Genomic DNA, 52,861 nt, shown 5'->3' on the forward strand with positions numbered 1-52,861 from the left:
TGTTCGGATATTGCAATAAAACACCGAAGACATCGCTGCCCACCGTAATGTCGGCGGTACAGCCGACTGCGACCTTCAGCCCCAGCGCGTGGGCGCGGGTTTTCAGCACGGCAAGGGTTTGAGGATGGCAACCCAGCGAGGCGAAAAAAGTGCCGCGTCCCTCCGCCTTGCCTTTGATCGCGTAGGCCATGGTCATGGCTTCGGCTGCTGCTGTCGCTTCGTCCAGCAATGAAGCATTGGCGATATCCAGGCCCGTTAACTCGCAGATCAACGTCTGAAAATTCAGGAGCGCTTCAAGGCGGCCCTGTGAAATTTCGGGTTGATACGGGGTATAGGCGGTGTACCAGCCGGGATTTTCGAGTATGTTACGCTGGATGACCGGCGGCACAAGGGCGGCTTGGTAACCCTGGCCGATCAGGGAACGGAATACCTTGTTTTTGCCCGCCAAACTTTTCAGGCGCGCGAGCACCCGGGCCTCCGATTGTCCGGTCATTTCGGCGAGAGGGGGGGCAATGCGGATGCTTTTCGGAACAACCTTTGAGATGAAGGATTCCAGGTCCGGCTCGCCGATCTCGGTGAGCATCTCCCCTATTTCCCCGGGATTGGGGCCTATGTGGCGGGAATGAAATTCGTCGGGATGGTTCAGAGCCGTTTTCAATGGAGTGTGGGTGGTATGCATGTGGAAATAAATTCAGACATAACGGCATAGACCCCCGCAGGAAGAAATTCAAAGAAAATTGTTTTAACCGCGCTGCGAGGATTTAACGCAAAACGCCAATATCAGGGCTGCGTCATGGGATTTTATTTGCGTTTGAGGCCGTTTTGTAGATCGTCTAAAATTCGTTTAGATGCGCATCCTGTTCACAAACATTTCCTTTGGCGTCAGATCGGGCACCGAGCTGTTTATTGCGGATCTTGCCCGGCAACTGGCTTCACGGGGCCATACTTGCGCACTTTACAGCACACTCTTCGGACCGGCTATCAAAGGCTCCCTTCATGGCATCCTGCCCCTGTTCGATGATCTCCGCAAATTACCCTGGCAGCCTGACATCATCCACGGGCAACATAGCCTCGAAACACTCGCTGCAATCGGGTTCTTTCCGGGTGTCCCCGCAATTTACGTCTGTCATGACTCCACAATATGGTTCGACTCACCGCCTCCACCTCCGCTTGTCCAGGCCCATGTCACAGTGGACTGGCACACTCGCAAACGGGTGATGAGGGAAACAGACCTGGCTGAAAAGGACATTGCGATCATCAACAACACAGTCGACACCTCCGTCTTCATTCCCCCATCCGCCCCTCGGCCGGAGCGTCCCGCACGCGCACTCGTGTTCCACAGCCATTCACCTGATGGTTGGAACTATATTGAAATCATTCGGGAGGTGTGCAATCGGCTCGGAATCCCGCTCGATGTGGTAGGGCACCAATCGGGACAATCCTCCGAAACTCCTCAGGATCTTTTGCCTCGCTATGATCTCGTGTTTGCCAAAGCACGCTGCGCCATCGAGGCCATGGCCTGCGGCTGTGGTGTGATTCTTGCCGGAGCGGAAGGCTTCGGCCCCCTGGTGACTTCCACGTTGTTCGATGAACTGCGTAAATACAATTTCGGCCACAGCCTGCTCCAACACCGTACGGGATGGTTGGAGGAACAGATTGCGCGCTTTGATGCCGGCGAGGTTGCAACCGTTTGCCAGATAACCCGCGAGCGCTGCAATACCACTGTCGCCGCGGAACAATTTGAGCGCCTTTACAGCTCCCTGATTGGCCGACCCTTTTCCAGGGAAATTTCCAGCCAGGCTTTTCTTTCCTATGCCAACGGCCTGTTCCTTCACCTCAAGAAACCCAACCTCTACCAACACAGCGGTTTTGGGTTGAACGATCACTTGAAGGAATCCCCCGGAACCCCTCCGGAAGAACCTGTCAAGGCCGCCTCCGGTGGAGGACGGCTCGCCAAGGGCCTGGCGGATTTTTCTGCGCGCGTCCACATCAGCGCCATGAGAAGATCGATTTATCCCGCGCCCCTTCCCGTCATCGGCGGGGTGCCCCGCTCGGGAACCACCCTGCTGCGCCTCATGCTGGATGCGCATCCGGATCTTGCCATTCCGCCAGAAACCAACTGGCTGGTCCACTTTTCCCAGGATACGGAGAATCGCCAGTGTGATGCCAGACAGTTTGTTCATTTGCTAAAGAACCATCCCGCCATCCGCTCGAATTGGCCGGATCTGCATTTTGAGGAAAATGATCTTCTGGACTTTCTGCCCCGGCGCGGCTCCTTTTCCATTGCCGACGGGATTCGCCTGGCCCTCCTTGCCTATGCCCGGCGGCATGGCAAAAAGATCTTTGGGGAAAAATCACCCAGCAACACCTATTGTTTTTCCGCCATCCAATCCCTGCTGCCTGAAGCTCGCTTCATACACATCGTCCGCGATGGCCGCGCAGTATGTGCTTCATGGAGACACACATGGTTTGCTCCACCGGGCGGCCTGATCGGCTGCATGATGGCCTGGCAAAACTGGGTGATTCGCGGCAGGGAGGAAGGCAAAAAGTGCCGGCACTACCTTGAAATTCGTTTTGAGGATCTTGTCACGGATCCGGAGGGAACGCTGAAAACGGTTTGCGCGTTTCTCGATCTGGCATGGGACGCCCGCATGCTGGAATATCATGTGTCGGCCGCCCAGCGTTTGACGGAACACGAAGCGCATTATGACAGTGAAGGCCGCATCCTGGCCACCCGAAATCAGCGGTTTGCAAACCACAGTTCCGCCATTCGCCCTCCGGAACCTGAAAAACTCGACGAATGGAAAACCTTGCTGTCAGAAGACGAACAAAAGATTGTGAATGAACTGATGGGTGCCATGCCCGGGTGATGTCCCAGGCTTTTTATCCTGTAAATCCTGTCAAAAAAACTTGCCTTTTCTGCTCTCCGAATCCCCATGCCCCCAATCCCAAAGGGATTGTGATCTTTCAGCCCAGGGTTGGCCGCCTTTGGCGGACTACCCTGGGAAGGTTCACGAATCTCTATCAACTCTGAAAGAGTTGAATCGAATCCAAAAATCATCCATTCTCAAGCCATGCCACAATCTCTCGCCAAAATCTTGGTTCATGCTGTATTTTCCACAAAAAACCGTCTTCCCCTTCTGCACGACCGTGCCTTGCGCGAGGAATTGCATCGTTACCTCGGCGGCATTCTGAGCAACCTGGATTGCCAGCCCATCATCGCGGGCGGCACGGAAGACCATGTTCATTTTCTGTGCGCACTGTCAAGAACCTGCGAGGCGGCAACGATGATCAAGGAAACAAAACGCGGCTCAACCCTGTGGCTGAATGCTTTCAATCCCTTCGGGATTGAGTTGTGTTAAACATCAAAAACAACCATGTAGAATGGCAAGCATCCAATCCCGGTCCGGAACATCACTTGTGCAAGAGCCTCTCGACATGGAGTATTCACATTAATAATAACAAATTATTTATGAACCTACAGCTTCTCGTACACACCCTTGTCGCGCTTTTGATAGACTTTAAAGCCGGCCTTTTTCGCATCCGAGACGGAGAGCGGCTTGGTGAGTTTGGGCGTATGAACAGCCCCGATCAATTTCCGGACCGGCTTGCGGCAAAGGGGGCATTCCTTGAGCTCGGGCCGGGTCAGCGGACGGCGCAAATCGAAGCAACCGCCGCACACCTTGCACTCGCCGGAAACCAGTTCATAGGTGTAAATCGGCATGCCGGTTTCAACCCTCCCGCTCGATCTCCTTGAGCTGGTCGCGAAGCACGGCCGCTTCCTCAAAACGTTCCGAGGAAACGGCGGTGTCCAGCATTTGCTCCAACTGCTTTTTGCGCAGGCCCTTCATGGAAGCGGGGATCTTCCCCAGATGCTGGACGCCTTTCTGGCAGTCGTTCAGCACTTCAGTAAGCATTTCCATGAAAACCGGATAACATTCCGGACAACCCAGCCGCCCGGTTTTGCGCAGGTCTTCGCTGGTGAAACCGCAGGCAGCGCAACGCAGGCTGGGTTCAACTCCACCCTGCGGAGACATCATCAGGGATTTGGCGGAAATTTCCGGCTGTTCCGGCGGCTCAATGCTTTGCGCGGGATCGGGCATGCCCTTGGCTTTCGCCAGTTTCGATACGGCATCCCAAATGTCAAAATCGATGAGGTTCTGGTCCTTGATCTGCGGAATGCACTTTTCGCAAACATGAACCTCGATCACCTTGCCATTGACGATTTTTGTCAAATGACAGGTGGCCTCGCTTCCAGGGCAAAAGGAACATTCCATGCCTCATTCTTAACATCCCCGCCCGGAAAATGCAAACGAGGATAGCCTTGTGCGTTCGCAATTCAGGCTTTCCACCAATCGGGCTGCGGAGGCCGGCCCTCATCCACCTCGATAAAATCAAAGAAGGTCAGGATTTCACCCTTGCGCTTCGACAATCCGGCCTCGTTGAGGCGAAATTCCAGCCGCTCGGACGCTTCGTCCCTGCACCCTCTCTTGGCCATGAAATGATTCCAAATTTCAATTTCCTCGGCGCCTGGGTGCCGTCCCCTGGAAAAACACCACTGAAGAATCTCGTCGTCACTTCCCCCCTGGAGTACCCTCTTTTTCAAATCTTCATACGATATCTTCAAAAATGATAGGCAGCGCCCGTCGAAGCCGATGCCCAGATTTTCAATAAAGTCCTGGCCGAGCTTGCCATTGGCATGAAGGCGGATTTTGTCCAGCATTCGGGCAAAATAAACAATGCCTTTGGTTTTGACATAAGGGCTGACGGGATAGGGAGTCTGGGTCATGCGTTAGAACTTGGCTTAAAACTGCCGCCGGGCAACACGATTTTTTACAGGAAGGACGCAAAGCATGCTTAAAACTAAAAGCTTGAACAGGTTTAGCCGTGAAAAAGCGTCCGGCAAAGAGGGACCCGTCCGGCGTGCGAACAAGATACGCAAAAATTGATATGCAGGAACTTATAGAAGTAACACATTGACATGAAATAAGTCAGAAGTTTGGAAATTGTGTTTTAAAAGCTGCGCCTGACGCACTTGGGCTCTTGGCATGTCGCTTTGCGTTAAAATGTGCCCCTGAGGGTGTCTAAAACCCCTCTTGACTTGAGCGGAGGATATCCGCATTTTATCACCCCTTATGAGAGACAAGATTACCTTGGAATGTACGGAAGCCAAAGCCGAAGGCAAACCGGTTTCGCGCTATATTACCACCCGCAACAAAAAGCTGCAGACCGAGCGCCTGGAAGTGAAGAAATACAATCCCAACCTTCGCCGCCATACCCTGCACAAAGAGATCAAGTAAGGGGTTCGGGTTATTTCTTCTTCGCGGCTGGGGTTTTCTCATCGCCCGGGTAGGACTTGGTGCTGGGCCAGATAAGCCGCCACGGTTCCCTCTTGAGAGTATCGGTCAATTGCTCGCTATTGCTGATCACCTGTGGAATCTTGGAATTATTCAGCGTCTCCAAAAACATTTTCGCATTTTTGAGGGCTATGGCCAGATCGGACTCCGGCCCGGTAAGACGTTTCATATTATTGGCCACGGCTTCAGACAGATCCGGTACGCGTTCCCCGACAAACTCAGCGTGGTTCTCCGCCAAACCGGTGCTTGCATCTCCGTGAATAAAGTCGATCACCTCCTGTCCCATGAGGCCCTGCTGGGTTAAATGCACCGTCACATTGTGATAAATCTGTGCTTTCCTTTCCACCTGCACGTCAATGGAAACTTCGTAATCGGCATGTCCGTCAGGCCGCTTTTCCAGCGGCACTGGCGAGGTAAGGAGCGTGACTTTGCCGATCTCCCGCCCCGCCAGAAGCACGGGCGCGCCGGGACGGATGCCGTTGGCGTTGTCATAATAAATCCGATAGGTATTGAGCGGCGTGATGACGCCGGGCATTCCAATTACGACCAGAATGGTGATCAAAATGCCGAAAGTCACCAACACCAGGATGCCCGTGCTGATTTCATTTTTGTGAATTTGCATAAGTTATTCCCCGGTTTTTTCGTGGTTTGAATAGGACGAAAGAAATTTGCTGACGATGGGATTGTCCGAATGCCGGAACTCATCCGGCGCCCCTTCCAGAATTATTTTTCCCTCATGCAGGAATGCCATCCGCGTGGCCACGGCAAATGCGCTGTCCATTTCGTGGGTCACGACAATGGCCGTGGCTTTCTGCTTGTCGCGCAACTGGATGATAAGATCATTGATCAGCTTGCTGTTGATCGGATCAAGGCCCGCCGAGGGCTCGTCGAAAAGAATCAACTCGGGCTCCAGAGCCAGCGCGCGCGCCAGGCCCACCCGTTTCTCCATGCCGCCGCTGAGCTCGGAGGGAAGCTTGTCAACGGCGTCCTTAAGCCCCACCAGTTCCAGCTTCTGATTGACGATGGAATCAATCTCTTTTTCGTTTTTGTCCGAAAGTTCCTGCAGTGGCAGGGCAATATTTTCGCGCACATTCATCGAGCTGATCAAAGCCGCATTTTGATAGACCATGCCGATATGCGTCCGGGCCTCGTTCAATTTCGGGCGCGAAAGTTTTGTCAGATCCTCTTCCTTGAAAAAGATTTCCCCTGCATCCGGTTTAAGCAGGCCCATCAAGAGGCTGAGCAATGTGCTTTTGCCGCCGCCGCTGAGGCCCATGATGACCAGGACTTCCTGCGGTTGCATTGAGAAATCGACACAGTCCAGAATCATCTTATCCGCGAATTTTAATTTCACGCCGCGCATCTCGACCAATTTTTTAAGTTCCGCGCTCATGGGAAAAAGGTGACGATGAAAATGTTGCAAAACGAATCGCAGGCAATCACGGCGCTGATTGCGATGACCACACTGGAAGTCGTTGCGATGCCCACCCCGACCGCGCCGCCACGGACCGACAGGCCCTTGTAACAGGCGACCAGTCCAATGATGGCGCCAAAGAGAAAACTTTTCACGATTCCGGCCATCACGTCTTTCACCAGCAGGTTTGTCATCACCTGATCGTAAAAATAACCATAGCTGATTTGCAGCGTGAGGCTCGAAATGAATGCCGCGCCGAGAATGCCGGAAACGATGGAAATAACAGTCAGGCAGGGTGTCAGGAGAAAGATCGAGAGGATCCTCGGCGTGATCAGATAACGAAGCGCGCCTATGCCCATGCCTTCTATGGCATCCACCTCACCTCCCGCAGTCATGGCTCCCAGCTCGGCGGTGTATGCGGCGCCGATTCTCGAGGAAAGCACAATGCCCGTGAAAAGCGGGCCCATCTCGCGCGTAAAGGAAACAGAGACCACAGCCGGAACCAGAGTGACGATGCCGAAAATCCGGAGCTGATAGCCTGTCAACAAGGCCATGGTGAGGCCGACAAACAATGAAAGAAGAACAACCATCGGGACCGACCCCACGCCCACGCGGTTGCATTGGTAGAAAAAATGCTCCAGGCGAAAAGGCGTCCGGCGCGCGGCGACACGTTCCATGATTTCAGAAACGGTTTCCCTTCCCATCCACACCAAGCTGCCAAGCTCCTGCAGCAGGGAAATGGCGAATGCGCCCAGTCTTGAAATCAAATGTCCTATTCCTCGCCCATGGCGCCGGACACAAGGGTCTATTTCCTCATGCCGGCACATGAACGATCTATTTAATCAATGTTGATCCAGAAGCGAAAGCCGTTGTTGTTATGGTTCCAATATCCGCGATGGTGGTTGCGATATTCGTAACGATGATAATTGCCGTACCAGTCACGGTATCCGTCCCGATCGTAATGTTTGCTCCTGGCCTGATAGGTTCTATAACCATTATAGCCATCACGATCATAATCACGCGCCGATGCCTGACTGGTTCCTCCGAATATAAAAACCGAAAGAAGGACAGTTACCGCCAACCACATCCCGGAGTGCTTCCGGGAAATTAGACTCATTATATTTTTCATAGTTTTGAAGGTAGTGGATTTCATGAAACATTGTAATGGGGTATTCACCCCAGTTCGTCTGACAAGATGCTGGAAATTGTTTGGACTGCGGCGGCACGACGACGCTTTTTTATTACGGGCGACATGCCGCCCGTTTCCAAAGCTCAGACATGTCTGCGCATCCCAAAATCTCACGCGCGCCCCTCACCGATAAAGGGGCCCGACACCGCTTACGCGGTACGCTTCGGATTCACGAGCAGCAGGATGACCCCGCCGATGAGCGCGAACGCTCCGACAGCCGGCGGGATAAAGTGGCTCTCTGTTGTTTCAACGTGGATTCCGATGAAGTCAACAGGCTTTCCAGGGGTGGTATAGCTGATGCCCGAGTAAGCGAGGACCACGCAGCCCGCAGCGATCAGAATAACTGCAACAATGGTTTTTGTGTTCATATTTAATTTTCCGGTTTGATTTTTCAGTTAACGGCTTCCTAAACCGATCTGCGGCCCGAGATCAGGTTGACCAATATCATGATGACGGCAATCACCAGCAGGACATGAATGAACGAACCGATTGTGTAGCCGCTGATCATGCCAAGGAGCCATAAAACGATTAATATTACTGCAATGGTATAAAGCATAAATTTTCTCCTTCAGTTTGTTTTCGATTCTTGCGTTATGAATTCTTGATACGAGTACAGAGTATGCCGTACTCCGGCCTCCCGCTATGGGGTGTAACCCTACCGGGTATTTGAGAGTTGCTGGTTTCATGTTTTATATTTCATATGCGGGTTTGGATTCTGGGTTTATGAACTCGAAGCATTAAGATGAGCCATGTGCCAGCCTTTTACTATAAGGTGTTCACCCCATAGTAAAATAAGGAGAATTACCCGATCTTTGCATTGGGTTGGCGGCTCGCCATTAAGGGATTAAACCATGACGGCAGCCAACTGAAGCGTGTTACATAACATGAAACAAAAACCAATGGGATCGTCGCCGCGATATGTCACAGCTTTGCAAAAACACGTGAAGCAAGGCAAAATCGATTTCGACCGGTTGAACGCAACGCTGAGCCGGCGCACGCATGAGCTGGCCACCGCCAATACCCAATTGCAGCGCTCAATCACCCGGTGCAAGAAGGTGGAAGCCACCCTCAAGAATAGCGAGGAACACTATATCAGGCTGTTGAAGGATTCCCTGCATCTGCAGGAAGGTTTCCGCCAGCTCACTCGCCGGGTGCTGGCTGCACAGGAGGGTGAACGCCATAAGGTCGGCAGCGAACTTCAGGATGAGATCGTCCAGACTTTGCTGGGCATCAATGTCCGGCTGCTTGGATTGAAACGCGAGTCAAGGCTCAACACCAGGGATCTCAAGAATGAAATCGCCTGTACGCAGCGGCTTGTGGTAAAATCAACCAAGTCCGTACGGTGTGCCGCCCGTAAATTCAGCAACTCATGAAACAAAAAATTTCAAGACGTTACCAATGGGCATTGCTGGCCTATCTCAAACAATGCACCCGTGCGCGCCTGCTCTTGGCGCGCGGCATGGGCCGGCAGGCGTTGAAGGCGGGCATGCAGACGTTGGACCTCGCCAAGCTCCATGAACACATTTTACTGACCCGGGTGTTGCCGGATCGTCCGGCCGCCAAACGCGCCGCGCTCATCAAGCTTGCGGGCACTTTCTTTACCGAGGCGATCACCCCGATCGAGAAAATCAATCGCGATACGCATGCGGCTGCCGTACATCTGAATCAAATCGTTGAGATACTGAGCCAGCGCACCGTCGAGCTGGCCGCCTCGAACCTGGAATTGAAACAGGAGATCGCCCACCGCAAAACAGCGGAGAAGGCTCTCAAAAAGAGCGAGCGGCATTACTCGGAATTGCTGGAACACTCGGATCGCTTGCAGCAACAGTTGCGCGGATTGTCCCGCCAGATACTGGCGGCGCAGGAAGAGGAACGGAAACGGATCAGCCGGGAATTGCATGATGTCATCGCCCAGACCCTGACAGGAATCAACGTCCGGCTCTCGGCGCTAAAAAAGGAAGCCTCGCTCAACACCAAGGGCCTCGACCGCAACATCGCCCACACGCAACGTCTGGTGGAAAAATCGGTGGATATCGTACATCGCTTTGCCCGCGAATTGCGCCCGGCTGTGCTGGACGACCTGGGGCTGATTCCCGCCCTGCACTCGTTTGTAAAAATATTTTCCGAGCGGACACACCTCCGCGTTCATTTGAAGATCTTTGCAGGAATTGAACAATTGGACATCAACAAGCGAACGATGCTTTATCGAGTCGCCCTCGAGTCGCTTAACAACGTCTCCCGCCACGCAAAAGCCGGCCATGTGGAGGTGAATATTCAAAAACTTCGAGGCATCGCCCGCATGGAAATCAAGGATGATGGCAGATCCTTCCATGTGGAACGCGTCATGCGATCCAGGGGAAACAAGCGATTGGGCCTGCTCGGCATGCGCGAGAGGGTCGAAATGTTTGGCGGCACTTTTTGTGTTGAATCCGCATCCGGCCAGGGCACCACCATCCGGGTGGAAATTCCATTTGCGCACGTCAGGAGAAACAAGTTGAAAAAATCCGGCAACATCACACTCAAATGTCCATGAAAAAACACCCCCCCAACATTCTTCCAATGAAAAATAACGGCCACAACACCATCGTTACCGGAACTCCTTTGCCCAAATGCCTCACCGGCATTCAAGGCCTTGACGAAATTACAGGCGGCGGATTGCCACGCGGGCGGCCCTCACTGGTCTGCGGCGGCGCAGGCTGCGGCAAAACACTGTTGTCCGCGGAATTCCTCGTGCGTGGCGCGGTCCAATTCAAGGAACCGGGAGTGTTCATGGCCTTTGAAGAGACAGAAGAGGAATTGACGGCCAATGTTGCCTCGCTCGGATTTGATCTGCCGGGCTTGGTGCGGCGCAAAAAAATTGTAATTGATTACGTCCATGTCGAGCGCAGTGAAATCCATGAGAGTGGCGAATACGACCTGGAAGGATTGTTCCTCCGGCTCGGACACGCGATTGATTCCATCGGCGCGAAGCGCGTGGTGCTGGACACGCTGGAAGTCCTGTTTGCCAGCCTGCCCAATGAAGCCATTCTGCGCTCAGAATTGCGCCGCCTTTTCCGCTGGCTCAAGGACAAGGGTGTGACCGCAGTCATCACGGCCGAACGCGGACGCGAGCAATTGACGCGCCACGGATTGGAAGAATATGTGTCCGACTGCGTCATCCTGCTCGACCATCGGGTCTATGACCAGATTGCCACCCGCCATCTGCGCGTGGTGAAATATCGCGGCGCACTGCACGGCACCAATGAATTTCCATTTCTCATTGGCGACACGGGCATCAGCGTGCTTCCCATCACGTCATTGGGGCTGAATCACAAGATATCAAGCGAGCGGATTGCCACCGGCATCCCCCGGCTCGATGCGATGCTGGGCGGACGGGGATTTTTTCGCGGCAGCAGCATTCTGCTCACGGGCACGCCAGGCACGGGCAAGACCATCGTTGCCGCCAACTTTGCCCAGGCCGCCTGCCGGCGCGGGGAGCGTGTGCTCTTCTTTTCGTTCGAGGAATCACCCAACCAGATCATCCGCAACATGCACTCCATCGGGTTGCGTCTGGATCCGCTGGTCAAGCGCGATCTGCTGCGCTTTCACTCGGCGCGGCCCTCGCTCTACGGCCTGGAAATGCACCTGGCCACGATGTTCAAGGAGATCGCCTCATTTCAGCCCCACGTCGTCATCGTGGATCCCATTACAAGCCTGATGGACGCGGGCACCGACTCCGAAAGCAAGGGAATGGTGACCCGGCTGATTGATTATTTGAAGGCCGGACAGGTCACCTCGCTCTTCACCAGTCTGACCCAGGGCGGCCACGCGCTGCAGCAAAGTGAAATGGCCATGTCCTCGCTCATGGACTCCTGGCTGTTGTTGCAGGACTTTGAGGGCAATGGCGAGCGCAATCGCGTTCTTTACGTGCTCAAGGCGCGCGGCATGGCGCATTCAAACCAAATCCGCGAGTTCCTGATTTCGGACCGGGGCATTGACGTCGTGGACGCGTATATTGGCGCCAGCGGTGTCTTGACCGGCTCGGCGCGCGCGGCGCAAAATTCGCTCGAAAAGGCCGCCGTATTGGCCGGCCAGCAGGAAGCCGCCCGCCGCAAACGCGAGTTGGAACGCAAACGCGAGGCAATTGAACGGCAAATCAGCGGGTTGCGCTCCGATTACGAAAGCGAAACCATGGAACTGCGGCGCATTGACGAACAGGTCGGAACCAGCACGCTCATGTTAACCACTGAGCGGGCAGCCTCAGGCATCTTGCGCCAGGCGGATATCAAGGTGGCGGCCAACACGCGCGGCAAACACAGGCCGGGGAAAATCAATTGATGAAACCAAACAAAAACAGCTCCAGCCGCCTGCCCTCCATAATAACACGGCGGAAGCTGAATGCGGCCAAGGCTTCATCAAAATTTACATCCAAGCGGCTCAGGAACAATTTCGTCCTTCTCCTGTTCGTGGCGGGAGCCACGGATCGCTCGCATAAAGCTGTACTGCGCGTCCTTGAGTTGTGCGACACGACCCTGAAAGGATGCGCGAAACTGGAAGTCATAGACATCTTTCAGCAGCCCGATCTGGCGCGCGAGTACCAGATCATCGCAACTCCGACGCTCATCATCCAGTTACCCCTGCCGGTGCGCCGGTTTATTGGCAACCTGACGAATATCACCAATCTGGTCAGCCAATTGGATTTGGGAGAAAAAGGTAGAATCAGCGCATGAAAACAAGACGAGGCCAGTCCGACTCCCGCCTCGAGCCCTCAAGCGAGCTCGTGCAACTCCGCGCCCGCATGGTCGAAGCCGAGGAAACCATCCGCGCCATCCGCAGCGGCGAAGTGGATGTCGTGGTGGTCACTCGCAAGCAGGGTTTGCAAATGTTCACGTTGGAAGGCGCCGAGCACACCTACCGCGTACTCATCGAATCCATGAACGAGGGCGCACTGACACTGACGGCTGACAAGACGATTCTCTATGCCAACCGGTGCTTTGCCCGAATGGTCAAATGCCCGTTGGAGCAGGTAACAGGCGGTTCCTTTCGCCGTTTTCTCTCCGTCGAAGACCGGACAAGGCTCCGGGCGCTCATGAAAAGGGGCGATAAATCCGACGCTAAAATCCAGGTGCTGCTGATTGCCGGTGATGGTTCGCAAATACCGGTGCAAATCTCAATACGTCCGCAGGCAAAGCAGGGTGTCAATCGCGCATGCATCGGCATGGTGGTGACGGACATGACTGAGGCCCGGCGTACGGAGGAACTGTTGCGGGCTTTGACGCATCGTGTGGTGCAAGCCCAGGAAGCCGAGCGCGGGGGCCTGGCCGTTGAATTGCACGACAACATCACCCAGCTTCTCTGTGCCATACTTTTTCGCAGCCAGGCGCTGGCAAACAACCTTTCCATGGTTAAGGGACCATCCAGAAATGAGGCGATAAAGCTCCGCAAGATGCTCGGTCAGGCGGCCGAGGAAGTCGAGCGCATCTCGCGCAATCTGCGGCCCGGTGTATTGGAAGAACTGGGCCTGGTCCCCGTCCTGCAAGCAACCAGCGCCGAGTTTGAGGATCGGACGGGCATCCCAGTCAAGCTGGCCTGCATCGGGTTGGCTGCGCGTCTGCCTGCCGGCACCGAGTTGGCGCTCTACCGCATTTTCCAGGAAGCCTTGAAAAATGTGGAGCAGCATGCCCATGCCCGTCATATAGCTGTAAACCTTAAACAGCAAGGTGCTATGATTGAGTTGTCAATTCATGATGACGGAATCGGCTTTAACACGGAGGATCACAGCGCCAGAAGAAAAGCAAAAGGCGGCCTTGGGCTGCTCGGCATGCGCGAGCGTGCCGCCTATGTGGGTGGCACCTTGAGCATCAAATCCATTCCCCGCTCGGGAACAAAAATCGAGGCGCTCATACCATTGCCACCCAAATCAACGGCGGCCAAACGAAAACAAAAATGAAAAAAATTACCATTCTGCTGGCGGAAGACCACATGATCGTCCGCGAAGGATTTCGAAAGATGCTTGAGCTGGAGGCCGATATTGAAGTGGTCGGAGAAGCACAAGACGGGCGTCAGGCGATCACGCTGGCAAAAAAACTTTCTCCCGATGTGGTTTTGATGGACATTGCGATGCCTCAACTCAACGGCCTGGAAGCCACCCGGCAGGTCCTCAAAGCCGTTCCCGCCACCAAGGTGATCATTCTCTCCGCGCACAGCGATGACGCGTATGTCATAAACGCAACCGAGTCCGGCGCCGTTGGATTTCTGCTGAAACAAACCTCCGCTCATGATGTGTGCCGGGCGATCCGGGAAGTTAAAAAGGGGAAAACATTTTTCAGCGCATCGGTTTCCAAGCGTCTGGATCGGTTGAAGGCGCAATCCCTGAGCCACACGGGGACACCCAACAAGAAAATTGCCCAGTTGACTTCGCGCGAGCTGGAAGTGCTGCAATTGATTGCCGAAGGCAAGGCCAACAAGCAAACCGCCTCTGAGCTGGGCATCGGCATCAAAACCGTCGAAAAGCACCGTGAACATCTCATGGAAAAACTCGACATTCATGACACCGCCGGACTCACCCGTTACGCCATCAGCGCGGGCATCATCGAAAACAGCGTCCAATTGACCATCGTTTAGAGCGCTTTCATTTAGATGTGGCATCGGACTTTTCAGAGATGCGACTCTTTCGTAGCTTGCGCGTCACGCGTGAGGTCGCGTTCCATTATTCTCTGACTGGATTGCCGCGTCGCCCGGCTTCGCCGTTCTTCTCGCAATGACGCTGTCGCGCGGATTCGTCATCGCGAGAATCCAAACCTTTTAAACAGGTGTTTTGAGCGGGAATGAACGTGGGTTCGTGAGAGAAGCACCAAAGGTGCGGCCCATACCAGCCTGGGGCAACGCCCCAGGAATACGAATAGTATAAAATCTCAAGCACTGAAGGTGCGCTCTAACGTATGTCGAGCTCTGGATCGCTCCTTCAGAGCTCGATACATTTTTATACGTCCACACCTGGGGCTTCGCCCCAGGCTGGTATAGGGCGGACCTTTGGCCCTTATGAAAAGCTACGAAACCTCCAACATTCTATCTTTCAACATCTTGTCACATCTGTTCATTAGGAGGCCCATCTGGAACACTCGCGACGCATGTCGGAGTTGGGCCGTGGCGATCCAGCATTTTGATTCCGGATTTCCTCCGCGCTCACCGCTTCTGCGGAGGAGCGGGTTTTTCAATATTTTCCTTCACGGCGGCCACCATCGCATCCATTCCGTCCTTGATCTCGCCGACCTGCGGATGCACTTCCTTGATGAGGTCGTGTTCGATCTTGGACAACTTTTCGATGCGTTTGCCCTGGGCGCGAAGCTGGTCCAACAAGGCATTCTGTTTTGTGGATATCAAATGCATCCACCAAAAACAAACAACCCAGCAAAGGGTCCCGATCAAAGTGAGCAGGAAAGCAAGGTCGATTTTAACCATCATTCATCAATCCTTTCCCTCATTGCAGCAGAGTAAAACATAAGGCTGGATGCGCTTCAACGCATCCAGCCTGTTCGTTATGGTTTTATTCCAACTGCAGGGATTCAAGCAACGGATCGTTGATGCGTCCGGTGATTCTCAAATCGTGATCGTTCTGATAATCCGCAATCGCGTTGCGGGTGCCCGGGCCGATATCTCCGTCGATGGGGCCATGATAATATCCCAGATCGGACAGACTCAGCTGAACATTACCCACGGTCGAATCTCCGACTCCAAAGTAAGGCGAGAAACCGCCGTCGATAATCAACCAGCCGCCTTGATACCAACGATAGTCATGATTGTTCCAACGATGCTCTCCACTCCTGCTCCAATCGGAATGCGTATTTGCGGAAAACCAGAGGCCTCCGAAATTATTGCTCCTATTGAAGGTACGCTGGTTGTGGGAGGCTTGAACCTGATTCTGGCTCCTGCTGCTTTCGTGACGGGTGCTCGCAACCTGGGTTTGATCGAAGTTCTTGTTGCTAGTCTGTCGGCTGGCCACAACCTGGGCTTGATCCTGGCGCCTGGTGTTTGCCTGTTGGCTGCTCGAAGCCTGGGTTTGATTTGCCTGGCTGCGTTCGCGGCGTTTGCCTTGCTGCGTGTCCTGGGACGCTACAGGCAGGGCATTGGATTTCTGCACCTGTGCGGTTTCACGGTTGGCATGATTCCGCCCGCCGCCGGCATTATTCGCTTTGGCTTGATTGTGAGTGTTTGTTACTCGGGACGGAGCTGCGGCCTGTTTTTGATTTTGTGGCTGCGCTGCCTTTTCTTCGTGCTTCTGGCCTCCGCCTCCGTTTTTGCCCTGGTTATTATCCTGTTGATTGTCATCGGACTTGTTGTCCTTGGCCAATGCCGACAGCGGCAGAAGGATCGCAAGACCAGCAATCAGGGTAAGACATGATTTATAATTTGATTTCATATTTGTTAAACTTTCTATGGGTTATTGATGTCAAGGTAGGCTGGAACGCGTGTGGATGAAATGGGGTCTAACCCGCTGGGGAGAACACCCCATAGGCGTTCCAGGCCCGGCGTCTTATCCTGGGTTCCGAGGAAAGCTTGTCTGCCGTTGAAAGCGGAAGGGTTTCTTTCCATTTTTCACTCCCTCATTGCAAATAAAATTTAGATATGAAAATCCGGGCATTTGTAAAACACGCTCTTGGGGGGATCATTCTCATTCCCCTGGCCTGTTTTTGGATGACGCCTTGTTGGGGAGAAACGCTTCCTGTTCTGGCCAAATCGTTCCGATCCACCGATCAAAAAATCCCGTTGATCCTCTATCAATCCGCAAACGGAAAGATGGCGCTCGAATGGGTCAAGCTCAGGTGGGAGAACCTGGCGGATTCGGCCAACGGCAACAGCGCCCTTCAATTCCAGTTTGATCTCCAGGGCGAGAACGCCTCATTTGATTCATTTCGCTCGCAATTATGGGTCTCCGCACTCGCGAGCGCGATTGCCTGGCAGCAGCCCTGGCTTGGAGCGAAGTGGACGGTGACTGAAGTTCCCCAGGGCGAAGTTTCCGGGAATGGAGCGGCGCTGGGAATTGCGCTGATGGCAACCGCATCCGACAGTGTGTATCCGCAAAATACAGTGGTTCTGGGCAGGCTAAATCCGGATGGTTCCTTTGGATCGGTCCGCCATCTGGCCTCCCGGGTGGAAGCGGCCGCAGCGGCAGGAATAAAACGGGTTGTCATTCCCAACCTGCAGCGTTTTGAAACCACAGAACAGGGGGAAGCCGTCAATATCCCCGCTTTGGCTGAAAAATTGGGGCTGGAATGCGTTTTGGTCGATGATTTGAACGAAGCGACGGAAGTTCTTCTGCATAAAAAATTACCGGTGGCATCCTCCCTGCAATACTCACCGCGCTATCCAGAGAAGCTTTTTGGAATGCTTGACGCCAAAGTACGCATTGAATTGGATCAATTGAATGGCCAGAGCAAGACATGGCCACGCTCCAACTCGCAACTCAGCGCGCTTCCGCTCCCCGAACAAATTTTATGGAGCAAGGTTTTTCAGAACTACGACATGGGAATCGATGCTTATCATGCGGGACAACTCTATGCGGCCCGAGATCTGATGAGGCAGGCGCATGCTTATACGAGGGCCGTATCTGAAATAAAAGGCGGCGGAAATAAATTTGACTATGCCACGTTTGACCTCAGGGCAAATGCGGTCCGGGAAAAAATGGTGGACCGACTTAGCAAACCTTTAATCGACAAGAATGAGCTTCAAAGCGCCCTTGTGCTTGCGGAGGAAAATGATTGGATTTACAGGTTAAATGCCAGTGTCCAGGGCGCCCAGATCATTGCCCGGCAGGCTTTTGCCTCCCGTTCCGATGCAACTCCGCGGCAGCAAGCGCTCGCCCAAACCCTCCTGGTCTGCGCGGTTAAAGTCGGCGAGTACCAAATGGAGGACAAAAGCTTTTATTCCGAATGTTACCAATTGATCGCGGCCAAAGGGGAGGTTCCCGTTTACAATCGCGCATCGATTTTACTGCCCCAGCTCCTGCCCGCCAAGCTGGGAACAGCCGAACTTTTCATCCTGGGATTGGAATCTCACGCCACTCAGCTCGGCGAAAGCCTGCTGTTTGACGCCCGACTTTCCAGTTTTGTCCGTGTATTAAAGGATTCCAAAACAACGTGGGAACAGCAACAGCAGGCCGCCGCACACCAGAAAAGAAAGGATCAACCCTCGCTTGTCAAAGTGGGATTCACCCCGGGGGACGGGTATGACACACCAAAGGCCCCGGTGCCGCCCCTGCCGGTTAGCAGCCTGAGTGATGCAGCGCGCTGCCTGAGCTGGGTCAATGAATATTGTGAGATTGCCATGCTGGATCAAAAATATCTGCATCTGGGCGGTTCCTTTGATGCAAATACCTTCGAATGGAAGGTGGCAGACCGGGTCGCGCTTGAAAACATGCTTCAATTTGCCGATCTGGGAGCGAGGCGTGGAATTAGTTTTGCGGAAAGCGCGGGACTCGACACTTCCATCCTGGTTTTGATTTATGAGGCGGGTTCCAATCTCCGCGCATCCGAGGATAACAACCTCCGCCTGGAAGGGCTGCGGCAATATTGGCGCTGCGCCCTGCTGGGAAGCATGTGCGGGCAGCTCAGCTTTGCTTCCCGCGCAACCGTGTTCGCCCCTGATCCGGCGCCAATTCTTGTATCGTCCCCTCTCCCGGTTGCAGTCACGGCCAGCATCTCCGCGGCGGCGGCCTCTATCCCGCCCGCATTGATCAAGCCCGCCCCCCCTAACCCACCCACACCGGCACAACAATGAATGCTTTTTGGCGCCAGCACAAATTTTGGTATTATACGGGTGCCCTATTTATTTTAGGGACTGTCCTGCTTGCAGTGGGTTCCTACTTTTTTATAAAACCCTATTTTTTGCGGGCAAAAGCATACGATCTGAAGCATCTCGACGACTTCAATGTAACGAGTGTTTTTTACGATCGGTCGGGAGAGGAAATCGGGCGTCTGTTTGTGGAAGACAGGACTTTATTAAAACACGACGATATCCCCGATCGGATGCGCCAGGCAACACTGGCTGTGGAAGATAAACGTTTTTATTCCCACAAGGGAATAGACCGCAGGGGCATCTTTCGCGCGCTTTGCGTCGATCTAAAAACGGGAAAGCAAACGGAGGGGGCGAGCACAATCACCCAGCAACTTGCCAAACACCTGATCGGCAATTTTGAAAAAACAATGGATCGCAAGCTGGTCGAGGCATTTCTCGCCGCTCGCATCGAGCATCATTTTACAAAGGCTGAAATTTTAGACCACTATTTGAACCGGATTTATTTTGGAAAAGGCGATTTTGGCCTGGCTGCCGCCGCTCAGGGCTATTTCGGCAAGAAGGCAAAGGATTTGACCGTATCTGAATGCGCCTTGCTGGCGGGCATTATCAAAGCGCCCAATTCGTCTTCCCCGAGAAACAATGCCGAAGCGGCGCTCAAACGGCGCGATCATGTGATAGCACTCATGGCAGCGCAAAAGATGCTCAGCAGCGAGGAAGCCACGGCGGCCTTGCAGGAACCTTTGAAACTTATTCCGGAGCAGCCCTTGCGAGTGCAGAGCTATTTCATGGCCCTGGCCATCAGGGAACTTCGTGAAGTATTGAAACTGGAGGAGGGTGAGGAAATTCCCCAGGGACTCTCGGTGCAAACCACCCTGGATGCCCGCATGCAGCGCGCCTCCGAATTGCAGACGGCCGCCAAACTCAAGGATTTTACCCAAAAAGCCGCACCCCTGAAACTGGAGGACAATGCCGAGCCAAGTGAACTGCAGGCCGCGGCCCTGGTACTTGATCTTAACAGCGGTGCGGTGCGGGTTTTGATTGGAGGACGCGACTACGAGAAAAGTCCGTTTGACCGGGCCCGCATGGCGCGGCGTGAAAATGGGGCGCTGCTTCAACCCTTTCTCTATTCCCTGGCATTCGAGCGGTTGAATCTGCACCCGGCTTCCATGATCAACGCTTCATTTCTGGATGATGCCGGAAAACTGGAGGAAGTCGGGCTTGGAGATCCAAAGCGGGATTTGGGCAGGCGGTTCCTAATGATTCAGGATGCTCTTGCGCTGTCAAACAAGGCCTGTGCAACACGGGTGGGTCTGCAGTTGGGGACTAGTGTATTGGCAGATTGGCTCGCTTCCGCAGAGGTGGCAAAGCCCGGCCAAAACGAAATGAAAACGTCCCCGGATTTCGAGCCGTTGACCCTCTATGAAATAACCTCCCTTTATCAAATGCTTGGAAACGGCGGACTGCTGGTGGCGCCTTATTCCATTGAAAGCGTAAGCAACGATCGCGGTGAAATTCTTTATCATGCCGGGAAGAATCCTGGCAAACCGCTTTTAGAGCCGCTGGTGGCGCGCCAAATGACACTCTGTTTGCAATCCGTCACAAGGGATGGAACAGCAAGCATGCTGAGTCAGGACTACAGCCTGCCCTCTCCCGTTGTGGGCATGACGGGCTACTCGGAAGGTTACAGGGATGCGTGGTTTGTCGGGTACACGCCCAGTTTGGTTGGCGGAGTTTGGGTCGGCTTTGACAAATCCATTCCGATCGGATCCAAGTCCCTGGCAAGCAAAACCGCATTGCCCATTTGGGGGAACATGATGCAGAAAATTTTGGGAAATGACCCGCAAGGCGTTTCATTTCCCGTCCCGGAAAGCCTGAGCAAAGTCGAGGTGGATCGGCGCAGCGGAGTCATCAAGGGGTTGGGTTTTTTAACAGTGGGATCCGGAAATCTTTTTGTTTACCTGCGCCAGGACCAGTTAAACCAGGCCAAAATCAGCAATGCTGCAACACAAGTAGAACAGCCGAAGGATTGGTCGGATTGGCTCAGCACCATGTTCGCCAATCCCACTGGAGAAACTCCATCTACGGTGCCCCTCGAAGAAACATCAGACGGGTTGGCGCCTGAAATCCCCCTGGTTGCCGAATACCGGATGCCGGCATTGCGAGGGGATATTCTTACGGCTGACGGGGAAGTCCTGGCCACGATGACCCAATCGCAAAATCTGGTGCTGGGCTGGCCTGCGCTTGAAGTTGCAAATGGCGAGGATGAGGCGGTTGCCTGGATTGGGAAACGGTTGATCCTGGCTCACGATTGGTTGAAAGAGGACTTCGATATCACGGATGCGGATTTACACTCCCTCCATCGATTCCGGAGATTCCATCCCATTCTCGTGGCGGAAAATCTGAGCCCGGCTCAAATCGACGCATTCCCGATGACATCCCTGCAAAGCGAAGGATTTTCCCTGCAGGGCGTACCGCGACGGATTTATCCACACGGCAATTCCCTGGCCCACAGTCTGGGCTATTTGCAGAGAAAGCAGGGAATTAATCGAAAACACTATCAAGCCGGAGAAGTTATTTACGACGATTACCTGGGAGCCGCCGGATTGGAAGAGCGCTTTGACAAGGAACTGCGCGGGCAGGAAGGACACCTGACAATTGCCACAACACCGGAAGGATTTGCCAGGGCTGCGGTTGTCGATTCCGGGGCGACCGCCGGAGCGCAACTTCGCACCACGATAGATTCCCAAATTCAACATGCGGCCGAACGGGCTTTTGAGGGCACGCGGACGGGCGCGGCAGTCGTCATGAATATTCAGAACGGCGACATTCTCGGGATGGTTTCGAACCCCACGTTTGACCCCAACAGTTTTATTCCAAAACTTTCCACGGACAAATGGCAGGCCATGATCCAGGCCGCAAAAAATCCCTTGTTAGACCGGGTTTATCGGGAGCAGAACCCGCCCGGATCCAGTTTCAAGGTGGCCACCACTTTGGCCGCCATCCGGGCGGGTGTTTTTGATCCCAATCGCCTGATCCAGTGTCCGGGCTATTTCGATGTCGGCGGCATGCGCTACGAATTGCCTCATGAAAAGGGAGCCCCCATAACCTTCCGCGCCGGGATAGCCCACTCCTATAACACCTATTTCTTTGATTTGGGTGAGCGCACGGGACGCGATCCGCTCATCGCCATGGCCCAGGAATTGGGGTTTGGCCAATCGACCGGATTCATCCTGCCCGGAGAGCTGCCCGGGCTGATACCCACTCCCGAGTTCGTGCGTGTCACTCATAAACGCACCATGGGTGGCGGAGATGTCGCAAACATGTCGATCGGACAGGGCGATGTTCTGGTGACACCCCTGCAGATGGCCAATTTGATGTGTGTCGTGGCGAATGGAGGTACGCTGTACCGGCCACGCCTGGTGAAACAACTCGAGGATTCCTCAGGAAAGACAACCCAATCCTTCCCGAATGAAATCATCCGTAAAATCCCCTTCTCGTCCACGGAAAACAAAATCCTGATAGATGGATTGGTGGCCGTGACGGAAGAAGGAACCGGCGGGCCCTCAAAAGTGCCCGGGATCAAGGTCGCCGCCAAAACGGGCACCGCCCAGGTGGGATCAAAAACACAACCGCGGCAGATCGCCTGGATGATTGGCTTCCTGCCTGCGGGCGAACCCAGGTATGCCTTTGCGGTAATGATTGAGGGGGATTTGGATCAAGACCTGCATGGAGGCGCGGACGCCGGACTTATCGCAGGAAAATTATTTACAGAGATTTTTGCCAAACCCTCGTCGCCTTCAGCCTTAACAACACAGGAATAAAAACTATGAAAATCTACAATCGGGTCGCTTTATATACGGGGCTGCTTGTCGCAATAATGAGCGCATGCGTGATCGCAGCGGCTTACCACGAAATCTCGCGTACATTTTATGATCATATCCAGCAGCAACAGGAAATCAGCATGCGGGTGGCGCAGGAACAATTGGAGCGTCTGGGAAAACCTCTTCACATTGCGGACGGGAAACTCATGGCGGGAAACAGGGTCTTGAACGGAGATCAAGTTGTTGTGGATCGCGTCACTTCCCTGGTGGGAGGCATCGCGACCATCTTTCAAGGTGACACGCGCATTGCCACCAACATCCGACTGCCGGACGGTTCGCGTGCAGTTGGCACAAAACTGACGGGCCCGGCCCGGGAAGCCATATTTGACAGGGGCGAAAATTTTCGCGGTGAGGCGAATACCCTGGGGGAACCCTATTTGACCAACTATACCCTGCTTCGGGATGAACAGGGAACACTGGTCGGCATGCTTCAGGTAGGCGTGCTCAAAAAGGCGTACTCCGGCGCGCTAAATACAATTTTAGTCCGCAGCTTTATCATCGCGTTCATAGGGATGCTTCTAATTGGATTTTTAGTCCACGAAGCGCTGAGCAAACTGGTTCGCGAGTTGCAGACGGTGGCAGAGGGCAGAAAGGTTCTCTTGCGGTCAACTTTTAGCGGTGTATTTGGCGTCGATGTGGCCGGACGATGCTCCTTTATTAATCATGTAGGAGCCAAATTTCTGGGAGGCGCGCAGGAAGATTTCATCGGCAAGGAAATCCACTCGCTCATCCACCATAATGCATGGGACGGATTGCAAATTGATGCTTCCCATTGCCCGCTTTGCCAGGTGTTTCAGTCCGGGAACACCTATCACAACGAGGATGACGTCCTGTGGAGATTGGATAAAACCTCATTTTCGGCCGAAATACAGTCGTTTCCCTTGATAAAGGAAAATAAAATTTCAGGGGCGATTGTCGCCTTCAGCGATATTACAGATCGCAAGCAGATTGCCAGGGATATCGAGGCGAAAAACGAGGAACAAAGAGCCCGGAAACTAAGGTTAAGGTTGCAACCGTTTCGGGCAGTTGCGGCAACGGCGCTCCGCCGGGTGATTCCATCCGCCTGAAGGGTTGCGCCTCCGCGTCTTTCATCCCAACCCAGGATCAAATAGAAAAATATGAAAAGATTGTTATTCCATGCTGTAATCCTGCCGACGCTGATACTATCCACAGGACTTGCCGCCAACGCCCCCCACAGGCTGATCCTCGAACACGCCAAATATGACACATCGCATTCCGATAATCACACACCCAAAAAGCTGATTAAAGAGGCGCAATCTGACGAATATCACACAATCACCATGCGGGTGCGAATCACCGTCTATTGGTCCGTGGGGTCCGGGAGCGACCACTGGTCCCGGATGAAAATGAGTTCACTCTGTATTCCATTGGTGGAAGGATTACATTGTGCCGTCGATCCGGACATCATTCCGTATGGATCCCAGGTCTCCTTTCCTGAAATTTCAGAGATTCGAACGCTGTCCGCCGTGGACACCGGAGGGGGCGTAGTGTCAAAAACAGCTTCAAACGGCAAAGTTCCCGTTATTGACATTTACTTCGTGAAAAAATCCGACGCCCTGGAATTTTCAGAAAAACATGCCGCCTATACCAGCGCCACTATTCGAATCCCGCGCAAACCAAAAACCATCGCCCAACTCAGGCAATTCTATGCCGCCGATTGAATGTTATAAGAAAATCATTTTGCGCCTGGGGCGATATGGAGCGCGGTGGCAACCACCTTCGCCAAGGCTTCGGCGGTCATGAGCCGGAGGCGTCCGGCAGTTGCCGGACTTTGAATTTTTAGCCAAATACAACTCCTGTTAATTCTCGCTCTCCCCTTCATTCCATAATCCCTGCGCACGCCGCGGGTGGGGAGAACACCCCATAGCAACGAAACGGTTCCCGGCGTATTTTAACGCATATGAAAAAACTATTACTCTACGGTCTGTTGGCTTCCTTCCTCGGCGCGCTCTACGGTTGCGCGTCCGATAAACCCCAGACGACAACTTCGACCACTTCGACGACGACGGAGCAGACCACGGTACGCCCCGCGAGCCAGTAAATCCGAACCGGGATCCCTTTTATTTTAAAGTCAATATTTGGATCGATTCTGGTCCTGGCCTTGGTTTCGTGCGCTTCAGTAAGCGTTCGAGATGGTTCTGAGCGCAGCACACAGAAGATGCCGCAAAAAATTTATGTGGCGGTCTTCGACACAGGGCGGGGTGAATTTAATGTCGATCGTAAGGGGACGGAGCTGGTTGAGTTCAAGCGGAACCTTCAGACCATGATGCAGGTGGCCTTGGTCACGGACTTGTCGCATCGCCTCATTCTCGCTTCACCCACGAGCAAGGTTCGGGGATTTATACCTGAAAACGCATGGCTGATACGGGGCGAATTCACAAAGGTCAACCAAGGCAGCCGCCTTCTACGCTCAGCCATAGGTTTTGGCGCCGGCGGAACCAAGATGGAAACCAATGTCTATGTGTATAACCTGGAACAGAACTCGAAAACCCCGTTTCTAACCTTCTCGACAACGGGGGGCAGCGGCGCGGAACCCGGGGCCATTACAGCCGTCGCAACGGATCCTGTGGAAATAGCCGTTCAAATAGCCATTGGCGGATTCGGCGGCCTGGCCCACGGTCTTACGGAGGACACCAAACGCACCGACCGGGAAATAACCGCAAAATTTTCAGATTACATGTATCGGAGCGGATGGATTGCCGAGGACAAGTGGATCAAACCTAAAAATATAAATTAGCGGCAGAATCGAGGACCTATATTTCTGCTTGTTTATTAGAACCACGCTAGTGGTCTGTTTTGCACGCAACCAACCCATCATTTCACGGAAAACAGACCACTAGTTGAACAGGCATCTGATTTTCGGCATGGGGCATTCACCCCATAGGCATTCGAGCTGGATGGATATATTTTAAACTTCAACTCATAAAAGGAATCAAATGAAACTATATACATGTTTGGCTTTATCATTATTGGTTGCCGGCTGTGGATTCGTCACCTCGATGTCCCTTACGCAGGCAAATCTCGACAAAATTCATGACAACATGTCTCCGAAGGAAGTGATATCCATTCTGGGGCAGCCTACGGATTCAAAAACCGAGCCCATCCCGATTGTCGGAGGCACACAGACTATTTACACCTATCACACCAACTCTTCCGATGTAACGATCGTCTTTAAGAATGATCTCATGAAGGAAAAGCGCGGAACATTCGATCGGTAGGCTCGAATCAAAAGCAATAGTGCCTTGCGTTCATGCAGGTGGATTCCATCAAATCAGCAGTTCAAACCTGGGAACAGGTGCCGCGTTACCGCGAGATTTTCAGCATTCTGTACAAATACGGATTTGCCGATTTTTTGCAATTGGTGCGCCTGCGGGCGCTTTCGGACTTGAGGGACCGGCACATCAGCAAGGAATATCTGGCCCTGCAGAACAAGCCCCCCGCTGTACGACTGCGCCTGGCCCTGGAGGAATTGGGGCCCACCTTTGTCAAACTGGGACAGATCCTCAGCTCACGGCGCGACATCATTGACGAAAAATTCCATAATGAACTCTGCAAACTCCAGGACCGCGTCCCTCCTTTCCCCGGAGAAGAAGCCAAAGCCATCCTGAAGAAAGAATTGAAGAAATCGCCGGAGGCGCTTTTCAAAAAATTCCATGTCCGCCCGCTTGCTTCCGCCTCCATCGCCCAGGTCCACCTGGCGGTGCTGCATACCGGCGAACAAGTGGTGGTCAAAATCCAGCGGCCTGACATCCTGGAAACCATTGAAATGGATCTGGCCATTCTAGGCGAGATCGCGCGCTTTTTGGACAAACATGTACCTGCAATCGCAGCGCTCAATCCAACGGGAATTGTGCGCGACTTCAGCAAAACCCTGCTGCGCGAATTGGATTTTTGCAATGAAGCCGCCAACATGCGTCGATTTCAAATGGAATTTGAGAAAGAAGAGTCCCTCAAGGTACCCGTCGTCTATGGGGAATTATCCACCCCCCGCGTATTGACCATGGAATATTTGAAAGGGCTTTCTGTTAACGATCCTCAGGCTTTGAAAGACGCCGGCATCGATCCGGCCACGCTTTCGGAAACGATTTCAGCATTGATATTCGACCAAGTGCTGCGCGCGGGCTTTTTTCACGCGGATCCGCATCCCGGCAACCTGGCTATCATGCCCGACGGAGTGGTGGCACTGTACGACTATGGAATCATAGGCCAGCTTACGCCGGCATTTCAGGAGGATATTGCCGATCTTTTAATGGGTCTGATGGACCGGGATGCCCGCACCATCATGTACGCAATCATCGGCATGTCGGAAGGAAGCTTTGTGGAAGACCCTGCAGGGATGGAAGCGGATATCGAAGCTTTCAACGAAGACCATCTGAACAAACCTTTGAAGGAAATCCAGATAGGGTTCGTTTTAAACCGTCTTCTGGATTTGTTGATGACGCACAAACTGCGGATGAAAGCCGCATTTTATCTGGGGGTGAAGGCACTGTCGCAGGTCGAAGCCATTGGGCTGACTTTAAACCCTGACCTGAATTTCATCGAGCTGGGCAGGCCGTACGCGGAAGCGCTTTTCCTGAAAAAGCTGAGTTTGCCGCGCTTGCGGAAAGGTGTCGAAAAAGTTCTCATAGAAACACTGCGCCTGGTTGAGCAACTGCCGGGCGATTTAAAGGAAGTCTATTTCCGCCTGCGCAGTGGCCGCCTGAGCCTGCCGCTGGACCACAAAATCAATCCCGAGGGGTTTGAGCCCCTACGCAAAACACTCGATCAGATCGCCAACCGACTGGCGGATGCCGTGCTGACGGCCGCGGTTCTGATTTGTTCCGGACTGCTGGTCTTGTCAAAAGTACCGCCGCTGATTCACGGCACTCCCCTGTTCGGCATCCTAGGTCTGATGCTGGGAGCATTCATGACCATCCGCCTCATCGTCGCCATGTGGCACCGCGACGGATTTTAGAGGGGTCTAGGATTATTTGCCGCAAGAGAACGCATAGAACACACAGAATGGAAAATTATTTTTACCATGAGGATAGTGGAGATTTTTGCTCTTCGCGTTCTTCATGGTTAAGAGTGGTTTTTTGTGAACTTTGTGTTCTCCCACTCGCGACGCATGTCGGAGTTTGCGGCCAACCCTCATAAAGTCATTTCTCATCCATCTGCGCAAATTAATTTAATCTGCGGATAAACCTGTATTTTGGTTTTACTTCGTGTTCTTCGTGGCTTTGTGTGAGGCTCTTGGCGTCTTTATCCGCGCGCCAGGCTCTTTACCCCAGTTCGGAGCGTCCCTGCTCCTTGATGAACGGCGGATGTCAAACGTTCGCTGGCGAGGTCCACAAACGAGAGGGCTTTCTTTTTCAGCATTTTACGCTCGGGTTCTGTCAGCTTTTCGCTTTTGCAAATGGCCATCTTCAGGAAAGCCGCAGCTTCGTCGATCAGCTTCAACGCAGGCTTGGAGATCGGATCTTCATGGGATACGCGGACTTTGGTTTTGGATTTTTTCTGATGGGATGTTTTTGTTTTTTTCATAATGAATTCCTTATGGATGGTTTTTGTTATCTTCTGCTCAGACCGCCTGTAAAAAAGAGGACCAGACTGACAAGCAAAATAAAACCAAATCCACCGACGCCCATCATGGGGCCGCTCAGGTAGAAACCGCTGGTTGCGAACAGGAACATCAACAGGATTAAAGCAAGGATTAGATTCATAAGAGTCAGTGTAATCCCGGCGGATTTTCCCGCCAGGGGGTATTCACCCCATATTCGAGTTTTAAGTTGTAAGTTTTAAGTTTAAAGCGGTTCCTGCGCTTCATGGGGTGAAGACCCCCTGGCGGCAATATCTGCGAGTGCTACTGTTAGCGTTATTAACACCCAACCAACCAACAAAATTATGAAAACAATTATTAAAAAATACTCGTCCACTCCCGCTCTTCTACTGGCATTCGGTTTCGTCCTACTCCTGGTAGGAGGACTGACTTTTGCATATATGAACAACTCCTCAGGTGGCAATGAACCGCTCCCGACCCATGCTGCGGTCACAATGAACGCATAAATCTCCAGGATTAATTTCCGCTGATCGTAATGGAGGCCCGCTTGCCCGCTGTCATCCAACCGATAACATGATGAATCGTCTTGCGCGGCCTCCGTGAGGGCTGATAGGAATATGAACAAGTAGAAACAATCAACCCTTATGGCGGATACCAACGACAGACAACACCGCGCAATCCTTCAAAGAATTGCCCGTCGGGTGATGCTTGAAAGAGGGCTTGCCCCGGATTTTTCGCCCCAGGCGCTTGCCGAACTCGGAGGAATCCACAGGCCGGCGACGCAAGCTGAAGGATCAACACGTGATCTGCGAAGCCTTCTCTGGTGCTCCATCGATAATGATGATTCGCGCGATCTGGATCAACTGACCGTTGCCGAAGCCATGCACGAAGGGACCGTCAAGGTCCTGATCGCCATTGCCGACGTGGATGCGATCGTCAAAAAGCGCTCCGCCATTGACGATCATGCGCGGCAAAATACAACCTCGATCTACACGGCTGCCATGACATTTCCGATGTTGCCCGAAAAACTCTCCACGGATCTTACCTCCCTCAACTTTGAATCCGAGCGCCAGTCCATTGTCATTGAAATGCTTCTCGCTACGAACGGATCGCTTCTGAGTTCGGACATTTATCGGGCTACTGTCCGCAACCGGGCCAAGCTTGCCTACAACAGCGTCGCCGAATGGCTGGAGGGCCATGGCCCGATGCCGCAAGAGATCGCCTCAGTCAGCGGTCTGGACGAGAACATTCGACTGCAGGATTGCGTGGCCCGGAAACTGAAGTCACTGCGTCGTCTGAACGGGGCGCTTGATCTCGAAACCATCAAGGCCCGTCCTGTCTTTGATGGAGATGAGCTAACGGACTTGGAGGCCGACAACAGGAATCGGGCCAAGGATATTATTGAGGACTTCATGATCGCCGCCAACGGTGTCACCGCACGTTACCTCGCGTCCAAAAAGCTTCCCTCACTGCGGCGCGTGGTTCGCATACCCAAACACTGGGACCGGATTGTCGAGCTTGCAGCAGAACAGGGATCAAAGCTGCCCAGGGAACCCGACGCAAAGGCCTTGGAGCAATTCCTTGTATCGGCGAAAACTGCGGATCCTCTTCGCTTTCCCGATCTCTCACTCAGCATTATCAAGCTCCTGGGTTCGGGTGAATACGTTGTCCAACTTTCAGGAAACAATGTTGCCGGCCACTTCGATCTTGCCGTCAGGGATTATGCCCACTCCACAGCGCCAAACCGCCGATTCCCGGACCTGATTACCCAACGGTTGCTAAAAGCGGCAATGTCAGGTTCCGCCCTGCCCTACGAAAATGACGAATTGGAAAAGCTCGCCAGCCACTGCACCGAAGCGGAGGACGCGGCAAAAAAAGTGGAACGGCAAGTCACAAAATCCGCTGCCGCCCTGTTGCTGGAGTCAAGGATTGGAGAGCAGTTTGATTCCCTTGTCACCGGCGCATCGGATAAAGGCACATGGGTCCGCCTTCTGCATCCGCCCATTGAAGGAAGACTGGAGAATGGCAATAAGGATCTGAAGGTCGGCCACCAGCTCCGTGTACAACTGGTCCGAACGGATATCGAGCGCGGACATATCGACTTTAAGAGAGTGGGGTAAAACCCTGCCATGGAATCCGGGAGGTTCAGGCGTTCTCGAACCGCGTCCAGGGTTAAACACCCCATTGTGAGGTTCTCATTGCGCCTTACCACTGCAACTCCCCCGGCCGAATATTCACTGTTATCCCGCGCCCCTTCGTAGAAGTCTGTGCGGATATTCTTTAAGTTCTCTCCTGGGGTACTCACCCCATAGGCACGAATAGTGTACCGCGTATTCTCACATTAATAAATATGAAAAAAATAATTACAGCACCCCTGGTTTTGGCTGCCACAGCCGTCTTATTCGGACTGGCCTGCAGCAGCCGAGTCTCGGCTGATCCTTCCCTCACCATCCGCATCGGGCCGCAAGGCCCGCCTCCATCCCATGAGGACCACCGCTGGGAAAGCCCGCATCATACCGCTGTCTGGATACCCGGACACAACGAATGGAGTGACGGACGTTATGTCTGGGTGGGCGGTTATTACACCTATCCTCCTCGCGAAAACACTCATTGGATTTCACCGGTCTATTCACACCAGCAGGACGGGTATTATTACCGCCCGGGTTACTGGTCAAACTAACTGAAAACCCAACCAAGAAGCTAATAAATCTATGACAACTATTATTGAAAAAGATTCATCCACTTCCGCCATTTTACTGGTATTCGCCGTCCTGCTGCTTGTGGCAGGAGGGCTGTTCTTTGCCTACATGAACGGCGCATTTGGCGCGAGGACCACAGTCATCGAAAACCACAAAACGATCGAAAATAAAACCTTCGTAATGCCAGAGCAACCGCCCTCCCACGCCGAATCCTCGGAAAAGAAACCCTAAACCCAATCAATGTCCCACAACCGCCATCTGATGATGGCACAATAAGAAAATATAAAAAATGAAAAATAAAATCAGTCATCTCGGCAGCCTCACCTTTTTGGGTGTACTGCTGCTCGCCGCCAATGTAACCCTCGCGCAAACTCCCGCGCCTACAACCACCACGACAACCACAACGAGCTCCGGCACCATCAGCCAGTTCAGTCCCGACACCATCATTGTTAAAACAACGACATCAACCGATCCGGTCAGTTACTCTTACACCAAGACCACGACCTATGTTGACGAAAACGGCAATCCCGTTTCGGTCGAAACCGTAAAGTCAGGCCTTCCCGTAACTGTCTATTACGACAGGGACGGAAACAAAATGGTGGCCACAAAAGTCATTGTGAGAAAGACAACGAGCACAACGACGACCCCCTAAACTGCGCGATTTGCAAGTATAACAAAACCGTGGATGGGAGTTCTCCCATTCACGGTTTGTGCTTTTCTCAACCCTTTCGTGTTGGGCACGGTCATTGATTCAGGTATTAGGCAAACACCCCATAGAATAGGCGGAGTCATTCGGCCTATTCTATGATACGTGAATTCCAATCATTCCTTAATAACAGATCATTCGACACGAATTGCAACCCGCATCAAGGTCGGAATCCCAAAGAAGAATCACTACATCTCCGCCGCCAGCCGCAACAAGCGGGCCGAGCAGGCGCTCCGCACGTCTGAACTTAGCTATCGCCGGCTGTTCGAAGCGGCGAGGGACGGCATTCTCATTCTGGACTTTGGCACAGGGCGCATCAACAATGTGAATCCCTTTCTTTTTAAACTCCTGGGTTTCACCCGGAGTGAAATGGTCGGCAAAACCGTCGGGGAACTCAGCCCCTTCAAGGACATTGAATCCAACCAAGCCATGTTGGAACGATTGCAACAGGACGGATATGTCCGCTATGAAGACCTGCCTCTCGAAACCAGGGACGGCCGCAAGATTGCCGTCGAGTTTGTCAGCAATGTATATCATACCGGTGGCAAAAAAGTGATTCAATGCAACATCCGCGACATCACCTGGCGAAAACATGCGGAACATGAAATACAGCGCCTGAATGAAACACTCGAACAGCGTATAGTCGAACGCACGGCACAATTGCAGGCAGTCAACGAGGAACTGGAAACGTTCAGTTATTCCGTTTCGCACGATTTGCGCGCGCCACTGCGCCATATCGCGGGCTTTGTAAAACTGCTGCAACAAGATGCCGGGCCGTCACTTTCGGAAAAAAGTTCCATGCACCTGACGACCATTTCCCAATCGGCAAACAGGATGGGAAATTTGATTGATGACTTGTTGTCATTCTCGCGCGCCGGCCGTGCGGAATTGCAAATGACAGACGTCAATCTTGGCGAATTGGTCCGGGAGATCCTGAATGATTTTCAGGCGGAATCAAATGAGCGGAATATTGTGTGGAAAATTGATCTGCTGCCACGCGTGCGGGCTGACCGCGCCATGATGCGCATGGCGCTGGTCAATCTTATTTCCAATGCAGTAAAGTTCACCGGGGCCCGCATCGAACCCAAAATCGAAATCGGCTCACGCAATGAAAGTGGCGAAACGGTAATCTACATCCGTGATAATGGCGCCGGCTTTGATCCGAAATATACGGGGAAGCTTTTCGGAGTTTTTCAACGCCTGCACAACCAGAGCGAGTTCGAGGGTACGGGCATCGGTCTGGCAAACGTCCAGCGCATCATTCATCGTCATGGCGGCAGGGCATGGGCGGAAGGCGCGCTGGAAAGTGGTGCGACATTCTACTTTTCCATCCCGAAACAGGAATTACGGCATAAATGAATTTCCCGCCGCATATCCCGCACTTGGAGGATGATCCGAGGCCGGACGCTTAAAATGGCCCAGCTACGTCACAAGAAACGATCCTTTTTATTTGGCGTTGATTCATACTGAGAAAGCTGGGAAAGATTGAATCCGGACGTGAGGACGTTGTCCTTGAAATTAAAAACCCTGATCGAGGCCTGTTTGGGCTCGGATCAGAAAACCAACCCATGTCGGAGCAGATTCGATGACAGGCTTTCGATTAAAGCGTTTGGGGCAGATAATGGAACCAGAGCCAGGCAATCCCCTGGAGGTTGAGGGTGTCCTGAATCCTGCAGCTGTTCGCGGCCCTGACGGGCATCTTTATCTGTTTCCACGGCTGGTCGCAAAGGGCAATTATTCCCGCATCGGCATTGCGCGGGTCCGGTTTAACGAGGCAGGAAACCCGTCTGGTGTCGAGCGGCTCGGCATTGCGCTCGAGCCCGAAACAGACTACGAGCGGCGCTCCGAAAGCTGCGGCGGTTGTGAAGATCCGCGGATCACTTTTGTTGAACCGCTTGGACATTATGTCATGACGTACACCGCGCTTTCGCCCAAAGGCCCACGGATTGCGCTGGCCGTATCCGAGAATTTGTTTCATTGGAAGCGCTTGGGACTGGCCACCTTCCTGCCGTACGAGGGCATTGAGTTCGACGGAGTGGACAACAAGGATGCCAGCGTCTTTCCGGTCGCCATTCCTGATCCATCCGGACATCCAGCGCTGGCGCTTCTGCACCGGCCGCTTTTCCCCGGCACCCGTCCGGAGGAAAAGGCATGCAACGCGACATCGTGCACACTGGATATCCACCGGGAAAGCATTTGGATTTCCTATCGTGACATGGCCATCGATGGCCGTGAGCCCCATCACCTGTGCCACTTCACCTCCCATCACCGCCTGGCAACTCCTGTCTCGCCATGGGAACAGCTTAAAATTGGCGGCGGCACCCCTCCCATCCTGACACGGCACGGATGGCTGATCCTCTACCACGGCGTGAGTGAAGTGGAAAAGTTGGCTAACAACGAACATCAGTTGTGTTATTCAGCGGGACTGATGGTACTCTCGAAGGAGCATCCGCGTTTGATCCTGTATCGTTCGCCTGAACCGGTGCTGACGCCGGAGCTGCCGCAGGAACGCCGGGGCACCATCCCCAACATCGTATTCCCGACTGGCATTGACTGCCGCAATGATCCCGGCTCACCGGACCGTTTCGACATTTATTACGGGATGGCTGACAATCGGATTGGCGTGGCACGGTTGGACATACCAGAACATCTGCCAACAGCGACAACCCCTGCTCCGGATAAATAGGGGTCCTTCCATTCGTGGCGCTTTGCAAGGTCCAATTACCGGGCTAAACCGCACACGTTCCGCGAAGGCGGCTGGCACGGCATGGGGTACACACCCCATAGCTTCCATACGCATTTTTGGATAATTCTCAATCTACGCCATGAATTTCAAACAGAACAGTAACGTCAATCGATTCCCAGAAATCAGCACCCTATTATGAAAACACCCGAAATTTCTTTAAACGGAAACAGACGCATACCCATACATAACGTTTCGAAATCTGGTCTGCCTCTGTTGCTGGCTATTCTCATCGGCATTAGTTTGAATCCAGTCCTTTGCCGGGCGCAACAGTCCGACAGCGAGGCGCAAGGTGCACAGGTGCTTACCCGCGGGCCGGTGCACGAAGCGTTTGCAGGGATGGTCACTTTCAACCCGGAACCGGGTATCGTAGTGGCAAAAGCCCCGCCGGACCCCATCGAGGAAATACCCCCGGAAGAGAGGCCAGAGGGCGACAACGTCACCTGGATTCCTGGTTACTGGTCTTGGGATGAGGAGCGGAGCGATTATCTTTGGGTGAGCGGTGTCTGGCGCGCTCTGCCCCCCGGTCGCGCCTGGATCGCAGGCTATTGGGGAAAAACCGCTGAAGGCTATCAATGGATTTCGGGATATTGGGCTGACGCTGCAGCGCAGGACACCACCTATCTTCCCGAGCCTCCGGCGACAGTGGAAGCAGGCCCCAATGTCGCAGCGCCATCAGACGACTACGGTTGGACGCCGGGTTGCTGGGTCTGGTATCAGGAGCGTTATGCCTGGCGCCCGGGTTACTGGGTGCAAGGCCGCGCGGATTGGGATTGGACTCCCGCCCATTATGTCTGGACTCCCCGTGGATACATTTTTGTCGGGGGCTTCTGGGATTACCCGGTCGAACGGCGCGGTGTTCTTTTTGCGCCGGTCTATTTTGAATCAGGAATATATTCACGGCATGGCTACTCCTACTCGCCCAGCATCGTGATTGATCTTGGAGTATTCAGAGATCATCTCTTCCTGCGGCCACGCTACAGTCACTACTACTTTGGCGATTACTATGCCGTGAGCTACCAGCAAGGCGGCTTCTTTGCATCGTTTTCGTTTGGATCCAGCCGGGATGGCTACGACCCGATTTTTTCTCATCAACGCTGGGAACATCGCCAGGACAGGGAGTGGGAGCATCGCATTGAAGCATCCTACCAGAACCGCCGTGACAACGAAGCCGCGCGCCCGCCACGCACATGGGCGGCAGCGAGGGTCGCACAGAACCATGTGACTGTTGCCATGCCTCTTGGCCAACTGGCCCAAAGAAAAGACAATCCTGTACGATTCCAGCCCGTGGCCAGGGAAGAAAGACAGAAGCTTGCACAACGCGGCCAGGAAGTTCAACAATCACGCGATCAGCGACGGACACTGGAGGCCAAGACCGTGGACACGGCCGCCCGAACCACGGGCGGGGTAGCCACGCCGGTAAAAGTTCAGCTTCCGAGATCCCCAATTGTGGCAAAGACTACCAATCAAATGGGAAGCAACAAAACCCCGCCAGAAGCGCTGCAGGCGCCCAAACCGGATCTTAAGTTACAGCCCAAATCCGACACGTCAGGCCGTCAGCCAAACACGGACAAGGGCAATCTCCAACCCAAACCGCTGAAGTCCGAGTACCAGAAGAAGCCCACACAAGGACAAAACCATGCGGCACCGGGCGAAACCCAGATTCAACCCGAACCGGAACAACGCACGAATGCGGCGGCGGCGAAAGCCCAGTCGGATTCCCAACAGAACGCCCGGGTGAATGAACAAAAGGCGCAACAAGACTCACAACAACACACGAATGCGGCGGCGGCGAAAGCCCAGGCGGATTCCCAACAGAACGCCCGCGTGAATGAACAAAAGGCACAGCAGGATTCGCAACAACGTGCAACTACGGCCGCAGTGAAAGCCCCAACATCGCAACAGCAACAGGCGCCAGAACGGCCGGCCAAACAAAAGCCCATTCCAACCGAGACAAGCACCACCCAACCCGCCGCGAGTGACAATACGCAGCAAGATAATGGAACAACATCACAGCCGGATAATCAGCCTGAGCAACGCAAGCATTCCCATGATGATCGAAGGAACTAACTTGATGGACACATCTGATTTATTTTCAAACTGCGGAAAGACCTCCGCACTTGATCTTTCCAAGTGTGCCTTGTCCCTGTTGCTGATTGTTCTCATCGGCATCTGCTGGAACCTGGCCATTTGCCGGGAGCAGCACCGTGTCCCGCAAAAATCATCCGCAGGTGAAAAAAACGCGGCGGAATCCGTTCAAAAAATGAGTGGTACTGGAAACTGGCGGGATTTATCAATGTCGGAAAATCCGTCCGGGCCGCCGAGGCATCCTCGTGAGGCTGTACACCCTTGAAACAATTTTCAAAAATGCAGCGTTTACAAAACACACAATCGAAAGAAAACAACAGTATGAGCAAACAAGTTAAAGCAATCAGGAATGACATCAGCACGTTTAGCGAAGATGTGCGCGCGTTGATCGCCGCCACTGCAGACGTAGCCGGTGAAAAAGTCGCAGAAGTCCGCAGGCGGCTGACAGCCACATTGGAAAATGCCAGGGAAATCGCAGGCTCTGCCCGCGAGAAGGCTGTAGAGGGCGCGAAAGCGGCCGATGTGGTTGTGCGCGAGCACCCTTACCATGCCATTGGAATCGGTTTCGGAATCGGCGCGCTCATCGGCTGCCTGATTGCGTGCCGTTGCACTTCAAACAACAACTAATCTCATTGAAAGGAACATTATGTTGGGAACAATTCTATTAATCGTACTCATCCTCATGCTTTTCGGAGCACTCCCCACCTGGCCGCACAGCCGAAACTGGGGTTATTATCCAAGCGGAGGACTCGGGTTTCTTTTAATCATTCTCGTTGTCCTGCTTCTGCTGGGCAGACTTTGAATATGGACGGATTTTTAAAACGCTATAAAGCCGGTCGTTGAATGGATCGGCAGCAAGGCATTTATGACAGCCATACAGAAACAACAATGTGCGCGCCGACGGGAGCTTATGGATCTTATCATGTTTGGCAAAGTGCTGGCGACCTGGGTCGTGTTTGTGGCTTTTGTATGGATTTTGCTTTACGCATGCCTGGTCGGGAAAGAGTTCCCGGACATGGTATGGATTGTGGTGAGCAACTGGAAACCATAACACTTCCTGCATGAAGTCTGGTTATTGGATTATGAAATTAAATTCATCGGATAAAAACTTTTTAAACATTCATTTCGCAGGCATCAGCACTGTAACCCGGAGGATGGTGCGCGAGCGCGCATGGGAGCTGGCTGTCATCAATGGCTTTCAGGCGCATGAGGCATCAAAATCCCATTGGGAACAGGCCAAACAGGAATTGACGAGTGAACCCGGCACAAATGCAAAAGTGACAAGTCTTGCATCGACACCCGAATCCGGACATCAGTACCCGCCGCCCGGCTCGACAGGAGACAAAATACCAGCTATTTTCAGAGATGAAGGCAACAGCGAAGCGCGGAGCGGGAGTGCAAGACCCCTCGATGAAGGAGACACGGAAGGTGGACAGGATGAAACGTCCCAGACTGACAGTATCCAACGGCACCTTGACGAATGAGATGAACAATTCCCCAGGGACCCGCAATGCCGGTTGAATTCAAGGATTATTACAACATCCTCGGCGTGAAGCGGGATGCAAGTGACGTAGAAATCAAAAAGTCCTTCCGCAGGCTTGCCCGTAAATATCACCCTGACGTCGCCAAGGACAAAACAACGGCCGAGGAAAAGTTCAAGGAAATCAACGAAGCAAACGAAGTCCTCGGCGATCCGGAAAAACGGCAAAAGTATGATGATCTTGGGGCAAACTGGAACCACCCGGAACGCCAAACGGCGCCGCACGGGCGCGGATCTGGCAGTGCTTACGGAAAGGGTTCTGAATTCCACTTTGAGGGCACGGGCTTCAGTGATTTTTTTGAGCAGTTCTTTGGCAGTCACAATAACCCATTTACACATTCTGGCGGCCCGGCGCGTAATGGCTCCAGGGATGCAAAATTTGCCCGACGCGGCCAGGACGTCGAGGGTGACATCCTTGTAACGCTTGACGAAGTCCTGCACGGTTCGACGCGTACAATCCGGCTGCAACGCACCGATCCGCGAACCGGCCAGTCGGCAATGCAGGATTTACTGGTGAAAATTCCTTCAGGAGTACGTGAAGCGCAACTGATCCGTCTCATGGGCAAAGGAGAAGAAGGGCGGGGTGGCGGTGATTCGGGCAACCTTTACTTGCGGGTGAAGTTTGCCAAACACCCTGAGTTTCGTGAGAAGGGCGCCAACTTGTATTACGATTTGGAACTGGCCCCATGGGAAGCTGTCCTGGGTGGCGCCGTTCAGATCCCAACTCTTGACGGAACTGTGTCCATCAAAATCCCGCCTGGCACGGCATCCGGACGGAAATTTCGTTTGCGCGGGAAGGGATTGCCGGTGGGCAACGGATCACAGGGCGATCTGTATGCCATTGTGTCCATCCAAGTCCCGTCAGATCTGACGGTGGAACAAAAAATCCTGTGGGAACAGTTGGCGGCAAAATCAACGTTTAACCTCAGGAACAACTCATGAGCAGACAATATGATCCTGACATCCCCTCGCCCCAAGCGCTGGATTTGCTTCAACCGAAACCAAATGTGTTCTATAGTCTTGATGCGGCCGCCCATCTTGCAGGTGTCCCCCGCCATTCCATTCTGGTCTATTGCCGGGCCGGTCTTGTGCGGCCCGTCTTCCAGCCACCGTATGGGGTGATGGAATTTACGGAGGAGGCGATTTACACCATGCGAAAAATCGAGCACTTGCAAACTGTGCACGGCCTCGATTTGCGCTGGATCAAAACCATGCTCGATCTGCTCAATGAGGTTGAGCGACTGCGAGCCGAGGTTCGTTTTTTGCGTAACCAGTAGAAGATGGCATGTGTTGCAGTGCCAAGCAGGCGAACCCCTGGTAGGGTTATACCCCATAGCTCCCCATGGTTTCCCGATGTATTTTGTCCATGTAAAGAAAGATAATTGGCTCTATCAAATGAAAGGTAAAATATGGTATCTCTGGTAATAACTCTAATCGTAATCGGCGTACTGCTCTGGCTGGTCAACACCTACATTCCCATGGACGGAAAGATCAAGCAGATCCTCAACGCAGTTGTTGTCATTTGCGTGGTTGTATGGCTCTTATCAGCCTTCGGCGTTCTCGGCCACACAAGCAGCATTCAAGTTCCACAAGTCAAATAGAAAATCTCTATTGGATTGATCTCAATCGCCCCGGCTCGGCAAGCTCGGCGCCCGGATGGGGTCAACACCCCATAGACACTCCACCGTCCCTGACTTACATTCATATCCTATGAAAAAAATCATTACAAAATTCCTGGCTTTGGGATCCTTTGCGCTCCTATTCGCCCCAACGGTTCAACTCCGCGCTGCAGACATGCAGGAACGGATACAAACCGCAATACAGATACTCGACAAGAAACAAGGCTCCGCGAATCCGATTCCGGCTGAGCTGCTTAATCACGCAAAAGGTGTCGCCATTTTCAGCGTAACCAAGGGCGGGTTGGGCATTGGCGGTCTTGGTGGTGAAGGAATCGTGGTATTGCGCCTCAAGGACATGATTTCACATTCCTGGACGGCGCCTTGCGCCTTCAATCTTGCCGGCGGCTCCATTGGAGCGCAAATCGGGTTTACCGAATCCCGTTACATCGTCATTCTGAATACCGATGATGCTGTCAGGCATTTTACCAGTTCGGAAAAAATGACCTGGGATGGCACCGCGACGGGAACAGCCGGCAATGACACGCTGACGGAAAAAGCAACAACGACCGAGCTCCAACACAGGGAGATCGTTGTTTACAAGGACTCAGGCGGCATTTTTGGCGGCGCAACCCTGGGCGGCACCTCCATTGAGCGCAAGGACGAGATCAACCAACGCGCGTACGGAGAAGATGTTCTCACGAGAAACATTTTGAATGGCAATGTCCATGCGCCCAAATCCGCCGGGCGCATGTTCATGCTTTTGGATGGCAAACTGAACTGAGCAAATGAGGTGTTTATGGCTGGATGAGAATGCCTCCACCAGCCTGCATATCTCATACCGCAAAGGCGGCATGAGATATGCGCTCCCCGGCGAGCCCCTGCTTAAATCCTGGATGTAAACAAACCCTGCAGGTCCTGGTAAAATTCAAAACGGCATCACACACGCGCTGCGAATTCTGGCGCGACCAGGGTTTTGGTGCTTGCGCGCTCGATCAATTCCACAGGCAGAACCCTGCCGCCCAGAGTCCCCTTTGTTTCCATCCAATGGAACCACAAATTGAAGGCCGCCTTGCCCAAATCCACCTGTGGATGGCGGACGGTCGTCAGCGGTGTCGAATAATTCGCCGCGAGCAGGCCGTCCCCGAATCCAACGACTGAAACATCCTCCGGAACGCGGCACCCCTGTTTTTTCAACATATCACTCGCGCCTATCGCCACGGGATCGCTGGCGCAGACAACCGCGCTGAAGGAAACCTCCTCCGCAAGCGCGCGCGCCATGGCCTGCCGTCCCTGCTCGATGTCCATCCCAGCCAGAAAGACCCGTTCTTCCTCATAGGGAATACCGGCATGATCCAGAGCCCGGCGAAAACCCCGCATGTGCTCCGCAGCGGAACTCGACGCCGGAGGTCCGGACAGGTATAGAATCCTGCGATGCCCCCGCTCGATCAGATACTGCGTCGCCAATTCGCTTCCCTTTTGGGCATCCACGGTGACCCAGCCGGCTTTCGGATATTGGGGTGTACTCACCGGATAATGATGCAGAAAAACCAGCGGAACTCCGTGTTGGGCCGCTGCATCCAATAAAACGGAACGTTGCTGGATGCGAACCAGCGGATAAACAAAGACCGCCTCCACCTGGCGTTCGAACATGCGGAATAATGTCGAGAGCTCGAGAGCGGCATTATTTTGCGAGGATGCAACCATCAAATTGTAAGAACGCGCGGACGCCTCTTCTTCCAGGCCGCGAAGAATATTGGCGGCGTACGGGTCATTGAGCGCCGGCAGAATCACACCGAGTACCTGGCTCAACCCACCCCGGAGGCTGCGCGCCAGATGGTTGGGAATGTAACCGAGGCGTCTGGCCTCCTGCCGCACACGCTCCTTGGTTTTCTGCCCGATGTCAGGCGCATCACGCAAGGCTTTGGAAACCGCCATCACGGACAGGTTCAGGCTGGTTGCAATGTCTTTTAAAGTTGCCATGTGAAATTTTGCGATAAACGCGCTCGAATTTTATAATTTGCCTTGGGATTCCGTCAGATGAAAGAAAAACTCGTCCTGACTTTTGGCGCTGATGAGTTTTTGCCGGACCGCATCTTCCTTGAGCAAGCGCGCCAACGCCCCGACCGTGGCCAGATATTCCGTAACCATGCGTTTGGGCGTTCCAATGACGAAAATCAACTTCACACATTCGTGCGCCTTGACAAACGGAACCCCATGCCGGCTGCGCCCCACCGAAATGACCATATCCTTGACGTTGTCAGTGCGGGCGTGCGGGAAGGCAACTTCATGGCCAAAACAGGTGGATTCCTGCCTCTCCCGTGTAAGCAAATCGTTATAAAAACCCTCAAAATCCGTCACACTGGCCTGGTCCTTAAGCATCAACGCCACTTCACGCACGGCCTCCTCCTGCAAAGTCGCCTTGATATCGAGCGATATCATAAACGGCTTCAAGATCTCGGAGATAGTTTTGGCCATATTTAAATCCCAGGTTAAATGCTGGTCCCGCTCCATCTTAATTTTTGCCTGAGCACCGTATAAAAATTGGTTTCAGGCAGCCAGGCCAGCCGGGTGGCGCCCTTTGCCTTTGAAAACTCAACCCGATCCTTGGGATGGAGTCTTAAACAATTCAATCCGTCGGTTTCCAAATCGAGCACGGGGCTGTCATTTGGAATTTCAATGAATATCGGGCTGCCGGCATCCACGACCAGGGGCCGGTTGGTCAAGGCATGAGCACACAGGGGATTCAACAGAAACGCCTCCGCATTCGGAGTGATGATGGGGCCTCCGGCGGAGAGCGAATAAGCCGTGGAACCGGTCGGCGTTGCGATAATCAGGCCGTCGCACAAATAGGTCGTTAAATATTCGCCGTTTATCCGGACATCAAGGCGCACCATGTGGGAATGTCCTCCCCGCGTAATCACACCCTCGTTCAACGCCCAACCTGTGTAGAACGTTTTATCATCACGCACCACCCGGACGGATAACGCAATCCTCTCGGTCACATAATATTCTCCGCGCAAAATCCTGGGCAGGGCTTCCACCACCCCCTCTCTCGGGAGCGAGGTCAAAAAACCCAGCGTGCCGGCATTGATGCCCAACAACGGCGTCTTGGATCCCTGAATCCGGCGGGCCGCGTGCAGCAACGTGCCATCCCCGCCAATCACAAGGATCAAGTCGGATTTTTGGCGGCGCAAATCACCAATGGCGCCGATGGTGTCGGGATCTTCGTACGCATTGCCAACCCGGTCACACGCCACGCGGTGCTTCTTGAGGATGGATTCCACAAGCCCCGCCACTTCCCGGGCGGGCGGCTTGTTCTCATTGGCCCAAATCGTTACACGAGCGATTTTTTTGCGCATAAGGGGTAGTCGCGGCCGCCATCCCTACCGTCCGATGGCAAAGCCCATGACTCTATCCAAAGTTCAGCCGTTTAAGTTGGAAAGACAAGCCATGATTTTTCGACGCGATCCATGTGGCTATATTGATGCTGGCTTTCATCCGCGTTTATCCTTGTCCCGCCGGAAATCACTTGCGCGCAACCTGAAACGAAGTACTGTCAACATTTGGTTCCAATCCATCAAGCCCCTATGCATATCGTCACCCAACTGGCCTTGTTTGTCGCAAACAAACCCGGCACGCTCGCGTCCGTCTGCAAGGTACTGGCCCAGTCGAACATCAATATTTACGCCATCAGCACCTCGGACACCATCGACCATTCCGTGGTCCGCCTGGTTGTGGACGATCCCAAGAAAGCCATGAAAGTCTTTGAAAACCACGGCACCCTCGTGGTCGAAACCGATGTGCTGATGATTGACGGGAACAACAAACCGGGTTCCCTGCAAATCATCGCGGAAAAATTGAGCGCTGCGCGCATCAACATCGAATACGCCTACCTTGCCACAAGCCCCGACGCCAAACGCGGCCTCCTTATTTTGCGGCCTTCCAATACGGCCAAAGCCCTGAAAGTCCTGAATACCCGGGGCAAATAAAAAAGTTTTCACTTTTACTTCTGAATTCAACATTCTGCATTCTTCATTTTGCTCAACGTACTTTGCGATCTTCCTGTAAAAAATGTGTTCTGCTTTTCTTGCGGCTTTGCGTTAAAAATCTGCGTCTATCCGCGTGTATCTGCGGTTAAAAAATTCTTATGAACAAGGCCGGAATTTACAGGCCCTTGCAGCACCCGGCCTTCCTTCTCTTCCTGCTGCTGCTCGCACTCGCCCTCGCGGTGAGCCGGAATTCGCGCGGCCCATTCACCATGACCGCGTCCTGGTACGGCCCCACGTTCCAGGGAAAAATCACCGCATCCGGGGAGCCTTTTGACATGTATGCCATGACCGCCGCGCACAAATCCCTGCCCCTCGGAACCGTGTTAAAAGTCACCTGGCCCAAAACCGGAAAAAGCGCTGTGGTGACGATCAACGACCGTGGGCCGTATGTTTGGGGACGTGACCTCGATTTGTCCTATGCTGCGGCCGAGCAATTGGGGTGTGTGCAGGAAGGTGTTGTCAGGGTGAAAGCCGAGTGGATCAGGCATGACAGCCGCTATGACCGGCATCTTCGCACGGAACCAAACCCGGCCTCAGGAGCCACATTGCAAGCTCCTTAGGATTGACAAATACCCGGTAGCGTGGGATGCCCCACACATGAAAACCGCTGTCGCGGACCAAAAGCGCAGAATCGTACTTCCCGGCGTCTCTCCCGGCGATGTGCTCTCCATCCAACAAACCGAGCCCGGGCACTTCGAGCTGTCGATCCTGATTCCAACGCCCAAAAAATCGCCTCCAACACCATCTCAAGTGAGACGCCTGAAGAATGACCATGCCCTCACCCCCTCGCTGTCATGGAAACAGTTGCGTAAACTGACCCGCGAATCATGATTTTTCTGGATACGAATGTTTTGATTTATGCCTTTGACCCAAAGTCCCCATTTCATGAATGGCAAGGAGGGTTCTCAAACAGGCATTATCGGGAAAGGGTGGCGCGGTCAACCCGATCGTTCTTGCAGAGCTTTGTGTGGGTAACTCCCACTCGCATACCGTTCCGGAGCGGCTTGGAAAAATGGGGATTCACATGTTGGACTTGAAAGCGGAGGTCGCACCAGCCTGCGCAGCCGCTTATCGCCAGTATCTGGGGAGTCGGCGGAAAGGCGGCCCATCCTCGCCGAAGAAGACGCCGTTGCCCGATTTTTTTATCGGAGCGCATGCGTTGCTTCTGGGCTTGCGCCTGGCCACCGCAGACGCCGACCGCTACCGCATCTATTTTCCAGCATTGAAACTGCTTGTGCCCGCTTGAAGAAGGGGGAAATGACTGCCGCAGACTTGTCACGTCTTCTGGGCGTCGACCGCAGCCTCGGAGTCAGAATCCTGAATAAAGAACGGAATCTGACCATCAACCACATCAAGAAGCTGGCCGCGCGGTTCCAGGTGCCGATGGGAATATTCACTGCCAGAGTGCCGGCTTTGCTGAGATAAACCGGCGAGCGCCATCCTCGACTATGTTCTGGGTTTCGGCGCCTCGGCCGCATCCAATCTTTCACGCACAATTTGCGCAAGTTTTTGCGCCTCGAACGGCTTGGTGAGAAAGTTGGCGCCTTCTTTTAATGGAAAATCCTTGCCGACAACTTCCGCGCTGTAACCGCTCATGTAAATCACCTGCAGTTTTGGATTTTCCAGAAGGATGCTTTGGGCCAGATTTTTCCCGCTCATACCGTCTGGCATCACAAGATCGGTGAGCAACAAACGGATTTCTTCGTGATTTGCCTTCCAGACTTCCAATGCTTTCACGCCCGTAGGCGCTTCCAGAATCCGATAGCCCAGTTGCGAAAGCGCTTTTCGCACGGAAACGCGCAGCGACGGGTCATCTTCCACCAATAAAATCGTTTCATGGCCGCCACTCGTGATCGTCAAAGCCGATTGTAAGGATTTGGCACCTCCATTTTCAGGCAATTGCGGGAGATAAACCCGGAATGACGTTCCGTGATTCACTTCGCTATAGACGTTAATCCAGCCTTGATGTTGTTGGACGATGCCGAATACGGTCGCCAATCCAAGTCCAGTGCCTTTACCCACGTCTTTGGTGGTGAAGAAAGGCTCAAAAATCCTCGGGAGAATTTCGCGCGGTATGCCGCAGCCGCTGTCGCTGACATTCAAACAAACAAATGAACCCGTACGCGCCTGGGGCGATTGGGCAACGGCAAAATCGTCGAATTCCACGCCGGAAGTCTCGATGACAAGCTGCCCGCCATCAGGCATGGCATCCCGCGCATTCACGGCGAGATTCAACAGAATCTGATCCATCATGCCAGCGTCGGCGTGGACCAACATCGGCTCTGACGACAATTTAATCTGCATCCGAACATTTTCAGCGAGGATGCGATTCAACATTTTTGCCGTGCTGGTGACGGATTCATTCAAGTCAACATCACTCGGCTGAAACACTTCACGGCGGCTGAACAAAAGCAATTGGCGGGTGAGAGCGGCCGCGCGTTTGACGGTGATGCTGATTTCGTCCGCAAATTCCGCTTGCTCGGAGGACAGACTGCCACTGCGTTTCAGCAATGCAGACTGCATTTCAATGACTGCCAGTATGTTGTTGAAATCATGCGCCACGCCGCCGGCCAACTGGCCGATACCCTCCATTTTTTGCGACTGGCGGAATTGCTCCTCAATTTCCTGGCGCTTTCCCTCGGTAAAGAACAGGGAAACCACGTTGGCAATCGCGATGGCGAAAGTCTGTTCGTCCGCCGTCCACTGCCGCGCTGGGCCGGCGTGTTCACAACAAACAACCCCCGCCACGCTGCCAATGACGTGTATGGGCGAATCCAGCATGGATGAGATTCCATTGGGGCGAAGATAGGTTTCGGATAACTCCGCCGTGCGCGGGTCCCGATTGGCATCGTGGGCGGCGATAACGGCCCCGTCACCCAGTGCGCGGAAATAGGACGGAAAATCCGCCGCGCGCAACACCGCCCCGCTGGAATACGACCCCGGGCTCAATTCAAACAACGCCTGGCAGGCGATTCCTTGATTGTCCCGCTCATAACACCAGATGCTGACGCGTTCAACCCCAAGTGTCCTGGCCGCGATTTGAGTGACCTCGCGCCTGATATCTGCGGCGCCGTCGCGGCGCAAGGCGCAAACGCGCGTCAACTCCATCAGAGCGGCCTCTTGACGGGAATAACGTTCATTGGTTGCGCGCAAGTCTTCTTGCACCCGCTTGCGCTCGGTGATGTCCTGAACCAGCGATACGATGCGCTGTTCGCCGTCCAACTCAATCAACTCGGTATTGATTAATACGGTCTTGCTGCCACCGTCACGCATGCGGGCTTGCAATTCCAAATCACGCAATGTTTCGCCGGCAAGCAACGACTTGGCCTGATTGCGATCCGCCGCCGCACTCCAAAGCCCCAGTTCGACAGCATTGTGGCCGATCAATTCCTGCGGCGAGTATCCCGTGATCCGGCAAAAGCTTTCGTTGACCTCCAGATATTCCCCCGTTTCCATTTTCGTAATGGCAATGCCGCTGGGGTTTGATCGAAAGGCCTTTGAGAACTTTTCTTCGTTCTCCCGCAGTTTCCTCACCTCGTCACGGCGGATTGCAAAATTCACGATCAACACAACCGCGCTGATGGCGGCCAGCACAATCACGACCGCCTCACCCCAATACAGGTGGTGGATGCTGTTGTGCATGTAATTCGCGTAGATGATGCTGTTCTCGTGATTGTATTTGAGCAGCGCTTCGGCGGATCCAATCACAGCGACGTAAGCCGGAACCAGGCTGTTCTCAAGGAAGGCGGCGCTTCCATTCCGGTCACCGGCCACAATCAGCGACTCATAAGTCAGCCTCTGGCGGCGGTATTCCTCATACTGACTTGTCACCCGATCGAGCAGGGCTCGATCCTCCCCGGGGTTAATTTTTATTGTGGCATGGTATTGCTCAACAGCACTAGCGAAGGCCAAGTCAGAGTCATGCGCGATTTTAAGGCTCGCATCACGGGATTGTGCCGTCTGCGCGGAAGCCGCCACCATCACCCAACCAATACCGCGGGACATGGCCATCCGCATCTTGTGAGCGGCGATCGTCCCGGGCACTGTGTCCGTGACAATCAAATCGCTGCCACGCTGTACTTGCTGTCCGCTGAAGTAAGCGATCGCCGCCATGGCGAGGAACAATCCCACAATCGCAATGCCCGCCAACCGTATCTGCAGCGATGCGTCTTGCCGACTCTTCATATGACCGGGTTCATATTTTGATCCAACTGGTGTGTTAATATAAGACTGCCATGTATGTTATCTTTTGATTCTTGTTTTGTCCATTCGGAGTTTGAGTGGAGCCTTGACTAACCCGGATGTTTCGCACGCTGCTAAAAACCGCCGCAAAGTGTCCGAGCGCCAAAACGGGGCGGGAACAGGGGCGTAACGGACATCCGGGTTAATAGCCTGCATAGGCCCTGTGCGAGTCTTTCTACCGTTGAGCGACAGCACCAATACGTCGATCATCAAAATGGGCATGGAATATGCAGGCTAAAACAAGCGCCAAACTGAGCCAGACAATCCAGTCCCCCCAAAGCTCATAAAATGTTGTCCGAACGCGCGGGATGCCCAGATCCCCCTTCTTGTAGCCGGAAATATAGGTCGAACCCGTCGCGTCATCCTTCAATATATTCGTCACCACGCCCTTTTCCGAGATCGCGGCCGTAACCCCGGAATTTGTCACGCGCAGCATCGGCCTGCGATGCTCGATGGTCCGGAACACCGCGTTGGCCAGGTGCTGGCGGGATTGGGCCGAGCGGTTGAACCAGCCGTCATTGGTGATGTTGATGAACAAGTCCGGTTGTTGCCGTGCAAATGCGGTGGCCGCCTGCGGCAGCGCGTCTTCAAAACAAATCAAAGGAGCTATCTTCAGGGCTGGGCGGTTGAGGTACAGCAATGCGGCTTCCGTTCCCGGAGAAAAATCCATGCCCAGCGGCGTAAGCTTCCGGATGATCGGAAACACATCGGCCAGGGGCGTGTATTCGCCAAATATCACAAGATGGTTTTTGGAATAGATTCCGGGCCTGGCCACCCCCGGATTGAACAAAAAGGCGCTGTTATACACCTTGCCCCCCGCAAAATAATTGGACCCAAACAACCAGGACTCGCCGCGGTCAACCGTGAGCGACTTGAGCAGGTCGTTGAAACCAGGGTCGGCATAAATCTCCTCCGGCACCGGTGTTTCCGGCCAGATGACAAGATCGACCCGGCCTGATGCGCCCGGGTCCGACAATCCGGAGATGCTGAGCACCTGCAACTTGGCCATGGCTTCGCGCATGGAGACACCCCTGCCCCAGGGGTCCTGGGGCAGATTCGGCTGGATCGCCAGATAATGCAAAGTCACGGGATAGTCGGGTTTTTCGAGCACGACTTTGACTCCAAAAATAAAACTCAGTGCGGCCAGGCCCATGGCCAGTGTGAATTCCCAGCGGTTTTTGAGCGTCGGCTCGCGTTTGATCTCCTTCAACATGCGCGCAAGAGTCAGTGCGATGGAGAGGCTGACAAACGCCACAAGCCATGAAAGCAGCAGCACGCCGCCCAACTCCGCTATCTGGATGATGCCGATGACTTCATGCTGGGTCACACCCAGGTCATTCCAGGGGAACCCACTGAAAAGCCAGCCCCGGATCCATTCCAGAAGGACCCAGGCGGAAGCGCCGAACAAGGCTCGGCTGATGTTGAGCACGGATGTCAACCGGTGGCGCGCGCGCTGGACATACAACCACCATACGAGCGCCCAGAGCGCCGGATACAAGCCCAGATACAATGTGAGCGCAAACCAACCCAGTGTGGTGACCTCGTTGATCCAGAAAAGTGACGTCCCGAAATGAACCGCGCCTGACACATAACCCGCAACCAATGCCGCGCGCCAGGATCGCGCTCCATACATCAATCCAAGGGACATGGGCCCGAGGGCGATCCATCCGCACCAAGCCTGGGAAAACGGCGCGTAGCCGGCCGTCAAAAGCAGTCCGGAGGCAACGGCACAAAGCAGGACGATCCAGCGCGGCCGCGGCAAAATCATGGGCAGGAGATTGTTATCCGAGAATTTCAGGCACGGGCTTGAATTGCTCAAGCTGGTCGCGGATCTCATTGAGGAACGCGCCGGCATCACATCCGTTGATGACGCGGTGGTCGATGGTCAAAGCCAGTTTGACAAAGGATTTTGAGACCGGCTTTCCGTTGTCCATGACAACCTTTTCCTGGGCCGAATTGATCAGCAGCGTCGCGACAGACGGCGGCACTATCACCGGGATGCCGTCCGGAATGTTAAAGGTGGCCATGCTCGTGATGATCAACGACGCTGGCTGGCGGGCCTGATCCTGCCCCTGTCGCGCGAGGTTGATCTGCTCTTTCAGGCGGCGGTAAAAATCCTTCAACTTCAAATCGTTGGCGTTTTCCAGCACCGCCGTTGTCAGGTCCCCGGTTGCAAGCGAGACCGCACACCCCAAATGCACTTTTTTGTAAACGCGCAAAATCGTGTTGAGAGGCAGGGAACTGCGAAAGACGGAATGTTTTTCCACCGCGCGCGTCACACACCAGGCCACGAGGGTAAAGGTCGTGATATCGGACGTTTCGGGATTGTTTTTGTAGTACTCACGGGCGGCCCAGATCGCATCCCATGAGGCTTCCTGGAAAATGGTGGCCGGGACCGCAACCCGCGCCGCTCGGGCCATGCGGGTCGCAAGCAATTGCTGCTGGGGTGAAAGCACGATCTCGTCATACGTGTCTGTCGATTGCGGTTTGGGAAGGCGCTCATGGCTGGGCTGGTTCATGCGGGGTACCTTGGCGATGGTAGGTTGCGTCGTCACGACTTGTTTGGGAGCGGGCGCATGATGCTGAGCGGCAGAGTTTACTGCGGGCGTCTGGGCATCCGGTGATCCCTGCAAGTGGCCGATCACCGCGCCGATTCGCACCATGACATCCTCCGCCGTGCTCCAGGATTCCAAAACACCTTCATTGGGCGATTCGATATCCACGACCGCCTTGTCCGTTTCAACCTGGTAGATCAATTCGTCGCGCTTGATCGTGTCGCCCGGTTTTTTGAAAAACTTTAGAATCCGGGCTTCCTCCAGCCCCTCTCCAATCGCAGGAACACGAATGGGTGTCAGTCCGGATTTGCCATTGGCACCGTTCGATGAGGGAAATGCCTCCAGCATCCTCGCAGCCCGGGCTTCTCCGCCCTCTGAAATCGAGAGGATGGCATCCATGACCTGATGGGTTGAAGGCAGGCAGGTTTCCTCATAAATGGGATTATACCCCACGTGAATATCCTCGCGGGTCAAAAGCACAGGCGCTTTGCGCATCGAATCCCAAATATCATGCACCGATAATATTTCAGAAATAATCATCTGGCCGACGCTGCAACTGCGGTTGTCCTCCTGAACCACCAGCAAACGCCCCGTTTTCATGACGGATTCGATGACGGTCTCCCGGTCCCACGGCTGTATCGTCCGCAGGTCGATGACTTCAATCGATGCGATTCCCTCCAATTCCCCTGCCGCTTCCTCGACTTTTTCCAGGCAATTACCCCAGGAGACAACTGTCACGTCGCTGCCTTCCCGCTGGATCCTGGCTTTTCCAAATGGGACAGAGACGACTTCCGCGGGAACCTCCCGCTTCATCCGCAACAGATGCTTGGGCAACAGGAAAATCGTGGGGTCCTTGCTGCGCATGGCCGTATGCATCAGTCCCGCCGCATCTTCGGCGGTGTACGGCACCACGACGCGCAAGCCCGGGATGTGGGCAAAGGCGGATTCGTTCGACTGGCTGTGCCACGGCCCGCCGGCAGGCAGGTAAGCTCCATAGGGCGCATAAATCACCGCCGGGACATTCCAATCCCCAAAGGTCCGCCAGCGCAACGTGGCCAGGTTGTTCACCAGTTGATTCCATGCGGGACCGACAAAATCGATGAATTGCAGCTCGAATACCGGCCTCATTCCATAGGAAGCCAGGCCGCAGGCCACGCCCATGATCGTCGCTTCCGCCAGTGGTGAGTTATAAACCCGGTCCGGGAATTCGGTTGAAAGGCCGTTGGTCAGCTTGAAGACGCCGCCCATCGGATCCTGAATGTCCTCCCCGAAAAAAATGTAGCGCCGGTCCTGCTTCAAACCCTGCCGGAAAACATGGTTGACGGCATCCAGCATTCGCCAGGACTTGCCTTCCGTCTGGAACAGGGTCTCTTCGTTGAAATCCAATTCCTCGAAAAGTTGCTCGTAGGTTTCATGCGGTTGCGGGTCCGGTTCCAGTTCGGCCTTTTGATAGGCCTCCTCAACTTGCGCCGCCAGCTGCTTTTTCCTTTCGTCCCAATCCGCCGCAATAAGATGGCCCCCGGCGACCAGTTCCCTGACAAGCTGCTCGATGGGGTCACGCGCAACCATGGCCTCAATGGCCTCCGCCGGACGGTAAATCCTGTGATCGTCGCTGCTGGAGTGGCTCGACATGCGGTCCAATTCACCCCAGAGAATGACCGGCCCCTCGCCCGACCTCGCGCGCGAGATCGCCTGCTCGGATGCGTCATGCACCGCATCCACTTTGCGGGCGTCAAACCGCAGGACACGGCTGGCATCGAAAAGGTTTTTCCGCAAAGGGTTGGTTTCCAGAGTGCATGTGCTGATGCCAAACCCGTTGTCCTCCACCAAAAACACAATCGGCAGTTTCTTTTCCAGCGCAAAGGCCACGGCCTCATAAAATTCACCCTGCCGCATCCCGGAGTCCCCCACGCAGGCCAGGACGACACCGTTCTTCTTTTCCAACTGCATCCCCCACGCAACGCCCGCCGCAGGAAGCAAATTGCTGCCGGTTGGAGAAGCCATGCTCCAAATATTCCTGGAACGGTCGCTGAAATGCCCGGGCAATTGGCGTCCGCCGCTCGACGCGCCGCGCTTTGCGAGATAGCACAGGGCCAGACGCATGATTTTTGCCCCGCGCCCCAGGACCAGGGCCTTGTCCCGATAGTGCGGAAAAATGTAATCTTCCGGCCTCAAATTGGCGGCTATGGCCACCAAGGCTTCATGGCCCGTGCTGGATATCTGAAACCAGCCCTTGCCCTGCCTGGAAAGGATGCCTTCACGACGGTCCGCCTCACGGCTGAGAAACATCGTTTCCAGAAAGCCGATCTTATCTTTGACAGTAATGGAAGCCATGAATCCTAAAAAACTAGAGCGGCCTTGCCCTCTTGTTCAATTGTAATTCGTGATTAGTTTTGTTAATAAATCATGTAAAATAGTAATCTTGCTGTTTCTCACGGGTAGATCA

Annotated in this window: 55 protein-coding genes (1 of these 55 running past the window's edge); 36 read left to right on the forward strand and 19 right to left on the reverse strand. The window is 53.9% G+C overall.

The annotated features are described in order from the left end of the window. Positions 1–679, reverse strand: partial view of an aminomethyl-transferring glycine dehydrogenase gene (gcvP, locus tag PHD76_02835; GenBank protein ID MDD5260761.1) — the beginning only. 2,189 nt of this gene lie to the left of the window's left edge; only the first 679 of its 2,868 coding nucleotides appear in the window; it begins with the start codon at positions 677–679; its stop codon lies beyond the left edge, outside the window. Between the two features lie 169 nt (positions 680–848). On the opposite strand from gcvP, the gene PHD76_02840 reads away from it, so the two are divergent. Together PHD76_02840 and PHD76_02845 are read left to right on the forward strand one after the other, a co-directional pair. Then, positions 849–2,870: a sulfotransferase gene (locus tag PHD76_02840; GenBank protein ID MDD5260762.1), complete on the forward strand. Its 2,022-nt coding sequence runs from the start codon at positions 849–851 to the stop codon at positions 2,868–2,870. Positions 2,871–3,074: 204 nt separating this feature from the next. Continuing rightward, on the forward strand, positions 3,075–3,362 hold the full coding sequence (locus PHD76_02845; protein ID MDD5260763.1) for a transposase: 288 nt from the start codon (positions 3,075–3,077) through the stop codon (positions 3,360–3,362). Positions 3,363–3,478: 116 nt separating this feature from the next. On the opposite strand, the gene PHD76_02850 is transcribed toward PHD76_02845, so the two are convergent. The 3 genes from PHD76_02850 to PHD76_02860 form a co-directional block, all read right to left on the reverse strand. Then, positions 3,479–3,724, reverse strand: a complete 246-nt coding sequence (locus PHD76_02850) for a zinc ribbon domain-containing protein (GenBank protein MDD5260764.1) — start codon at positions 3,722–3,724, stop codon at positions 3,479–3,481. 7 nt (positions 3,725–3,731) lie between these two features. Further along, on the reverse strand, positions 3,732–4,277 hold the full coding sequence (locus PHD76_02855) for a UvrB/UvrC motif-containing protein (protein MDD5260765.1): 546 nt from the start codon (positions 4,275–4,277) through the stop codon (positions 3,732–3,734). A 62-nt stretch (positions 4,278–4,339) separates the two neighbouring features. After that, entirely contained in the window at positions 4,340–4,789 is a 450-nt protein-coding gene (locus tag PHD76_02860) for a DUF5069 domain-containing protein (GenBank protein ID MDD5260766.1), read from the reverse strand. Positions 4,790–5,135: 346 nt separating this feature from the next. Here PHD76_02860 and rpmG point away from each other — a divergent pair, with 346 nt between their 5' ends. After that, entirely contained in the window at positions 5,136–5,300 is a 165-nt protein-coding gene (gene rpmG, locus PHD76_02865) for a 50S ribosomal protein L33 (GenBank protein MDD5260767.1), read from the forward strand. Between the two features lie 10 nt (positions 5,301–5,310). Here the strand turns inward: rpmG and PHD76_02870 are convergent, their stop codons facing one another. The 6 genes from PHD76_02870 to PHD76_02895 form a co-directional block, all read right to left on the reverse strand. Next, the gene (locus tag PHD76_02870; protein ID MDD5260768.1) at positions 5,311–5,979 is read right to left on the reverse strand and encodes an MlaD family protein; all 669 of its coding nucleotides are present in this window, start codon (positions 5,977–5,979) and stop codon (positions 5,311–5,313) included. 3 nt (positions 5,980–5,982) lie between these two features. Next, positions 5,983–6,750, reverse strand: a complete 768-nt coding sequence (locus PHD76_02875) for an ATP-binding cassette domain-containing protein (GenBank protein ID MDD5260769.1) — start codon at positions 6,748–6,750, stop codon at positions 5,983–5,985. Continuing rightward, positions 6,747–7,538, reverse strand: coding sequence for an ABC transporter permease (locus PHD76_02880; protein ID MDD5260770.1), 792 nt, complete (start codon positions 7,536–7,538; stop codon positions 6,747–6,749). Before PHD76_02880 ends, PHD76_02875 begins: the two co-directional genes overlap by 4 nt. 71 nt (positions 7,539–7,609) lie before the next feature. After that, positions 7,610–7,888, reverse strand: a complete 279-nt coding sequence (locus tag PHD76_02885) for a hypothetical protein (GenBank protein MDD5260771.1) — start codon at positions 7,886–7,888, stop codon at positions 7,610–7,612. A 221-nt stretch (positions 7,889–8,109) separates the two neighbouring features. Then, positions 8,110–8,328, reverse strand: a complete 219-nt coding sequence (locus PHD76_02890; protein MDD5260772.1) for a hypothetical protein — start codon at positions 8,326–8,328, stop codon at positions 8,110–8,112. 38 nt (positions 8,329–8,366) lie between these two features. After that, entirely contained in the window at positions 8,367–8,516 is a 150-nt protein-coding gene (locus PHD76_02895) for a lmo0937 family membrane protein (protein ID MDD5260773.1), read from the reverse strand. A 385-nt stretch (positions 8,517–8,901) separates the two neighbouring features. On the opposite strand from PHD76_02895, the gene PHD76_02900 reads away from it, so the two are divergent. Genes PHD76_02900 through PHD76_02925 form a run of 6 tightly spaced genes read left to right on the forward strand, consistent with a single transcriptional unit; the run spans position 8,902 to position 14,563 of the window. Next, the gene (locus PHD76_02900) at positions 8,902–9,333 is read left to right on the forward strand and encodes a hypothetical protein (GenBank protein ID MDD5260774.1); all 432 of its coding nucleotides are present in this window, start codon (positions 8,902–8,904) and stop codon (positions 9,331–9,333) included. Further along, the gene (locus PHD76_02905; protein ID MDD5260775.1) at positions 9,330–10,493 is read left to right on the forward strand and encodes a sensor histidine kinase; all 1,164 of its coding nucleotides are present in this window, start codon (positions 9,330–9,332) and stop codon (positions 10,491–10,493) included. Before PHD76_02900 ends, PHD76_02905 begins: the two co-directional genes overlap by 4 nt. Then, a complete protein-coding gene (gene kaiC / locus PHD76_02910; protein MDD5260776.1) occupies positions 10,490–12,277 on the forward strand; it encodes a circadian clock protein KaiC in 1,788 nt (595 codons plus the stop codon). The genes PHD76_02905 and kaiC overlap by 4 nt, the downstream gene beginning before the upstream one ends. Further along, entirely contained in the window at positions 12,277–12,669 is a 393-nt protein-coding gene (locus tag PHD76_02915) for a circadian clock KaiB family protein (GenBank protein MDD5260777.1), read from the forward strand. The genes kaiC and PHD76_02915 overlap by 1 nt, the downstream gene beginning before the upstream one ends. Then, entirely contained in the window at positions 12,666–13,889 is a 1,224-nt protein-coding gene (locus PHD76_02920; protein MDD5260778.1) for an ATP-binding protein, read from the forward strand. Before PHD76_02915 ends, PHD76_02920 begins: the two co-directional genes overlap by 4 nt. Further along, complete coding sequence (locus PHD76_02925) at positions 13,886–14,563, forward strand: response regulator transcription factor (GenBank protein ID MDD5260779.1); 678 nt, start codon at positions 13,886–13,888, stop codon at positions 14,561–14,563. The genes PHD76_02920 and PHD76_02925 overlap by 4 nt, the downstream gene beginning before the upstream one ends. Before the next feature lie 561 nt (positions 14,564–15,124). Here PHD76_02925 and PHD76_02930 read toward each other — a convergent pair. Both PHD76_02930 and PHD76_02935 read right to left on the reverse strand, forming a co-directional pair. Further along, positions 15,125–15,403: a hypothetical protein gene (locus PHD76_02930; GenBank protein ID MDD5260780.1), complete on the reverse strand. Its 279-nt coding sequence runs from the start codon at positions 15,401–15,403 to the stop codon at positions 15,125–15,127. Positions 15,404–15,485: 82 nt separating this feature from the next. After that, on the reverse strand, positions 15,486–16,358 hold the full coding sequence (locus PHD76_02935; GenBank protein ID MDD5260781.1) for a peptidoglycan-binding protein: 873 nt from the start codon (positions 16,356–16,358) through the stop codon (positions 15,486–15,488). Between the two features lie 206 nt (positions 16,359–16,564). Here PHD76_02935 and PHD76_02940 point away from each other — a divergent pair, with 206 nt between their 5' ends. The 8 genes from PHD76_02940 (at position 16,565) to PHD76_02975 (ending at position 27,589) form a co-directional block, all read left to right on the forward strand. Further along, positions 16,565–18,715, forward strand: coding sequence for a hypothetical protein (locus PHD76_02940; protein ID MDD5260782.1), 2,151 nt, complete (start codon positions 16,565–16,567; stop codon positions 18,713–18,715). 107 nt (positions 18,716–18,822) lie between these two features. Continuing rightward, positions 18,823–22,554 carry a penicillin-binding transpeptidase domain-containing protein gene (locus PHD76_02945; GenBank protein MDD5260783.1) on the forward strand — a complete coding sequence of 1,244 codons (3,732 nt, stop codon included), beginning with the start codon at positions 18,823–18,825 and terminating at the stop codon, positions 22,552–22,554. A gap of 5 nt (positions 22,555–22,559) precedes the next feature. Continuing rightward, entirely contained in the window at positions 22,560–23,681 is a 1,122-nt protein-coding gene (locus tag PHD76_02950) for a cache domain-containing protein (protein ID MDD5260784.1), read from the forward strand. A 51-nt stretch (positions 23,682–23,732) separates the two neighbouring features. After that, the gene (locus tag PHD76_02955) at positions 23,733–24,296 is read left to right on the forward strand and encodes a hypothetical protein (protein MDD5260785.1); all 564 of its coding nucleotides are present in this window, start codon (positions 23,733–23,735) and stop codon (positions 24,294–24,296) included. 239 nt (positions 24,297–24,535) lie between these two features. After that, the gene (locus PHD76_02960; protein MDD5260786.1) at positions 24,536–24,676 is read left to right on the forward strand and encodes a hypothetical protein; all 141 of its coding nucleotides are present in this window, start codon (positions 24,536–24,538) and stop codon (positions 24,674–24,676) included. A 117-nt stretch (positions 24,677–24,793) separates the two neighbouring features. Then, on the forward strand, positions 24,794–25,372 hold the full coding sequence (locus tag PHD76_02965; protein ID MDD5260787.1) for a DUF4410 domain-containing protein: 579 nt from the start codon (positions 24,794–24,796) through the stop codon (positions 25,370–25,372). Between the two features lie 199 nt (positions 25,373–25,571). Beyond that, positions 25,572–25,853: a hypothetical protein gene (locus tag PHD76_02970; GenBank protein MDD5260788.1), complete on the forward strand. Its 282-nt coding sequence runs from the start codon at positions 25,572–25,574 to the stop codon at positions 25,851–25,853. Between the two features lie 32 nt (positions 25,854–25,885). Continuing rightward, positions 25,886–27,589: an AarF/ABC1/UbiB kinase family protein gene (locus PHD76_02975; GenBank protein MDD5260789.1), complete on the forward strand. Its 1,704-nt coding sequence runs from the start codon at positions 25,886–25,888 to the stop codon at positions 27,587–27,589. Positions 27,590–27,876: 287 nt separating this feature from the next. Here PHD76_02975 and PHD76_02980 read toward each other — a convergent pair whose 3' ends face one another. After that, the gene (locus tag PHD76_02980; protein ID MDD5260790.1) at positions 27,877–28,158 is read right to left on the reverse strand and encodes a hypothetical protein; all 282 of its coding nucleotides are present in this window, start codon (positions 28,156–28,158) and stop codon (positions 27,877–27,879) included. Positions 28,159–28,818: 660 nt separating this feature from the next. On the opposite strand from PHD76_02980, the gene PHD76_02985 reads away from it, so the two are divergent. The 14 genes from PHD76_02985 (at position 28,819) to PHD76_03050 (ending at position 40,350) form a co-directional block, all read left to right on the forward strand. Further along, positions 28,819–30,294, forward strand: coding sequence for an RNB domain-containing ribonuclease (locus tag PHD76_02985; protein MDD5260791.1), 1,476 nt, complete (start codon positions 28,819–28,821; stop codon positions 30,292–30,294). Positions 30,295–30,524: 230 nt separating this feature from the next. After that, on the forward strand, positions 30,525–30,854 hold the full coding sequence (locus PHD76_02990) for a hypothetical protein (protein MDD5260792.1): 330 nt from the start codon (positions 30,525–30,527) through the stop codon (positions 30,852–30,854). 31 nt (positions 30,855–30,885) lie between these two features. Beyond that, positions 30,886–31,104 carry a hypothetical protein gene (locus tag PHD76_02995; GenBank protein ID MDD5260793.1) on the forward strand — a complete coding sequence of 73 codons (219 nt, stop codon included), beginning with the start codon at positions 30,886–30,888 and terminating at the stop codon, positions 31,102–31,104. A gap of 58 nt (positions 31,105–31,162) precedes the next feature. Continuing rightward, positions 31,163–31,525, forward strand: a complete 363-nt coding sequence (locus PHD76_03000) for a hypothetical protein (GenBank protein ID MDD5260794.1) — start codon at positions 31,163–31,165, stop codon at positions 31,523–31,525. A 159-nt stretch (positions 31,526–31,684) separates the two neighbouring features. Continuing rightward, complete coding sequence (locus PHD76_03005; protein MDD5260795.1) at positions 31,685–32,938, forward strand: PAS domain S-box protein; 1,254 nt, start codon at positions 31,685–31,687, stop codon at positions 32,936–32,938. A gap of 262 nt (positions 32,939–33,200) precedes the next feature. Beyond that, positions 33,201–34,265, forward strand: a complete 1,065-nt coding sequence (locus tag PHD76_03010; protein ID MDD5260796.1) for a hypothetical protein — start codon at positions 33,201–33,203, stop codon at positions 34,263–34,265. A gap of 300 nt (positions 34,266–34,565) precedes the next feature. After that, on the forward strand, positions 34,566–36,392 hold the full coding sequence (locus PHD76_03015) for a hypothetical protein (protein MDD5260797.1): 1,827 nt from the start codon (positions 34,566–34,568) through the stop codon (positions 36,390–36,392). A 279-nt stretch (positions 36,393–36,671) separates the two neighbouring features. After that, a complete protein-coding gene (locus PHD76_03020; protein ID MDD5260798.1) occupies positions 36,672–37,037 on the forward strand; it encodes a DUF883 family protein in 366 nt (121 codons plus the stop codon). A 238-nt stretch (positions 37,038–37,275) separates the two neighbouring features. Further along, positions 37,276–37,461 carry a hypothetical protein gene (locus PHD76_03025; GenBank protein ID MDD5260799.1) on the forward strand — a complete coding sequence of 62 codons (186 nt, stop codon included), beginning with the start codon at positions 37,276–37,278 and terminating at the stop codon, positions 37,459–37,461. A gap of 31 nt (positions 37,462–37,492) precedes the next feature. Beyond that, positions 37,493–37,894, forward strand: a complete 402-nt coding sequence (locus PHD76_03030; protein MDD5260800.1) for a hypothetical protein — start codon at positions 37,493–37,495, stop codon at positions 37,892–37,894. A gap of 26 nt (positions 37,895–37,920) precedes the next feature. Further along, a complete protein-coding gene (locus PHD76_03035; GenBank protein MDD5260801.1) occupies positions 37,921–38,892 on the forward strand; it encodes a DnaJ C-terminal domain-containing protein in 972 nt (323 codons plus the stop codon). Continuing rightward, positions 38,889–39,227 carry a MerR family transcriptional regulator gene (locus PHD76_03040; protein ID MDD5260802.1) on the forward strand — a complete coding sequence of 113 codons (339 nt, stop codon included), beginning with the start codon at positions 38,889–38,891 and terminating at the stop codon, positions 39,225–39,227. The genes PHD76_03035 and PHD76_03040 overlap by 4 nt, the downstream gene beginning before the upstream one ends. Before the next feature lie 132 nt (positions 39,228–39,359). Then, positions 39,360–39,551, forward strand: a complete 192-nt coding sequence (locus PHD76_03045) for a hypothetical protein (GenBank protein ID MDD5260803.1) — start codon at positions 39,360–39,362, stop codon at positions 39,549–39,551. 109 nt (positions 39,552–39,660) lie between these two features. After that, a complete protein-coding gene (locus PHD76_03050) occupies positions 39,661–40,350 on the forward strand; it encodes a lipid-binding SYLF domain-containing protein (protein ID MDD5260804.1) in 690 nt (229 codons plus the stop codon). 155 nt (positions 40,351–40,505) lie between these two features. Here the strand turns inward: PHD76_03050 and PHD76_03055 are convergent, their stop codons facing one another. Genes PHD76_03055 through PHD76_03065 form a run of 3 tightly spaced genes read right to left on the reverse strand, consistent with a single transcriptional unit; the run spans position 40,506 to position 42,928 of the window. Next, positions 40,506–41,549 carry a LacI family DNA-binding transcriptional regulator gene (locus tag PHD76_03055; GenBank protein MDD5260805.1) on the reverse strand — a complete coding sequence of 348 codons (1,044 nt, stop codon included), beginning with the start codon at positions 41,547–41,549 and terminating at the stop codon, positions 40,506–40,508. A gap of 30 nt (positions 41,550–41,579) precedes the next feature. Further along, entirely contained in the window at positions 41,580–42,044 is a 465-nt protein-coding gene (locus PHD76_03060) for a PTS sugar transporter subunit IIA (GenBank protein MDD5260806.1), read from the reverse strand. Between the two features lie 14 nt (positions 42,045–42,058). Continuing rightward, entirely contained in the window at positions 42,059–42,928 is an 870-nt protein-coding gene (locus PHD76_03065) for an NAD(+)/NADH kinase (GenBank protein ID MDD5260807.1), read from the reverse strand. Between the two features lie 228 nt (positions 42,929–43,156). On the opposite strand from PHD76_03065, the gene PHD76_03070 reads away from it, so the two are divergent. From PHD76_03070 to PHD76_03090, 5 genes are all read left to right on the forward strand, one after another. Next, complete coding sequence (locus PHD76_03070; protein MDD5260808.1) at positions 43,157–43,558, forward strand: ACT domain-containing protein; 402 nt, start codon at positions 43,157–43,159, stop codon at positions 43,556–43,558. Positions 43,559–43,716: 158 nt separating this feature from the next. Continuing rightward, positions 43,717–44,178, forward strand: coding sequence for a septal ring lytic transglycosylase RlpA family protein (locus PHD76_03075; GenBank protein ID MDD5260809.1), 462 nt, complete (start codon positions 43,717–43,719; stop codon positions 44,176–44,178). A gap of 37 nt (positions 44,179–44,215) precedes the next feature. Continuing rightward, on the forward strand, positions 44,216–44,449 hold the full coding sequence (locus PHD76_03080; GenBank protein ID MDD5260810.1) for a hypothetical protein: 234 nt from the start codon (positions 44,216–44,218) through the stop codon (positions 44,447–44,449). A gap of 58 nt (positions 44,450–44,507) precedes the next feature. Beyond that, positions 44,508–44,864 carry a hypothetical protein gene (locus PHD76_03085; GenBank protein MDD5260811.1) on the forward strand — a complete coding sequence of 119 codons (357 nt, stop codon included), beginning with the start codon at positions 44,508–44,510 and terminating at the stop codon, positions 44,862–44,864. A gap of 11 nt (positions 44,865–44,875) precedes the next feature. Beyond that, the gene (locus tag PHD76_03090; GenBank protein ID MDD5260812.1) at positions 44,876–45,043 is read left to right on the forward strand and encodes a hypothetical protein; all 168 of its coding nucleotides are present in this window, start codon (positions 44,876–44,878) and stop codon (positions 45,041–45,043) included. A gap of 21 nt (positions 45,044–45,064) precedes the next feature. Here PHD76_03090 and PHD76_03095 read toward each other — a convergent pair whose 3' ends face one another. The 3 genes from PHD76_03095 to PHD76_03105 all read right to left on the reverse strand — a co-directional run bounded on the left by PHD76_03095 (position 45,065) and on the right by PHD76_03105 (position 52,749). Next, positions 45,065–47,803 (reverse strand): ATP-binding protein, encoded by a 2,739-nt coding sequence (locus PHD76_03095; GenBank protein MDD5260813.1) that lies wholly within the window; start codon positions 47,801–47,803, stop codon positions 45,065–45,067. A gap of 232 nt (positions 47,804–48,035) precedes the next feature. After that, positions 48,036–49,628 (reverse strand): apolipoprotein N-acyltransferase, encoded by a 1,593-nt coding sequence (gene lnt, locus PHD76_03100; protein ID MDD5260814.1) that lies wholly within the window; start codon positions 49,626–49,628, stop codon positions 48,036–48,038. 13 nt (positions 49,629–49,641) lie between these two features. Further along, positions 49,642–52,749, reverse strand: coding sequence for a thiamine pyrophosphate-dependent enzyme (locus PHD76_03105; protein ID MDD5260815.1), 3,108 nt, complete (start codon positions 52,747–52,749; stop codon positions 49,642–49,644). Positions 52,750–52,861 lie beyond the last annotated feature (112 nt).

Source organism: Candidatus Methylacidiphilales bacterium (assembly GCA_028713655.1).
GTDB lineage: Bacteria > Verrucomicrobiota > Verrucomicrobiia > Methylacidiphilales > JAAUTS01 > JAQTNW01.

Bases quoted from the DNA above. Each gene is read 5' to 3' on its own strand.
- PHD76_02840 (MDD5260762.1), top strand. From the start codon at position 849: ATGCGCATCCTGTTCACAAACATTTCCTTTGGCGTCAGATCGGGCACC.
- PHD76_02845 (MDD5260763.1), top strand. From the start codon at position 3,075: ATGCCACAATCTCTCGCCAAAATCTTGGTTCATGCTGTATTTTCCACA.
- PHD76_02850 (MDD5260764.1), bottom strand. From the start codon at position 3,724: ATGCCGATTTACACCTATGAACTGGTTTCCGGCGAGTGCAAGGTGTGC.
- PHD76_02855 (MDD5260765.1), bottom strand. From the start codon at position 4,277: ATGGAATGTTCCTTTTGCCCTGGAAGCGAGGCCACCTGTCATTTGACA.
- PHD76_02860 (MDD5260766.1), bottom strand. From the start codon at position 4,789: ATGACCCAGACTCCCTATCCCGTCAGCCCTTATGTCAAAACCAAAGGC.
- rpmG (MDD5260767.1), top strand. From the start codon at position 5,136: ATGAGAGACAAGATTACCTTGGAATGTACGGAAGCCAAAGCCGAAGGC.
- PHD76_02870 (MDD5260768.1), bottom strand. From the start codon at position 5,979: ATGCAAATTCACAAAAATGAAATCAGCACGGGCATCCTGGTGTTGGTG.
- PHD76_02875 (MDD5260769.1), bottom strand. From the start codon at position 6,750: ATGAGCGCGGAACTTAAAAAATTGGTCGAGATGCGCGGCGTGAAATTA.
- PHD76_02885 (MDD5260771.1), bottom strand. From the start codon at position 7,888: ATGAGTCTAATTTCCCGGAAGCACTCCGGGATGTGGTTGGCGGTAACT.
- PHD76_02890 (MDD5260772.1), bottom strand. From the start codon at position 8,328: ATGAACACAAAAACCATTGTTGCAGTTATTCTGATCGCTGCGGGCTGC.
- PHD76_02895 (MDD5260773.1), bottom strand. From the start codon at position 8,516: ATGCTTTATACCATTGCAGTAATATTAATCGTTTTATGGCTCCTTGGC.
- PHD76_02905 (MDD5260775.1), top strand. From the start codon at position 9,330: ATGAAACAAAAAATTTCAAGACGTTACCAATGGGCATTGCTGGCCTAT.
- kaiC (MDD5260776.1), top strand. From the start codon at position 10,490: ATGAAAAAACACCCCCCCAACATTCTTCCAATGAAAAATAACGGCCAC.
- PHD76_02915 (MDD5260777.1), top strand. From the start codon at position 12,277: ATGAAACCAAACAAAAACAGCTCCAGCCGCCTGCCCTCCATAATAACA.
- PHD76_02920 (MDD5260778.1), top strand. From the start codon at position 12,666: ATGAAAACAAGACGAGGCCAGTCCGACTCCCGCCTCGAGCCCTCAAGC.
- PHD76_02925 (MDD5260779.1), top strand. From the start codon at position 13,886: ATGAAAAAAATTACCATTCTGCTGGCGGAAGACCACATGATCGTCCGC.
- PHD76_02930 (MDD5260780.1), bottom strand. From the start codon at position 15,403: ATGATGGTTAAAATCGACCTTGCTTTCCTGCTCACTTTGATCGGGACC.
- PHD76_02935 (MDD5260781.1), bottom strand. From the start codon at position 16,358: ATGAAATCAAATTATAAATCATGTCTTACCCTGATTGCTGGTCTTGCG.
- PHD76_02940 (MDD5260782.1), top strand. From the start codon at position 16,565: ATGAAAATCCGGGCATTTGTAAAACACGCTCTTGGGGGGATCATTCTC.
- PHD76_02950 (MDD5260784.1), top strand. From the start codon at position 22,560: ATGAAAATCTACAATCGGGTCGCTTTATATACGGGGCTGCTTGTCGCA.
- PHD76_02955 (MDD5260785.1), top strand. From the start codon at position 23,733: ATGAAAAGATTGTTATTCCATGCTGTAATCCTGCCGACGCTGATACTA.
- PHD76_02960 (MDD5260786.1), top strand. From the start codon at position 24,536: ATGAAAAAACTATTACTCTACGGTCTGTTGGCTTCCTTCCTCGGCGCG.
- PHD76_02965 (MDD5260787.1), top strand. From the start codon at position 24,794: ATGCCGCAAAAAATTTATGTGGCGGTCTTCGACACAGGGCGGGGTGAA.
- PHD76_02970 (MDD5260788.1), top strand. From the start codon at position 25,572: ATGAAACTATATACATGTTTGGCTTTATCATTATTGGTTGCCGGCTGT.
- PHD76_02975 (MDD5260789.1), top strand. From the start codon at position 25,886: ATGCAGGTGGATTCCATCAAATCAGCAGTTCAAACCTGGGAACAGGTG.
- PHD76_02980 (MDD5260790.1), bottom strand. From the start codon at position 28,158: ATGAAAAAAACAAAAACATCCCATCAGAAAAAATCCAAAACCAAAGTC.
- PHD76_02985 (MDD5260791.1), top strand. From the start codon at position 28,819: ATGGCGGATACCAACGACAGACAACACCGCGCAATCCTTCAAAGAATT.
- PHD76_02990 (MDD5260792.1), top strand. From the start codon at position 30,525: ATGAAAAAAATAATTACAGCACCCCTGGTTTTGGCTGCCACAGCCGTC.
- PHD76_02995 (MDD5260793.1), top strand. From the start codon at position 30,886: ATGACAACTATTATTGAAAAAGATTCATCCACTTCCGCCATTTTACTG.
- PHD76_03000 (MDD5260794.1), top strand. From the start codon at position 31,163: ATGAAAAATAAAATCAGTCATCTCGGCAGCCTCACCTTTTTGGGTGTA.
- PHD76_03010 (MDD5260796.1), top strand. From the start codon at position 33,201: ATGGAACCAGAGCCAGGCAATCCCCTGGAGGTTGAGGGTGTCCTGAAT.
- PHD76_03025 (MDD5260799.1), top strand. From the start codon at position 37,276: ATGACAGCCATACAGAAACAACAATGTGCGCGCCGACGGGAGCTTATG.
- PHD76_03030 (MDD5260800.1), top strand. From the start codon at position 37,493: ATGAAATTAAATTCATCGGATAAAAACTTTTTAAACATTCATTTCGCA.
- PHD76_03035 (MDD5260801.1), top strand. From the start codon at position 37,921: ATGCCGGTTGAATTCAAGGATTATTACAACATCCTCGGCGTGAAGCGG.
- PHD76_03040 (MDD5260802.1), top strand. From the start codon at position 38,889: ATGAGCAGACAATATGATCCTGACATCCCCTCGCCCCAAGCGCTGGAT.
- PHD76_03045 (MDD5260803.1), top strand. From the start codon at position 39,360: ATGGTATCTCTGGTAATAACTCTAATCGTAATCGGCGTACTGCTCTGG.
- PHD76_03050 (MDD5260804.1), top strand. From the start codon at position 39,661: ATGAAAAAAATCATTACAAAATTCCTGGCTTTGGGATCCTTTGCGCTC.
- PHD76_03055 (MDD5260805.1), bottom strand. From the start codon at position 41,549: ATGGCAACTTTAAAAGACATTGCAACCAGCCTGAACCTGTCCGTGATG.
- PHD76_03060 (MDD5260806.1), bottom strand. From the start codon at position 42,044: ATGGCCAAAACTATCTCCGAGATCTTGAAGCCGTTTATGATATCGCTC.
- PHD76_03065 (MDD5260807.1), bottom strand. From the start codon at position 42,928: ATGCGCAAAAAAATCGCTCGTGTAACGATTTGGGCCAATGAGAACAAG.
- PHD76_03070 (MDD5260808.1), top strand. From the start codon at position 43,157: ATGCATATCGTCACCCAACTGGCCTTGTTTGTCGCAAACAAACCCGGC.
- PHD76_03075 (MDD5260809.1), top strand. From the start codon at position 43,717: ATGAACAAGGCCGGAATTTACAGGCCCTTGCAGCACCCGGCCTTCCTT.
- PHD76_03080 (MDD5260810.1), top strand. From the start codon at position 44,216: ATGAAAACCGCTGTCGCGGACCAAAAGCGCAGAATCGTACTTCCCGGC.
- PHD76_03085 (MDD5260811.1), top strand. From the start codon at position 44,508: ATGGCAAGGAGGGTTCTCAAACAGGCATTATCGGGAAAGGGTGGCGCG.
- PHD76_03090 (MDD5260812.1), top strand. From the start codon at position 44,876: ATGACTGCCGCAGACTTGTCACGTCTTCTGGGCGTCGACCGCAGCCTC.
- PHD76_03095 (MDD5260813.1), bottom strand. From the start codon at position 47,803: ATGAAGAGTCGGCAAGACGCATCGCTGCAGATACGGTTGGCGGGCATT.
- lnt (MDD5260814.1), bottom strand. From the start codon at position 49,628: ATGATTTTGCCGCGGCCGCGCTGGATCGTCCTGCTTTGTGCCGTTGCC.
- PHD76_03105 (MDD5260815.1), bottom strand. From the start codon at position 52,749: ATGGCTTCCATTACTGTCAAAGATAAGATCGGCTTTCTGGAAACGATG.